We start from the raw sequence: 57,671 nt of genomic DNA on the forward strand, positions 1-57,671 counted from the left end.
TCGAAGCGCGAGACCATGTCATCGATGATCTTGGTGACGGGACCGCCGACCGCGACCGGATAGTACATCGTGAGGTCCACCGCTGCCGCCGGACGGGCGGCGCCCATGGACAGCGCAGCGAAAGCAGCTGCCATCAACATTGTTCGGCGCGCAAACATCCTAGTCTCCTTCGTTATCCGCCCTGACACCGCCGCCCTCATCGGTCGGATGCTGCCAGACGGCCCTCTTTGACAATGCTCTCCAACCGAACTTCCGTGGTCGAATCGAACCGGTGTTCGTAATCCGCATCCCAGGCAATTCGGATATCCTCGCCCGGTCGAACCTTGCTGAAGCCGTCAAGCCGCACCGAGATGGGCTGCCCACCCATCTCGCACAGCATGATGCTGTCCGCGCCGAGATGCTCGACGGCCTTGACGCGCACAACATGATCGCCGCCGGAGACGATGCTGATGTGCTCCGGCCTGAGGCCAATGAGCTTGTCGCCCTGGCGCACGAGATTCATCGGCGGCGTGCCAATGAACCGTGCCGTGAAAGCCGTTGCCGGACGATTGTAGAGTTCTTCCGGCGAGCCGTTCTGCTCGACGCGGCCGTCGCGCATCAGCACGACGCGGTCCGCCATCGTCATCGCCTCAGTCTGATCGTGGGTCACGTAGACCATGGTGATGCCGAGGCGCTGCTGCAGCGCGCGGATTTCCGTCCGCATCTCGTGCCGCAACTTGGCGTCCAGATTTGAAAGCGGCTCGTCCATGAGGCAGACGCGCGCCTCCGCGATAATAGCGCGGCCGAGCGCTACCCGCTGGCGTTGCCCGCCGGACAATTGCGACGGCTTGCGCTCCAGCAGACCACTGAGTCCGACAATGTCGGCGACGCGCCGGAGCCGCTCGTCCCGCTCTGCGCGAGACACGCGGCGCACGCGCAGTCCGAAGACGATGTTCTCGGCCACGCTTAGATGCGGAAACAGGGCGTAGGACTGGAAGACCATTGAGATCTTCCGTTGCGCCGGAGTGAGATGCGTAACATCGATGCCGCCAATAGTGATCGTGCCGACGGCGGCCTCCTCGAGGCCCGCGATCAATCGAAGCGTCGTCGACTTGCCGCATCCGGAGGGCCCGAGCAGCACCAGCAGCGAGCCTTCGTCGGCTGTCAGGCTGACGTCATCGACAGCGCGCATCGATCCCCAAAATTTGGAGACGTGGCTCAGCGTAATCGCTGACATGGTCTGTTCGCTCTCAAATGCCGGGTTCGGTGCCGGGCACCGGCGTGGCCATTCATACCGGCTTTGTCCTGCCCTCGCGGAGCAGCCAAAGGCTCCTCACCCCAAGCAGACCGATCCATGCCGTTCCTCCAGACCGCGCAACTTCATTGGCGCAGCAATTATTATGTTCATATGAACATAGTGTGACCCCATATGAAACAGAAAATTGCGTCTAAAGCGTTCAAATGATACTTTGGTTGGAACGGATCAATTATGCTCAAGACCTCCACCTCACGTCGAGCCCCCATACTAGAGATCGTGCGCGAGCAAGGCTTCGCCTCGATCGAGCAACTTGCGACGCGTTTTGAGGTGACGCAGCAGACCATTCGCCGTGTCGTGAATGCGCTCTGCGACCAAGGATTGCTCCGGCGAATCCACGGCGGTGTCAGCCTTCCCGTCCAGAACCAGAATTTGGCCTATGGAAGCCGGCAAGGTTTGAACGCCGTCGCCAAGCAGCGCATTGCGCATGCGACCGCCAGGTTCATTCCCGATGGAGTATCGCTGATGATCGGACTTGGCACGACGCCAGAATACGTTGCGCAGGCACTATCCCGTCGTCAGGATCTGCGCGTCATCACCAACAATCTGAACGTGGCTGCTGCATTCGCACAAAACCCTGAGGTCGAGATTACGATCGCCGGCGGCACCCTCCGCCCGCTTGATCGGGATATTGTTGGCGAGGCCGCCGCGCGCTTCTTCGCGGGTTTTCGAGCCGACTACGGGATCTTCGGTGTCGGCGGCATCGATCAAGACGGCGCGCTGCTGGATTTTCACATGGACGAGGTTCAAGCACGTCAATCGATCGTCGCCAATTCGCGCACGGCGGTGCTCGTCGCCGACACGACCAAGTTCGGTCGCAACGCGACGGTGCGAGGCGGCCATCTCGACGATTGTCACCACCTCTTCACCGACGGCCCGTTGCCGCCCGCCTTTGGGCCGATCTCCACCAGATACGCCGATCGTATTCACGCAAGAGACTACACTCGCGAGGAATCCGAGCGGCTTAGCTACGACTGAACGGCACCGGCTGACGAACGCGTCCGTTTGCGTTACTTGAGCGAAGCCGCTCGCGCATACTCGTTCTGCCGCTCGCCCTCCGAACTTCGTACGCCATCAAAACTCCCTTCCGGAAAGCTCCCTGGAAAGAGCTCCACGCGAAACTCCTGGAGTTGCAAGGGTGAAGTCGCCCTTCCCCGCGAGCCGGCATCCCATTCGCGACCGCGCACGTTACCTACCTAAAGCTGCAGTGCTCGGCATACTGCTCGATCGATCGTTCATTCATCTGTATCGCTGGGGGTCCATTGTACCGCGAAGTTCGGATCAACTCCGTCCATACGCAAGTTGGGCCCGCACCGTTGTCCTGACGGTGCATCGGCCACGCTCGATCGCCGTTCGATCGTCTAAGTCGTGCCATGCCCGGCTCGAGGACTTCGCGCATGGCGCCTTGTCGATCTTATTTAGCAGGCTGCAGCACTCGCTCCTTGACGGGCTCCTTTGTCTGATCTGCCGACTGGGCCCTGCCCTGATCACCGGGCGGAAGTCCGAAGCCCTTCACCAATCCGAAGATCGCCGGGATCACGATCAGCGTCAGCAGCGTGGAGGAGATCATCCCGCCGATCATCGGCACCGCGATCCGCTGCATGATTTCGGAGCCGGTCCCGGTGCTCCACATGATCGGCAGCAGGCCCGCCATGATCGCGACCACAGTCATCATCTTGGGCCGGACGCGCTCCACCGCGCCCTCCATGACGGCGTCGTAGAGATCGCCGCGGGTCAGGGCCCGCCCCTCGGCGGCACGCCTCGCCGCAGTCTCCGCCAGCGCCTGGTTGAGGTAGATTAGCATGACAACGCCGGTCTCGGCCGCGACGCCGGCGAGCGCGATGAAGCCGACGGCGACGGCAACGGAGAGGTTGAAGCCCAGCCACCACATCAGCCAAAGCCCGCCGACCAGCGCGAACGGCAGCGAGAGCATGACGATCATCGTCTCGGTGATCGAGCGGAAGTTCAGGTAGAGTAGCAGGAAGATGATCATCATCGTCAGGGGAACGACGATCTTCAGCCGCGCGGTGGCCCGCTCCAGGTATTCGTACTGGCCGCTCCACATCACGTAGTAGCCGGCCGGAAACCGGATGCTGGCCTGCACGGCGGCTTTCGCGTCCGCGACGTAGCCCCCGAGGTCGCGGTCGCGGATGTCGACGTAGACGTAGGTCGCGAGCTGCCCGTTCTCGGTCCGGATCGAGGTCGGCCCGCGCGCCGGCGCGACCTTCGCCACTTCGCCGAGCGGCACAGCGCCGCCGGCGGGCATCGGCACCAGCACGTCGTTGGCGATAGCCTGCGGATTGTCGCGCAGATCGCGCGGATAGCGCATGTTGACGGTGAAGCGCTGCCGGCCTTCCACGGTGGTGGTCACCGTCTGCCCGCCCAGCGCCATAGCGATCGTGTCCTGCACGTCTTGGACCATGATGCCGTAACGAGCCAGCGCGGCCCTGTCCGGCGTGACCTCGAGGTAGTAGCCGCCGATCCCGCGCTCGGCGTAGGCCGATGAGGTACCCGGAACGGTTTTGAGGACCTGCTCGATCTGCTTGGCGAGCTTGTCGATCTCGACGAGATCCGTCCCGATCACCTTGGCCCCGATAGGCGTCCTGATCCCCGTCGACAGCATGTCGATGCGCGCCTTGATCGGCATGGTCCAGGCGTTCGACACCCCGGGAAACTGCAGCGCCTTGTCCATCTCGGCGATGAGCCCGTCGATGGTCATGCCGGGGCGCCACTCTTCCTTCGGCTTGAGGTTGACGAGGGTTTCGAACATCTCGGACGGTGCCGGATCGGTGGCGGTCGCGGCGCGCCCTGCCTTGCCGTAGACCGAGGCGACTTCCGGAAAGGATCGAATGATTCGGTCCTGGGTCTGCATCAGTTCGCCGGCCTTGGTGACGGAGATGCCCGGCAGCGTGGTCGGCATGTAGAGCAGCGTGCCTTCATTGAGGTTCGGCATGAACTCGGTGCCGAGCTGGCGCGCCGGCCAGATGCTCACGGCCAGCACGGCGAGCGCGAGCACGACCACCAGCGTCTTCGCCCGCATGACGCCCTTGATCACCGGGCGGTAGATCCAGATCAGGAACCGGTTGATCGGATTCCGGTGCTCCGGAACGATCCGCCCGCGCACGAAGATCACCATCAGCGCCGGCACCAACGTCACCGAGAGAAGCGCGGCGGCCGCCATCGAGAACGTCTTGGTGAACGCAAGCGGGCTGAACAGCCGACCCTCCTGCGATTCGAGCGTGAAGATCGGCATGAACGACACGGTGATGATCAGCAGGCTGAAGAACAGCGCCGGCCCGACCTCGGCCGCGGCGGCAATCAGGACGTCGATCCTGGACTTTCCCGGCTCGGCGCGTTCGAGGTGCTTGTGCGCGTTCTCGATCATGACGATGGCCGCATCGACCATGGCGCCGATCGCGATTGCGATGCCGCCGAGGCTCATGATGTTGGAGCCGAGGCCCAGCAGCTTCATGGCACCAAACGCCATCAAGATGCCGACCGGCAGCATCAGGATCGCAACAAGCGCGCTGCGCACGTGCAGCAGGAACACGATGCAGACCAGCGCGACAACGACGCTTTCTTCGAACAGCGTGTGCTTGAGGGTGTCGATTGCCGCGTAGATCAGGTTGGAGCGATCGTAGACCGGGACGATCTCGACGGACTTCGGCAGACTCGAGGCGATCTCCCGGAAGCGCTTCTTGACGTTCTGGATCACCTCCAGAGCATTGAGGCCGAAGCGCTGCAGCACGATGCCGCTGGCGACCTCGCCCTCGCCGTTCAGCTCCGCGATGCCGCGCCGCTCGTCGGGGCCGAGTTCGACCCTTGCCACGTCGCGCAGCAGCACGGGCGTGCCGCCGGACGTCTTCAGCACGATGTCGCCGAGGTCGTTGATCGACTTGATGTAGCCCTTGCCGCGGATGACGTACTCGAATTCGGAGAGTTCGACCGTTCGCCCGCCGACGTCGGCGTTGCTGGCGCGGATGGCGTCACGCATCTTTTGCATGGTGATCCCCCGGTCGCGCATGCGCTGCGGATCGAGGATCACGTTGTACTGCTTGACGAACCCGCCGACGCTCGCGACTTCCGCGACGCCCTCGGCCTTGGCCAGCGCGAACTTCAGATTCCAGTCCTGGATGGTCCGCGTGTCGGCGAGGTTCAGCTCCTTCGACATCACCGCGTACTGGTAGACCCAGCCGACGCCGGTCGCGTCGGGACCGATCGTGGGTGTGACACCGGCCGGCAGGCGCGCGCTGGCGCCATTGAGGAATTCCAGCACGCGCGAGCGCGCCCAATAGATGTCCGTGCCGTCCTCGAAGATCACGTACACGAAAGAGACGCCGAAGAACGAGAAGCCGCGGACCACCTTCGATTTCGGGACCGTCAGCATCGCCGTCGTCAGCGGATAGGTGACCTGGTCCTCGATCACCTGCGGCGCCTGGCCGGGGTACTCGGTGTAGACGATCACCTGGGTATCCGAGAGATCCGGGATGGCATCGAGCGGCAGATGCAGAAGCGCGTACAGTCCCGCCGCGGCGGCGAAGCCGGTCCCGAACAGGACCAGCAACAGGTTGCGGGCGGACCAGGCGATGAGGCGTGCGATCATTGCCGCGCCCCTTCGGCAAAGCCCTTCAGGGCGGCCTTCAGGTTGCTTTCGGCATCGATCAGGAAATTCGCCGAGACCACCACGGCGTCGCCCTCCGCGAGGCCCTGCCGGATCTCCACGAAGCCGCCGCCCCGGTGGCCGAGCTTGACCTCGCGCGGCTCCAGCCGACCCTGCCCCTTGTCGATGAAAACGGCCTGCCGGCTCCCGGTGTCCACCACGGCGCTCTCCGGCACCGCGAGGACGGCCTCGCCGCTACCGGTGTCGATGCCGGCGTCGATGTACATGTCGTGCAGCAGGATCAGGTCCGGATTCTGCAGTTCAACGCGGACGCGCGCGGTCCGGGTCTCCTTGTTGATCTCGGGATAGATCACCTGGACCTGCCCAGTGAACTCCCGGCCCGGAAAGCTCCGCGCCTTCACCGCGACGGGCTGGCCCTTGGCGATCATGCCCAGATCGCGTTCGGCGACGTCGATCAGCGCCCAAACAAGGGAGTGGTCGGCGATCCGGAACAGGACGCCGCCGGGCTGCACGCGCATGCCTTCGATGGCATTGCGCTCCAGCACGATGCCGTCGCGCGGCGAAGTCCACTCGATCGAGGTCGGCACGGTCCGGCTCTTCTCGATGGCGGAGATCGCAGCATCGGGCACGTCCAGATTCATCAGGCGCTGCCGCGATCCACGGCCATACTGAACGTCGCCGCTGGTCGTCTTCGAGGTGATGGTGGTCAGGTACTCGGCCGCCGCGGAGGACACCGCGGGGCTGTAGACCTCCATCAGGGGCTGGCCCTTGGCAACATGCGATCCGGTGGTGACGTCGGCGACCTTAAGGATGAAGCTTTCCGCCCGCATTGCGATCACGGAAATCCGCCGCTCGTCGAGGGCGATCGTGCCCGGCGCCCTGACGACGGTCCGGATCACCCGCCTCGCTGCGGGCTCCGACTTGACGCCGGTACGCTGGATCTTCCCCGGGGAGAGCTTGACGGAGCCGTCGTCGCTGTCCTCGCCCTCGTAGACCGGGATGTAGTCCATCCCCATGGAATCTTTCTTCGGCGCCGGGGAGGTGTCCGGCAGGCCCATGGGATTGCGGTAGTATTTGATCCGTCGCGCTCCGGAATCGCCGGCCGTTGTCGCCGGCTGGTCGTCGTCGAAGCCGACGTCGGCGCCAGCGGGCACAGCGCGGTAATCCCGGCCGTCCGGCGTCTTTCTTGGCACAAGCGAGTAAGACGGCTTGCCGTCCGGATCCTGGTAGTAGATCGGGGCGCCGCTCTCCTCGGCCGCAGCGAGGCCGATCACGGCTCGAGCCGCCGGCCGCTGCGGGCCGGCGATGACGAATGCGATCCCGGCCGCCGCGATCAACGCGGCGACCAGGCTTGTGGCGATGGGGCGGGTCATTTGTGCGCCGTGATGACGAGCTTGTTCTCGACGCTACCCGTCTCGCCCTGGACCTTGGCGCCCAGCGAAAGCTGCCACCGTCCCGCCATGCCAAAGCTTGCCTTGAAGCGGTAGGTGCCGGGCTCGGTCCCGGGCATGGCCGTGACCTTGGTCGCCATCTCCTGCATCCCGTCCGGAGCCATGTCCAAACGGCTGGCGAAGATCACCGCCTCCGGCACCGGTTTGCCGGTTTTGGTGTTCACGAGCCTGACGGTGATGATCTTGTCGGGCCCGGCCTGGACCGACTGGTCGACGAGCTCGAACGTGTAGTCCTTGATGTCGGCCAATGCGGCCGTGCTTGTGCCGCCGATGGTCGCAGCGATCAACGCGGCCTGGACGGCCCGCGCGAAGGTAGACGTCTTCATGTTGTGTGTCCTCGATGTCCTGAATTCGCCGCCGAGGCGGCGTGCGCCATCCGGGCGCAAAGCGCACGGACGTAATCGGCGTCAAGCGCCGTTCAGGCCAGGATTCGAGGGGGTTGGTCGGGAGGTGGACGGATCAAACCGTCGCCGACCACGTCGTCCGCCACTGAGTGGGTGGTCCGGATTGCGTGCCGCAGCGGAAGGGCGGCGGCCTCAGAGGGTCCCGCCTGGGCCGTCTTCAACACGCACATTGCAACCAGCGGACAGTCCTGGCAGTCCTTGCTCTTCTGCTCCTCCGGACAACAGGGCATGTCGGCCGACATGGACATGTTGGCCATCACGGCCGATCGCGCGTGCGCAGCGGCGGCCGGCGTGATCAGAGGCGCCAGCATCAGGCCGAGGCTCACAAAGAGCGCGAGAGCGAGTTTGAGCAGTCGCCGCAAATGCATGGCACGACCATCCCACGGAAAGTGAAACTATGGAAGCCAGCCCGGTTCACATGTTCGCCAGCCAAACCTGCCGGATCTCAGCCGCAGCAGGACTGTCGGTCCTCATCGCCGGACTGGATCGGCGGACACGGGATCGACCCGTAGCTGCAGAACACGCAGCAGCCGATCAAACGCGGGGTCAGCTAGGGCCAAACATTGGTAGGTGGACATCCAGTTTCAGCCGCGAACGTTCGCACGCAGACAATCCCTCGGCTCTCCAGTAGCGTCGGTCATGCCGGGCCGGGGAGCCGCTTTCCGCGAGGCGATCCAGCCGACGACTATCGATAGTGTCGCGACGACAAGCGGCGCCACCGCGTGCCCGTATTCGCCGTGCAGTGTGACGGTCGCGAGCGCCGCCAACATCACTGTGCAGCCGAGCGCCGAGCCCCACAGCCGCGTTCGTGCCCGCACCAGCAGAACGGCGGTCGTGAGTTCTAGCGATCCGGTCACGAAATGGAACCAGTGTGGGTATCCCCACCGAAGATATTCCTCGTAGATGGACCCCGGAGCGAAGATGTTGCTGAGCGATCCCACGACGAAGAAAACAGCAAGCGCCAAGGCCGAGACTTGGCTCCAGGAACTCTTTGACATTTGTCTATCCTTTTCTGATGAGGGCGCCGGAGGACTTGTGTGGCCGCCAAGGGAGGGGCGGCCGCGACGCATTCATTCCGAAGGAGATGCGACTTTCCGGAGCAGGTTCGAAAGTCGCATCTCATCGCTGATCCGGACCTACGCCGTGGCGGTCTTCTGGGCCGCCGCGAAGACATCGCGGGGCAGCGTTGTGCCGGCGACGTGCTCCGTGCCCGCTACGCCGAGGTCCATCCAGCCCGCGTTAACGGCCTCGAACATCGCTTCAGCCGGTCCAGTTTGGCCCTTCGGGATGCCGAACTGCTCGAACGCTGCCGACCACTCGGCTCGCGGCACTGCGAACGCCCTGACTTCGCGCTGCATGACATCGCCCAGTTGCACTGCGACTTCATCCGCGCTGACCATCGAACCAAGTTCGATGACGCGATGCCCCGACCACGCCGGCCCGGTCAGCAGCGTCGCCGCCTCGGCACCGATGTCGTTCGTCGCGGCCATGGTCGATTTGCGGTTGGTCGGATTGTAGTAGACGGGGAGCGTGCCGCCCTGGGCGGCGTGCAGGCCGTAAAGGAAATTTTCGAAAAACCCGCCGGCGCGCACGAAGGCAGTCGGCGATGTCAGTTTGCGAAGGCTCTGCTCCAGCAACGACAGGGCTGTGATCATCCCCAACCCGCTGGTTCTGTTCGCACCCATCGACGAGAGCCCGACGACCCGCGGGGGCGCGGCCTTGGTCAACGCCTCGACATAGTTCGCGATGACCCCCTTGGCTTCCCTAAAGTCCGGCGAGGGGGCCCAGACCGCCGGCAACATGACAAACGCGCCGTCGACGCCCTTGAGCGCCCGTTCGATGGCGGCCGCATTGTTCCAGTCGCCGTCGACCAGTTCCACGCCCTGGTCTGACCAGCTTGCCGCCTTCGCGCGGTCGCGAACCAGCGCGCGTACTTTCTTACCTTGGGCCAGCAGATGCCTGGCCGTTGCGCCGCCGACTTTTCCCGTGATTCCCGTGACTAGAAACATGCGTATTCTCCCGGTGTTAAAGGTCTACGTTCTAGGGTAGGTCTCACATAGAGACCTGAGGTCTGCACCGTAAGGAGGCAGTTTTTTGTAACCAGGAGAGAAAAAGGAGACCGGCATGAGCGACGCATTGAGCGCGATCGAGCGATTCAGCCGATATCAATCGGACGACGCCCAGTCAGCAGAATCCGTACACTGCCCGGTGCGCGACGTACTCGACTGCATCGGCGATAAGTGGAGCATACTCATGATCATGACCCTCGCGATGCGACCGCAGCGCTTCAGCGAGCTTCATCGAGCCATCCGCGACATCTCGAAGCGCATGCTCACCCAGACGCTGCGCGACCTGGAGCGCGACGGACTTGTCACCCGCAATGTCTTTCCGACCAAACCACCGAGCGTTGAGTATTGCCTTTCCCCGCTAGGCCAATCCCTGCTGGAGCCGATGGCGAGCCTCGTCGATTGGGCCGATCGTCGTTATTCCGACATCCATGCCGCGCGCGTCCGCTTTGACGGAGCCCCCTGTGATGTCCCGCGCTAGTGATCTGGTGCAGAAGTTCGGATGGGGCGGGCGAACCGGACCACGGTCTCGCTCGGCCTCTACAGCTGCTTTTGCGACATTTCGAGGCCATTGCTCTAGCCCTGTTGAGCTGCCCGTACGATAAGATGCCCGCTGCGCGCCGACCAGGTGACGAACGATGTCGCCTGTTTGCTTCGGCGGTGGGGACCTTAGCCGTCAAGGAAGTGACTGATGATCGATTTTGCCATGCCGGAGACGCGCTATGCGCTCAGCGGCGACGTCAATATCGCCTATCAAACGCTGGGTAGCGGACCCGTCGATATCATCATGGTCCCGGGCATCATTTCGCATGTCGAATTCTTGCATGAACTGCGCGGCTATACCGCGTTCATGCGCCGTCTTTCGACCTTCGCCCGCGTGGTTTCCTTCGACAAGAGAGGCCAGGGGCTCTCCGACAGGGTAGCCGGAGCCCCTTCACTCGAACAGCGGATGGATGATGTTCGCGCCGTCATGGATAGCATCGGGTCAACCCAGGCCGCGCTGCTTGGCGTTTCCGAGGGATGCGCGATGAGCGTCATGTTTGCTGCCACCTATCCCGAGCGCGTATCCAAACTCATCCTCTTTGGCGGCTATCGACGGCGACGCGACTTGCCCGGAGACGGCGAGCAACAGGCCATACAGCTCATGAAGTCGTGGGGCACGGGCGCGATGATCAACAGAGTTGCTCCCAGCCTCGCGATCGATCCTGCCGCCGTAGCGCAATTCGCCAAGTATGAAAGGCTTGCAGCCAGTCCGGGAGCCATAAAGCAGTTTGCCCTGCTGAATGCGTCGATCGACGTGAGTCAGCTGCTTGAGAACGTACGCGCTCCGACGCTCGTGCTGCATCGTCACGGCGACGTGCAGGTACCGGTCGAGCATGGCCGCGATTTAGCCGCGGGGATTCCCGGCGCGCGATTCATCGAGTATGCCGGAGATGACCACAGTCCATATTTCGGCTTCAGCGATCGCGACGAGCTGCTTGGCGATATCGAAGAGTTCATGACGGGGCATCGCGACGGCTCGCCGGAGGATATCGATCGCGTTCTCGCCACGGTCCTGTTCACGGATATTGTCGATTCAACGCGCCGCGCCGCCGAAACCGGCGATCGGGCATGGCGCAAATTGCTCGACAGTCACGATGAACTGGCGTCGCAAATCGTCGAGAAGCATCGCGGCACTTTGATCAAGTCCACCGGCGATGGCATTCTCGCCACCTTCGACGGACCAGCCCGCGCCGTTCGTTGCGCTCTCGCGCTTGGAACAGCTGCAAAACAGATTGGCTTGGCGCTCCGAGCGGGTCTTCACACCGGCGAAATCGAGATCAGGGGCCGCGATATAGGCGGCGTCGCCGTGCATGCAGCTTCGCGCGTTATGACGCAGTCGCAGCCTGACGAAGTCTTGGTGTCGCGGGTCGTCACCGATCTCGTCGCAGGCGCGGGTTTGAGGTTCGCCGAGCGCGGATCGCATGAACTTAAGGGACTTCCGGGCCGGTGGGATCTGTTCGCAGCGATCATCTAAGTGAAGGGCCGCTCTTGATGCTATTGGCGAACCACATTTGCTCAGGTTGAGTTCTTCGCATTTTGACCCAGTGCGGACAATCGCCCTGACGGACGCTAGGAGATCAACTATTGCGCGGGTCGCCCTGAAGCGGAGATCCCGCTCGCCCACTCTTTCGCTTGGCTATTAATTTCGCCGCGCGGAGGACGGTCACTGGACCGCGAAAGCGCAAGCCCCGCACGCAAGTAAGGCAAAGAGCACAACAACCGATGAGGACGGCCGCATAGCTTCCGGTCCAATCGATGCTGACTGCGAAAGGCAGCGGTCCGAATGCCGCGCCCGCAGCCCGCCCTCGACCACACTTCGGACCATCGCCTCTCGGTATGGTTCGGCAACCACGTCGCCGCGCCCAGCAATTCCCGCCATTCCAAAGAAAACTCCTTGTTTAAAATATAATATATAATACCATGCTTTTATATTTCATTTAAATCGAGGAGAGCGCAGCGTGACCCGGGACGGCAACGAAGACGACGACCGGCGGGCATTTTTGAAGACATGCGGAAGATTCGCGGCCGTGACGCCCCCGGTCATGACATTGCTTCTGTCCACCTCCCTGACCTCGAAAGCCATTGCACGTTCGGGCGGTCTGAACGGAGCGACGCAAGGCGACAAGAGCCAGTCTGTCTTCGACAACGACCGGTCCTCCGCGGTAAGGTCGGGGACCTCCAGTAGCGGCGGATCATCCGGAGGGGGTGGAGCACCCGGCGGTGGCCGGCCCAGCTCACCTCATGCTGCTGCAGGGACACCCGTTGGCGGCGGATCCGCTGGTGCCGGAGGCAATGGTAAAGGGCCTTTCGCGACCGGCGGCAGCTCCGGAAGCCCGACCGCATATGGCGGCGTCGATTGCGCAGATGAAGAGGAAGAGAGGCTCAAGGCCGATTGCGACCGCGCTATCACTCGGGTTTCGAGCGCGACCAAAGCCGAAAATTAGCATCGTTTCAGCGCATGCATAGCGCATTGACTTGCCCAGCCAGCACGTCGGCTCATTTGCTGCGGCATGCTGAAAAGCGTGGCTCGGATTGCGGGGGCCGCGGGCCTGGACATCCGAGAACCTCCTTGAGAGGCAGACCCGATTCCCGTGAGTCGAAAAGGCGTTGTTGCGCTTAACGTCCTCGTCATTTCGCGCTGGCGGGATCTCGCTGTGTAAGACCGGTAGCACTCGACTCACGAGGCGCTGAATGCAGCTCATTCCGTGAAATTGCCAATGCCGCGAGAACTGTCCGATTACTGATGTCCAGTTTTTGAAAGATGTGATGAAGGTGGACTTTGATCGTACCGTCGGCAATGTTCAGGCAACGCCCAATTTCCTTATTCGATAGCCCCTCCGATACGAGCCGCATGATCTGCCGCTCCCGGTCCGTCAGCTGGGTCAGGGACTTCTCCTCACCTGCGCGAGAGTCTTCAGCAACCTGCCCAGTGCTGTGCGACCGTGACGCCAATCCTCGGATCTGAACAACCTTCCGCAGGGTGGCGACTAACGTCTCCGGCTTCGCATGCTTCGTGAGGACGAGACAGACCCCGTCGGCAACCAGCTTCTGCAACGCGTCATCGCCAGCCGTATCAACGAAGAAAACTACCCGAGTACCCTGGCCCGCGGTGTTTGCCAGAGCCAGGAAGTCAGACCGGCTCATTTCAGGCGCGCCCAAATCCACCAGCGCAATGTCCGGCACAAGAAGTCGAATTGCCTCGATGCAGCTTGCAGCATCTCCGCATGAGGCCACGATCGCAAAATCGTGCTGCGTCGCCAAGACGCTGCTGATTCCCTCCAAAACGATCGGGTGCCGGTCCGCGATGACAATTCTGATGCGACGCATGCTTCCTCTGCCCAATTCGTAAACCCACAATGCGGCAGTTTATTCCAGCAACGTCTTCGGTAACGTTCGCTAACCATAAAGCCAATTTGCAATGTCAAAGTGTCGCACTTGTTGAGGCACATCTCGCAACGCTTGACCGCGGTGTGAACGTAACTCACTCTGAAATTGCGTGCACCACCGTACGAACCCGGGCTCTGCTCGAAACGCCAAAACGCGAAATTCTTCGGCGGAAGCGGACCTTCCGAGCAATTTTTGATAGTAACGCAAGTAAACTTCGCCCGGCAGGTGTATTTTGGGCGCGGGTGAGTCGCTGACTATCATAATCGACATCCATCTAATCGGTCCACCGCTGCTATATTACGAAGGATATATAGGGATATCCGCGATTCAAATCTAACATTCAACGAAGTTTCGCCTAAAACGAGGCGATCCAACCCGGGGAGGCTGCAGAGTAATATTATCGTCGAGGAGCGTTCATCCGACGCAAAGAACGGCTGCGATCCTTTGATTTTGTGTATCGGCGGGGAGCTCAAATGAGGAATGAAAATTTTTCAAATTGCCTGATTTCAACGAAAGCACCCTGCCAATGCTCGTTTCGAGCGAAATCCAGGGAAAGGCCTTCAATCTAACTATAGCACCGATGAACAACTGGTCAGCAGAGTTGAACCGGCTTCTTCGTCAGCCCGGCAACTTCACTGAGCGGTTACGAGGTGATCTTTGTAACGAGTGTAGGTGGTCACATGCATTCTTCGGCTGTTCTGCGTCAAACTCATCAGGATCTGATCGTTCAATTCACCGAATTGCAGAATTTGCGTAGTCGCGTATTGCAGGCCGAACAGCGGATGTTTGGGCCCCGACGAGCCAACCGGCGAAGGGCCTCTGGGAGGCGCCTGCTCGGTCGGACAACCAGAACGAGGCGGTAGCGGCGACAGGCGTCGGCGCGGGCCGGACGTGCCGGACCAACCGATCGTGCTTGCCGGACCGGGCTTCGACCTGATATCCCCTCGACCTTCCTGTTTGACGGAAGTAGCTGGGGACGGCTTCCATGGGTAAGGACGACTGGACATCCGTCCCTACGGGGGACCTTTGGCATCTTTACGACGAGGTGACCACGGTTCTCAGTCGCAGAATGACCGCGGAAAAAGCCAAGCTCGAACAGCGGCTTCGCAGGATAGAGGGAACCGCCGGCACTCCCACCGAGGAGCGTGCACGGCGCCCCTACCCTCCAGTGCTGCCGAAGTACCGGAATCCTAAGAAACCATCCCAAACCTGGTCTGGTCGCGGTAAGCAACCCCGATGGCTGAAAGAGCAGCTTCGCGCCGGCAAAAAGCTGACCGACCTGTTGATCAACCGCTCATCCGGCCAGAAGCGCCGCCAGACCGGCTGAGCACGAGCAATCGTTGTACCGGCGCCCGCGCGAACGCCGGCATGGCTGTCGCGGGCCGTTGGCGCCCCCCTTCAGCGGTCGTCATCCTCTTTGCCGTTAGGACTGCCGTCCCCGCCGCCGTTGCCGCCCCCATTGTTGCCGTGCACAATTCGGCCAGCCGAGCCCGCGATGGCGGCCGAGGTAAGAGAGGTGGAGAGCAACAAGGTCATGGCTGGAGGGGTCACGGCGGCAAATCTTCCGCAACTCTTCAAGAACTCACGACGGTCTTCGCTGTCGGCGTCCAGGTGGGTCATCGGGGTCATCCTGCAATGATTGCCCAATCGAAAATAGGCCAGAATAGCCGCCCCGCAAGTTAAATATGTTATTTCGGACAATTTAATTACAAGCCTGGTCCGAGGTCTTCGCTGGGGCGACTATCGCTCGAAACCGCGCACGTGAGCTGGGGAATCCGCTAATATGCTCATCGCCAATCAGCACAATCGCGCCCATCTACCCGTCCGAGGAATGCATGATCCCGGCTCTCGCATTTGACATTTTCAATGTTAGATCTATTATAAATTTAAATATAATTTAATAGCAGACAATTTCTTCTTCGCTCATAAGCCTGTTCAGCGCACACCGAATTAGGGCCGATCGGCCCCGAACGTGCCGCGCCCAAGCGCACGGCCATTTCCCGAGTGGCGAAAGCGAAAAGCAGTTCATGACCGGAACCGAGGCAGGAGCAGCATTCAGGCAATTGCGGTCTGGCTTTAATACGGCCTTACGACCAGGATTCTCACTGCCGCGTCTGGGAGCCCTGATGAGCCGGGCCCTCACGGAAACTCTCTTAGACCTTTCGGAACTTACAGTGCTCACCGAAGCTGCGACCGGCGCGTATGCCGTGACGGCCGCCCTTGCAGCGATGGCCGGAGCCAAACACGTCTATGCCTTCACGAGGCCTACACGACACGGCACACCAGCTGAAGCCCGGCAACAGACTCTGGAGCTCGCAGATTTGGTCGGTGTGGCCGATCGCATCGACGTCTTGGAGCAGATCACCCCGGAAGTCCTCCATCAAACCGACATCGTAACCAACAGCGGTCATCTACGCCCCCTTACCGCTGCACTCATTGATGAGTTACCAAGAAACGCCGTCATCGCCCTGATGTTCGAGGCTTGGGAATTTCGCCCCAAGGATCTCGACATGGAAGCATGCTTACGGCGCGGAATTCCGATTGTCGGAGTGAACGAACGCCACCCGTCGGTGGATGTCTTCTCGTTCCTTGGTCCCCTGTGCGTGAAACAACTCCACGATTGCGGACTATCCGTTTACAAGAATCGCATCGCTGTGTTGTGCGACAACGACTTTGTTGGCTCGCTGCGCGCCGGTCTCGCAAGTTCTGGAGCGAGCGTGGACACCTTCGACAACGTGCAAGATCTGTATCGCGACGAGTGGGACGCAATCGTCGTCGCGCTGCGACCGGCGGCTGAACCTCGTATCGGTTCGCCGGAAGCAACACACCTCGCTGCTTGCGCGCCCGCCGGTGCCATTATCGTGCAGTTCTGGGGTGATATGGATCGAACCGTATTGTCAGAAAATGGATTGGCCGTTTGGCCAACGGCACCTCCGGCATCGGGGCACATGGGCATTCTCCTGTCCGAGATTGGCCCCGATCCGATCGTGAGACTGCAAGCTGGCGGCCTCCGTGCCGCTGAATGGGTTCGGCGCAGTAGACCTGTTTCGTCCGACGGATTCGCGCAAATCGTCACTCAGCCCCCGATCGACATTTCGCCAATTCATGCTCGGTTCTCGCCTCGATGAGTTCGATCAGTGTGCGCGTCGCGGACGAGAGAAAGACTATACGCCGCATGCCGAACGCGACCGCGGGCGCGGGTGACGATACGGGAAAATACTGCCGCGCCGTGAAGCATGCGATGGCGTCGTCGAGCTGGCTCACTTCGTAAGCAAGATGATAAAATTTGCCGCCTCGCTTCAGGATACCCTCCACTGGCGATTGTGCGCCGGCCGGCTCAATGAGCTCCAGGCGCGGACCGCCGCCTGACACGAACTGAATCCGCACCTGCTGGATCGGATCCTCGAATACAAGTCCTTCAGGGCTGTAGCCGGCTATTGCGAGTTCCGACAACTCCGCCTCGATGTTTCGGCACGCCATTCCCAAATGATGAAAATGCAAATCCATCTGCTATTCCCGCGCGTCGAGGAGCAGCGCCGACCAGGCCTGCTTCAACTGTGGATAATCTTCGCGCGACATCCGAAACGTAATCACGTCGTCACCATTCCACCAAGCCTTCGGCGCAATCTTTTCGATTTGGAAACCAAGGCGAATATGGAAGTTCTTCGCAGATCGGTTGTTGCTTTGCACGTTGGCTACGACGACCGAAAGCCCTAGCTGCCCGAAGGCGAACCCGAGAAACAGATCGAAGATCTCCGCCAGAAAGAGGCGCGCTCCCGGATCGACGATCAACCGCGCCACCTCGCCGCGCTTTGCCGCAAAATCCAGGTTCGCAAGGGCGATACTGCCAGCCGGTTTTCTCGAGTGCTTGAACTCGGCAATAAAATAGTAATCGTCCGTCCTTGCCTGGTAGTTTCGGAAAAACTCTGCCTGCTGAGTCAAGGTCAGCTTTTCCCGGGTCAGGAACTTGCCGAGAACGGGATCGTTCCGCCAAGCGATGATCTGCGCGGAATCCTCCAGCCGGACCTCTCGCAGGACCAGGTTATTTCCCTCGGGAAGCCGTTCAAGATTCTCAACCTTGTTGGCAAGTGTGCCCTGTCCCGGCGGGGCCAGCCCCATATATCCCGTCATATATTTATCTGCCTTAATAAATGAAATCATAATCTATTTAATTGACCAGGACTTTAACATTATTTAGTATCGGCGCCAATCAAATGATTGCTGTTTCATTTGTGGAGGCTCGCCATTCTCGCTGCTCTACCCGACCTGTCGGACCGGCACGTAAATGATGCCGAACTCAAATCTTTGGCGCTATCCGGCGATGCCGCGTTCTGGGGACATCTCAGCACCCGCTCGCGGCAAGCGGGGAGTTTTTCAGAACTTTTTTTTCTGTCGGCGCTTCGAAAAAAGGCGAAGTTACCTTCGATCGAAAGTGTCCAGCCAAAACTCCGCCTCGCCTTGATCGGTGGCTACAACCTGTATCCGTTGCACGAATTGGTTGCACATCTCCTGGCCGTTCGTGGGGTCGAGTGCGAACAGTTCCTCGGCGAGTACGATAATTTCGTCTCGGAAATCCTCGACAGCTCCAGCCCGCTGTACGCCTTCAAGCCGGATATCGCCTTCATTCTGCCGAATGCAAGCCACTGTCGGTTTTCCGGCTCGCTCCTCGATGCCGTAGAGCATCAGCGCGAAGCTGCAGTCAACGCGGCGAAGCACCTCCTCAACCTCGCGCAGACTTTCATCGAGCGCTCGGATGCGGCGGTGATTCTCGCGAATCTTCCGCTGCCAGGCGAGCTCGATCTCGGCTCGTTTCGTTCACGCACGCTTAGCGCCGATTGGAGTTTCCGCAAAGCGGTAAACCTCGAACTCGGGCTCCGGGCCCCAGCGGAGGTGCAAATCTGCGACGTCGAGTTCCTCTCGGCACGCCGAGGGATCTCAGCCGCGGCGGATGCGCGAGCGTGGTATGAATCGAAGCAACTCGGATCACCTGACTTTCTCGTGGACGTCGCGCAAGAGCTAAGCCATCTGATCGCCTCCCGGAGGCAAAGCCCCAAGAAGGTACTGGCAATCGATCTCGATCACACGCTATGGGGCGGCGTGATCGCGGAGGACGGTGTCGAAGGAATCGAACTTGGCGACTCGTCCCCCCGCGGCGAAGCTTTCAAGGCCTTCCAGAAGTACCTCCTTGCACTTTCCGAGCGCGGCGTCCTGCTTGCGGTGTGCAGCAAGAACGACCATGCGCGCGCGATCGAGGTATTCGAGACGCATCCCGAGATGGTTCTCCGGCTGGAGCATTTCGCGGCCTTCAAAGCCAACTGGGACCCGAAGTCTGACAACCTGCAGCGGATCGCGGATGAACTCCGCGTTGGCATGGAGAGTTTCGTCTTCGCCGACGACAACCCAGCGGAGATCGAGATCGTGCGCCAGTTTCAGCCCCAGGTCGAAGGCGTGCTCCTCGGGCCGGATCCCGCCGAATTCATCGGCCGCCTCCAGGCCGGGCGCCATTTCGAGCCGCGGAACGTCACCGAGGAGGATCTCGAGCGGACGGCGCAGTACAGGCAGGAACGGCGACGTACGGAGCTCGCGGCGAGCGTCACCGACATGCCAGCCTACCTCGCGTCGTTGGAGATGCGAGGAACGATTAAGGAATTCGACTCGCTCGACCTACCACGCATTGCCCAGCTGATTGCACGCAGTAACCAGTTCAACCTGACGACTGTCCGTCGATCCGAAGCTGAGATCCGGGGGCTCTTAAAAAGGCAGGACTACCTGTGCTTCACGATGCGGCTTGAAGATCGATTCGGTGATTCCGGGCTCATTTCTGTGGTCATTGCAAAGATCGAGGGTGACGCCTTTGTTCTCGATACCTGGCTTATGAGCTGCCGCGTGCTTAAGCGCCAAGTCGAGGACGAGATCATGAACGAGATTTTTCGGCTTGCAAAGGTCGCCGGCTGCGCGAAAGCGCGCGGCATTTATCTTCCGACGGCCAAAAACGGGATCGTCGCTGGGATCTACGAGGAGTTTGGCTTCGTGCGTACGGAAGGCTCCGCCACCCGAATAAAGTTCGAGCTCGATGTGGAGAAGTATCAGACGCGTTCGACAAAGATCCGCATAACCCGGAGGGCTTATGAAGCAGGCTGAAGTACTGGTGAAGTTGCAGGAGCTATTCGACGGCATCTTCCTTGAGAAGGTCGTGGCCAGACCCGAGCTGTCGGCGGCCGACGTCGAGGAGTGGGACTCGCTCATGCAGATCTCGCTGGTCATCGCCGTCGAGCAGAAGTTTCGCGTGCGATTCCGCGTTGGCGAAGCCGAGACGGCCCGGAACCTGGGTGAGTTCGCCGATCTGATCGCGAAACGGATAGAACCAAAGAGCTGACGTCGCAAAGGGCGATCGCGGGAATACGCGATCCGCCACCGTTTTTGGCGTCTCCGGCCCAGCTTATGGGCGTGATGCGGCACCGCTGCGCATAACCGCAGCCGGCGATTGTTCGTCTGGGGTCGAGCGGAACCTCAGCGCCGATATCGTTGCCTCCACTGAAGCGAGCACGCCTTGGGCGGCCTGCAATCAACGGGAGCAGCCGCCAACAGCTGTTCATATCAGGAGGTTGACTGGGAACCGCACCTTTTCAAGAGAAATTGACATCCGTGCAAACGCCGCTTGCTTCACAAGCGCATTAAAGAATGCCACTAATGAATATAACTATTTAATTTATTTAATATCGCTTTGCGCGATTTGGTTTGTTAAATTTGCTGAGTACAAGAATCGATGGCGCTGGAGAACAACATGGCAAGCTTGTTCACCACTCAGGCTCCCGTTCTGACCAACAACACTGACGGGATCGGGGCGGATTATGAGCTGGGGATGCGCTTCACCAGCGACGCTTCCGGCGTGATCCAGGCGATCCGGTACTACAAGGCCTCGAACGAGACCGGCACCCATATCGGCCACATCTGGTCGGCCACCGGCCAGGAGTTGGCGACCGTCACATTCACCAACGAAGGCGCATCGGGCTGGCAGCAGCAGACGCTCGCCACGCCGCTCACCATCGCGGCCGGAACGACCTACGTGGTCTCGGTCAACATCAACAGCTACTACGTCTCCACCACGCAAGGCTTCGCGTCTGGCATCAGCAATGGCGGCCTGAACGCTCCGGTCGGCGCCGGCGTCTTCGACTATACCGAAGGCGCCTTCCCGACCGCCACCTATCAGAATGCAAACTATTTCCGCGACGTCGTGTTCGCTGCGAGCGGGACCCAACCCACCAATCACCCCGGCACGGTGAGCATCAGCGGCACGCCGACGCAGAACCAGACCTTGACCGCGACGGTGAGCGATGCCGATGGCCTGCCGGGCAGCATCACCTATCAATGGCAGCGAAGCACGGACGGCACCACGTGGAGCAACATCACGGGCGCGACGGCGAGCACGCTGACCCTCGGGCAGGCCCAGGTCGGCGGCTTCATACGTGTCAGCGCCGTCTACACGGACTCCCTGGGCAGCAGCGAGACCCCGGTGAGCGCCGCGACTGCCACGAAAGTGGCCAACGTCAACGACATCGGCATCGTCACCATCAACGGCACGGCGACCCAGAACCAGACGCTGACCACCAGCGTCGCCGATCCCGACGGCGTCCCGGCCAGCATCACCTATCGCTGGCAGAGCAGCCCCGACGGCACCACCTGGACGAATCTGTCCGCCACGACCGCGAGCCTCACCCTCGACAGCAGCCTGGTCGGCAAGCGGATCCGGGTCAATGCCACCTACACCGACCAGCTCGGCACCGCCGAGAACGCAACCAGCGCGGCCACGGCGACGGTCGGCGCTGCGAGTGCCACCACCACCCTGTTCACCACCCAGACGCCCGTCAACACCAATGCCACCGACGGGACAGGGGCGGATTATGAGCTGGGGATGCGCTTCACCAGCGACACGTCCGGCGTGATCCAGGCGATCCGGTACTACAAGGCCTCGAACGAGACCGGCACCCATATTGGCCACATCTGGTCGGCCACCGGCCAGGAGTTGGCGACCGTCACATTCACCAACGAAGGCGCATCGGGCTGGCAGCAGCAGACGCTTGCCACGCCGCTCACCATCGCGGCCGGAACGACCTACGTGGTCTCGGTCAACATCAACAGCTACTACGTCTCCACCACGCAAGGCTTCGCGTCTGGCATCAGCAATGGCGGCCTGAACGCTCCGGTCGGCGCCGGCGTCTTCGACTATACCGAAGGCGCCTTCCCGACCGCCACCTATCAGAATGCAAACTATTTCCGCGACGTCGTGTTCGCCCCGTCCAACGTCATCGCGCTCCTCAACACGTCCACGATCTATGTCAGTGAAGCGGCCGGCACGGCCACCATCACCGTCACCCGCTCCGGCGACCTCCAGTCTCAAAACACCGTCGAGTACACGACGAACGAAATCGGCACCGGTGGAACCGCCACGGCAGGATCGGACTTCATCCAGCCCACCTTCAACGGTAGGGCGAACATCGGCCAGATCGTCTTCGCACCAGGCGAGAGCACAAAGAGCTTCACCATCTCCATCGTCAACGATCAACTGACCGAGGGCAACGAAACGTTCGCTGTCGGTATTCAAAATCCGGGCTCCGGATCCCTCGGAGCTCCACGCACTGTGCTCGTGACCATCATCGACGACGACTCCCCCGCCTCGATCGCAATGGCGGACGTCGCGGTAAGTGTTGCGGAGAGTACCCCGACGGCGGCGATCACGCTGCTGCGCAGCGGGAGCGTCAATCAAGCAGCCACGGTCGGCTTCACGACGAGCAACGGCAGCGCACTCGCAGGTTCCGATTACACGACCTCATCCGGCACGGTGACCTTTGCTGCCGGCCAGGTGAGCCAAACCATCTCGGTGCCGATCGTCAATGATACGACCCCGGAGAACGACGAGACCTTCACCGTCACCTTGAGCAACCCGACGGGCGCCACTCTCGGCCCTCAGGCGACAACGACAGTGAAGATTCTGGATAATGACAACCCCGCTCTCGGCAATCTGGTGGGCGAGACAGCCGTGACGGGGCTGAACGAACCAGCGGCGATGGACTGGACTCCCGACGGACGCTACATGCTGGTCGCGCAGAAGGACGGCGTGGTGCGCGTAGTGGACAACGGCACATTGCGATCGACTCCGCTCATCGACCTTTCGGCCGAGGTAAATGATTTCGGTGATCGCGGGCTACTGGGGATCGCGGTGAACCCGAATTTCGCAAGCAACCATTATGTCTACCTGCTCTACACTTACGATCCGCCCGAGACGGCGGGCCAGAGCGGTCTCGCAGCCGCCGATCAGGGCGGCAACCGACCTGATCGTCTGGTGAGGGTCACTGTCGACCCCACCACCATGATCGCCGATCCGTCCAGTGAAGTGGTGCTGGTCGGCAAGAACAGCGTCTGGGCCTACATCAGCCGCCCCGACGCGAACAGCGGCGGCGATCCCAGCATTGTTCCTTCCGGGATCGTCAACGGCACCACAATCACAGCTCCCGCGAGTCAGATCGAGGTTGGATCGCAGGACAACGATCCGGATCGGCCCGGTATCCAGAACCAGAACATTCGTGATTATCTTGCGACCGACAGCGATTCGCACTCCATAGGTGCCGTTCATTTCGGCCCCGACGGCTATCTCTATCTCACGGTCGGGGATGGCACATCGTACAACTTCGTGGATCCGCGCGCAGTGCGGGTCCAAGACATCCATAATCTCTCTGGCAAGCTCTTGCGGATCGATCCTGTTACAGGTGAGGGAGCGCCCGGCAATCCGTATTATCAGGCCGGCGATCCAAACAGCAATCAGTCGAAAGTGTTCTACTACGGCGTCCGCAACGCGTACCGCTTCAGCTTCGATCCCGTCACGAATCTGCCTGTGGTTGGAGACGTGGGATGGAACAACTGGGAAGAGATCGATACAGGCCCCGCCGGTTCGAATTTTGGATGGCCTTATCTTGAAGGCCCGGACAGAACCGCTAGCTACCAGAACCTCCCCCAGGCGATCACCTTCTACAATAATGGCAACCGCAACAACACGTCCGACCCGGCTGCCGTGTTCCCGATCCTGCCTCTAAGCCACGGGGCTCCGGACAACGCCCACGTAATTACCGTGGGAGATTTCTACAATCAGAACACGATGTTCTTCGACGACGTCTACAATGGAACGATCTTCGCTGCGACGTTGAATGCGAGCCGTCAGGTCGCAGGCGTCCAATTGGTGGACAACGTACAAGGCATTGTGGACCTGCAGAAGGGACCCGACGGGTGGCTCTACGGCGCCGACATATATGATGGCACGATCCGACGCTGGGTGGATTCCTCGGCTGCCGCCGGGAGCACGCTGGGGCTCGCGGCGTCATGACAGCGGGCGCGCCCCGCAATCTGCGGGGCGAATGTCGGTGCCCCGGCTGAGGTGAGACGTAGAGAGCTACCACTCTTGAGACTTATCTATACTTGTGTATCGGCGGGTACGACAGAGCCGGCATCATTCCGACACAGCAGACCCACGGATGGGTCGCACTTGCATGCCCCGGCTCGAGCCTCCCGCCAGCGCCAGCCCATCATGATTCCGGCCGCGTGGCAAAAGTCATGCTGCTGGACGGCCAGTCGTCGCCCACATTCGGCTGTCGCTCGGCATCTGCATGCGGACCCAGCCATACGGTACCCGCGACCAGAGCTTAATCTCGGGCGTCAGGTTGTCGAGGACCAGGTCGCCGGTCCTGGCGCGCACCACCAGCACAAGGTGATGATCTCCAGAACCAGTGACCACTTCGCTCAATAGAAGTACCCGCGCGGGCCAGCCGCGTTCCAGCAGTTCATGACGCTTCGTCACAGCGTAGTCGTTGCAATCACCACGATCGGGGTTAACGACCCACTCCTCACCGGCAAGGCCGAATTGATTAGGCTGCGGAGCAATGGCGCGGTTCACGACGCGATTGACTGCTTTCAGCTCTGCCCACCGTTCTTTCGTCAACCGGATCGGCCCGCCGCGGAAGGAGCGTCGCAGGCGACATTCAGCCTCATACCGCAGGCAAAACATCGTATAAGTGAGGGGTGGAAGCGTCGGGCGTCCCAGCTCGATGTGCGCAAAAGCCGCTTGCGGGGCCGTCGGCACGGTCAACAATGCCGCACGCGCCCACTGAACGCCTCCGATCATGACAGCTACAGCTGCCGCCACGGCTGGCCCCGAGGTTCGCTGCATCTGCCGATCCCCCTGCGAATGCCAAATTGAGAGCCGGATTCACCGCCGAGCGCGGTCGCCCCGGTCGCGGAAATGACCTCCGTTATAATTTTTAACCCTAATTATATTTTATTTAATACGCAATAAATAAACTTCAGAATTAAATAGATGCCGTAGAATCGTCCCCAGCGGTGCCGCGCGGGGCCGCTGCCAAGCGAGAACGCACCAATGAATGGAGCGAGAAGTCTTGATCGGGTTGAGTGCCCCGATGGAAAGGCCGTCAATTCACGGCACGGAACGTGCTCCGCGTATCCAGAGCCATGCCGACATTTTAACGACACATATAATTATATTCTTGATTTAATTGTTCACTGAGGCCAAATCTTCAAACAGTGTTTCCTGGGGCAGGACGGATTCATATGCCGGATGGGCTGCTCGTCATTCTGGGGGCTGAAGCTACACTGCTGGTTTTTGTAGCGGCGATGACCCTGTACGCTAGGCGAATGGACGTACTGAGCGGGCGGTCGTTCGAGCGATCGGTAGCCTCGCCCACGGGCAACAGGCATCCGTCACGGTCAATCCGTCGAAAGCTGCGCAATTTACTGCGGTTGATCAGGCGGTGGGGCGATCTCACCACGTTCGCCCCGTCAAATCTCTTCCGGCGACCAGACATCACCAGAACGCCGCGGTCGGGCCTTGAAACCCGACCGCAGACTCCGTCCCGGCTTGTGACGCGCTTTCGTCGGCCAGGCACGCCCGCTGCGGATGCGTCGGGCCGCCCAGCCGTGCTTTCAGGGCTGGTCGCAACGCCGGCGCCCGTGGATAAAGGCGCCAGCCCCGAATGCGTGCAGTCGAGTGCTGCGATCTTCCGCGAAGACTCAGCGCTCCTTGAAGGCGCGCTCCGCCTGGTCGTGCAGCGGCTTGAGCAGATAGGACAACGCGGTCCGACCTCCCGTCTTGATGAAGACCTCCACCGGCATTCCGGGCAGCAGCTTGGCTGACCCGAGTTTCGCCAGCTCTTCGGGCTTCAGCAGGACGCGGCCCGTGTAGTAACTCGTGCCGGCACGCTGATCCTGTGTGATGTCTGCGGAGACCATGCTGACATCTCCATCGATTTCGGGCGTAGTCTTCTGGTTGAATGCCGCGAAGCGCATCGTCGCGGTCTGCCCCAGATAGACCTGGTCGATATCGCGCGGTGCGATCTTGACCTCAACCGCAAGCGAGTCCGCGTCGGGCACGATCAGCATGATCTGCTCGCCGGGAGAGATTACACCACCAACCGTGTGGACGCTCAGCTCATGGACACGTCCGGATTGCGGTGCCCTGATATCGACCCGATTGAGTTGATCGACCGCCGCAGTTTTGCGCTCGCCCAGCTCAGAGAGTTTCGATCGCGTTTCGATCAGGTCCTTGCCGACTTCCGTTCGTAGGTCCTGGTCGATCTGAATGATCTGGAGTCCGATTTCGGAAATCTTGCCTTTCGACTGAGCAATCATTCCTGCCAGCTGGCTGCGCTCGCCTTCGAGCCGGGCGGCATCGCGCTCGAGAGAATTGAGCCGCGTGATCGGCACCAGATTTTTTTGCCAGAGGCTGCGAACGCCCTCCAGCTCCTGGCGGATGAAATCGACTTCCTTCACCTTGGCCTCGGTCTGCCCTGTATAGCCCTTAATCTCATTTTCCAGCTGCGCGCCTTTCTCCAGCAACTGCGCCTTTTGGCCGCTTCTTGCCTGACGACGCAGGTCGAACAGCTTCCGCTCCGCGGTGATTGCACGGCTCGCCTCGGAGTTACTCTCGTTGGCCCGGTCGAGCAGCGCCTTTGGAAACATAGCCTGCTCGGCGCCATCGCGCTCGGCCTCGAGCCGAGCCTGCCGCGCGAACAGCTCATCGAGGCTGTTTGTGACGATGGTCGCATTCGCGAGCGTCTGGGTCTCGTCGAGGCGGATCAAGATGTCCCCTGCATTGACCCGGGCGCCCTCCCGCACGCGCAACTCTCCCACGATCCCACCAGTGGAATGCTGAACCTTCTTGACGCTCGAATCCACCACGATCACGCCCTGGGCGATCACCGCGCCAGCCAATTGGGTCGTTGTTGCCCAACCGCCGATCCCAAAGGTGACCAGACCGAACATGATCATACCGACGATCATGTAACGCTGGATGGATTGCATCGCCGGTGCCACTTGGCCGTTCATCGACCGCCTCCCTGAGCTTCCGCTACGACCTTGAGCGCTGCGGGATTTCGTAACACTCTCTTGAGAACCTCCTCTCTCTTGCCGAAGGACTGAACCTTGCCTTCCCCAAGGCACAAGACATGGTCCACACCTTCCAGCGCCTTCGGACGATGAGCGACAACGGCGACAATTCCTCCCCGGCGGCGCACGTTCAGGATCGCCTCGGTCAAGGCCTCCTCGCCCTCGGCATCGAGATTGGAAGACGGCTCATCAAGCACTACCAGGAAGGGCTTGCCGAAAAATGCGCGCGCGAGCCCGATACGCTGCCGCTGACCCGCCGACAGCGCGAGCCCTCCCTCGCCAATCTTCGTGCTGTAGCCGTCCGGGAGGGAAAGGATGAGGTGGTGCGCGCCCGCAGCATGTGAGGCTTCCAGCACAGCAGCGGCCGTTGCCTCCGGGTCGAACCGAGCAATATTCATTGCGATGCTGCCGTCGAACAATTCAACGTCCTGAGGCAGATAACCGATGTGCTTGCCAAGGGCGTCTGAAGACCAGTGATCGAGCGCGGCATTGTCGAGCCGGACCCTGCCTCGAAGGCACGGCCACACACCAACCAGTGCACGAGCCAACGTCGACTTGCCGGATCCGCTCGGACCAATGATTCCAACCGCCTGCCCGCTCCGCAGCTGGAACGATACTTCGCTGAGCGTGGGCCTCTCGGAGTTCGGGGCGCCAATATAGAGTTGCTCGGCGGTGAGGGTTTCAACAGGCGCCGGCAGTGCCAGGCGCTTCTCCTCGTTAGGCAGAAGCTTCAGCAAGTGATCGAGCCGTTGCCCCGATTGCCGCGCGGCGACGAAACCTTTCCAGTTCGCAATAGCCATTTCGACGGGCGCCAGTGCACGCGCGGTGAGAATCGATCCGGCAATGATGATGCCCGCGCTCGATTCCTGGTTGATGACGAGGACGGCGCCAACGGCGAGAACCAGCGATTGCAATATCGCCCGAAAGATCTTGGAGGCGCCGCCGAGTCCGTTTGCGGCATCGCTGGCCCGCTCATGGGCGGCGAGGTACTTCGCGTTGGCATCCCGCCATCGGAAAGCCGCTTGTTGCCGCATGCCCATGGCCTGCAGAACCTCGGCATTTCGCCGCCCCTCGAGCGCAAGGGCAGTTCGCGAAACGGCTAGGCGCGAGGACGCCTTTGCCGGCCCTCGGGTGCGTGTTTCCGTGAGCATCGTAATGCCGATCAGCACCAGCGCGCCGGCCAGCGCAGTGACGCCGATCCAGAAGTGAAAGAGGAAGCAGACGCCGAGATAGATCGGCATCCAAGGCAGATCGAAGAGCGCCGTCGGTCCTCCGCTCGACAGGAAGCTGCGGACCTGATCAAGGTCTCGCACCGGCTGCAAGCCATCGCCATCGGCCCTGGTCTTGAGAGGCAGGCGAACAAGCGCGTCGAATATTCGAACGCCGAGCCTTTCATCGAAATACCGGCCGACCCGGGCGCTGATCCTGCTCCTGACGAGGTCGAGCCCACCCTGAAACAGGTAGAGAACCGTGGCCAGAACCAAAAGGGCGATCAGCGTCGGTATGCTGCGCCCGGGCAGCACCCGATCATAGACCTGCAGCATGAAGAACGAGCCGGTGAGCATAAGGAGATTGCTCATCCCGCTGAAGGCCGCGAGAGCCCAGAAAACCCGGCGGCAAGAGCGCAGGAAAGACGACATCTCTGACTGGGGCTCGTCGTAATGCTCCGCCGGCCCGGGTCGACCAGCGAACATCCGTTGCCGCAGGATTTCGATCGCGCGCTTTGCCCAGCCGATCAGTCGCGGCGTCCGCAGTTCGGCGTCATCCGCCGACTGTCGTCCGCCCGACCATAATCCTGACAAATGCAAAAGTGGAATTCGATAAAGATTCGCAGGCGGGGGGATCACCCCCCGCCGTCTAAAGTCCATCATGGCAGCCGCCCTTGAAACATGCCTCGGAAGATCCCCAAGAGATCCCCCGAGGCAGTTATTGAGTACTAATCGGTGTGGTTGGCCCGTCTCCTACGCGAAGTGGAAGTCGTGGCTGTTCAGCTTGTCGAGCTGCGTGTTCTTCAGCGTGAGCGTGTCACTCCCCGTCGCGATGACGACGTCGTGGCCTGACTGGGCCGCGTGTGAGAGAACGCTCGCAAAACTGTCGAACACGCTCTTGCTGAATTGGACCGTGTCGTGAGCGGGTCCACTAGCAGCGAAGTCCTTGATGACGTCATGGCCGAACTTCGACGCAAACACGAATGTATCCGCACCTGCTGTGCCAACCATGACGTCGTTACCCGTGGTGCTGGTCTTCGTCGAGCTCAGGGAAGTACTGCCCGATGAAGAAACGACCGGTACCGTGGCGGATACGGCGGACGACGCAATTGCGCCGGAAGTACCCATCTGCCCGTCACCGTTGAGATCCTGGTGGAAGCTCGTCTCGAGCGATTTAAGGCCAGAGTCCGTACCCGACACGGAGCCGCTCGACGCAGAGCCGGTCAAGGCGCTGACATGCGAAACGTAGTTGCCGTTGTCGTCGGTGTTCCAGGCCGTGTACTGACCGGTACTCGCCTCCTTCCAGGCAACCTGATAGCCCGTCGCCGTCTTCTCCGCACCAATCGGCGCCCAGGTGTGATCTGACCCGTCCACAAAATCCACGCCGTGATTCTTGAGCGTAGGGCCCGATCCGCTGCTGCCGTTGAGGTAATATTTGCCGTTGTTCTCAACGAGACTTGTCGCACCATCGGACTCGATTTGCTTACCAGTAGTTGGCGGCGTCGGCGTGGTTGGGGACGTCGGTGTGGAAGCACTGGAAGTACCGATCTGCCCGTCGCCGTTGAGATCCTGATGGAAGCTCGTCTCGAGCGATTTAAGGCCAGAGTCCGTACCTGACACGGAGCCCGACGTGGAGCTGGTCAGGGCGCTAACATGGGAAAGGTAGTTGCCGTTGTTGTCAGTGTTCCAGGCCGTGTACTGACCGGTACTCGCCTCCTTCCAGGCAACCTGATAGCCCGTCGCCGTCTTCTCCGCACCAATCGGAGCCCATGTGTGATCTGAACCGTCCACAAAATCCACGCCATGATCCTTCAGCGTGGGGCCCGATCCGCTGCTGCCGTTGAGGTAGTATTTGCCGTTGCTCTCAACGAGACTTGTCGCACCATCGGACTCGATTTGCTTACCAGCCGTTGGCGACGTCGGCGTGGTTGGGGACGTCGAAGTGCCCGTGCTGGCCGTGACCACGGTGGACGCCGCGCCGGTGTTGCCTGCCGCGTCCGTTGCCTTCGCGGTAAGGCTGTGCGAACCGGCCGCCAGGGCGCTGGTGGTATAGCCCCACACGCCACTGCTGTTGGCCGTCGCGGTCCCGACCTGGGTCGTGCCGTCGAACACCTTTACGACGCTGCTCGCTTCGGCACTGCCCGACATCACCACCTGATTGGCGCTGTTCACCGTATGGCTGGCAATGGTCGGCGCACTCGGCGCTTTGGTATCGACGGTGATCGCCAACGCAGACGACGCCGCGCTGGTCTGACCCGACGAGTTGGTCGCGGTTGCAGTGAGCGTATGTTTGGCGTCAGTCAGGACCTTTGTGATGTAGTCCCAATGGCCGCTCGAGTCCGCGCTCGTCGAGCCAATTTGGGTCGTACCGTCGTAGACCTTGACCGTGCTGCCGGCAGCAGCAGATCCCTTGAGCTCAATGGCATTGTCGTTGGTGATCTTGTCGCCAGCGGTGCCACTATCGGTCGAGAACGACGCGATGACGGGAGCGGCTGGTGCGGCTGGTGCGGTTGGTGCCGTCCCGCCCGTGTCGGTACCGCTGTTCGCCGATGTGTTGAGCGTGAGGGCTAGAGCCTTTCCATCATCAACATTCCCACTCATCACGGGCACATGACCGAGTTCAGTTCTCAGATCGAGGTCACCCCAATAGCCGCCACCGATGTGATTGTTCGTATAGGACACATTTGTGACTGCACCGCCGCCGGGCTGGCCGTTAGCCACCTCATTGAGGTAAGTAGTATAGCCACCACCAACCAGCAGATTGTTGTCGATTTTGACGTTATCAATGGGCCCCCAATAGTTGTCGAGCATGATCGCCCCGGTCTGCGTGTGCTCGTTGATGACCGTATTGTGGCTGATGGTCAGATTAGAAAGATCGCCATCGGCTTGGATTCCGTCGAAATGCGAGTCGGAAGTACCCTGCATGTCATGGATGTAGTTGTTCTGAATGACAGTATTATCGCCTCCAACGCCGATACCGTCACCACATCCGTGGATGTTGTTGTTCAGGAACGTCCCTTGTCCAGTGATACCTTGGCCACCGGTCCCCATCCCGTTTATATCGCAATTCTCGATGACGGCTCCTGTAATGCCGGACGCAACCCGGACGACCGTCCATCCATCGCCCGATATCTTGCAGTCTTTCAAGGTCACGTTCGGCGCATTAATCACCACCATACCAGTGATATCGAGCCCAGAGATCACCGCCCCTGGTGTGTTGATCTCCATGCCACCTGATGGAGTTAAGGTGACGCCCGCTGACACCCCCGTATTCGTAGCATCAGGCCAAGCATTAGTAATTGCCAAGAGACTTCTCCTTCACAGTTTCGACGTGCAGTGAGTTTTGGGCTGCGATTATCCCCACGCGTGCCCATGCGCTGTCTCATGCTCTGTCGGCGAGGACTTTTTTGGGACCAGATGGCGGCGTGACTAGGGTCATTTCTTGAGCGGCCCGCGCCACACAGGCCGCTTCGGTATTTAAAACGCGAAATAACTCTGCGGGATAGCCAGCGACAGGCTGTGCGGCGCAGGAGTTTACCGCAAGTCCATACCGAAAGTTATTCACGGTTTTTGTGTGCATGCGTGTGTGGCGGCGCCACCAAGCCCCTAATTACGGAGCCTGCGATCCGCTGCACGGCTTGATCATTAAATGACGTATTATCACGCATTAAACATTAAAACACGCGACGGCGTTGCGTAGCCAAAAGCAGAATCGTTTCCTTTGGAGGCGATCACCGCACACAAGGAGAGGCACACGACCACAATTCAGCCCACGCTAACTGAAAGAACGCTCCTCGATATTGGTCAGAACGGCTCAAGCAGGACAACGTATGACACGAAGCTCACCTCTAAATGTTGGCGAACCGGCCCCGTGGTTTTCCGCGTCCACCGGCACGCAGCCTTGCAACACCATTGCTTTCGACGAACTTGCCGGTCGCGTCATCGTGCTGTTCTTCTTCGACTCCGCTGCTCGCCACAATGTCGCAGAAGTGCTCAGCGATTTCAGGAGGCATGACGAGTTATTTGACGGTAAGCGCGCCATCTTCGTTGGAGTCAGCAATGATCCGGATGACTTCCGTCTGCAGCGAGTTCGCCAGGATCGTGCCGGTCAGCTCTTTCTATTAGATTCAACCGGAGCCATACTGCAACGATACGTCGCTCAAGGACCGGCGGCGCAGCTCGCAGCAATCGATCCGGCTGCTTTCATATTAAGTCCTGCACTACAGATTATTGAGATTGTGCACCTAACCCAACCGACTGACTTTGTCGGGCGAATCGTTTCTAAATTGACAGAGCACCTGGCGAGCCCACCAAATAGCCAAACCGCACCGGTGCTTATCATACCTCAAGTGTTTGATCCTCTGTTTTGTCGTAAGCTTATCAACCTTCACGCGGCGAACGGCGGGCGCGAAATCGGACTAGTAGAGAACGAAGGAAAAATCGTCCGGCGTTTCGACCCCACATTTAGGAGACGCTTAGATCACTACATCGTTGATGAGGATGCACTTCGGGAAGCCAGAGAGTCTTTGGCACGGCGACTGCTGCCCATGGTTTATCGCGCATTCCAATTCTCCGCGACGCGCATCGAGCGATATCTGGTTGCGTGCTACGACGCGACGACTGGAGGACATTTTAAGCCACACCGCGACAATACGTCACCAATAGTCGCTCACCGTCGCTTCGCCGTCACTATCAACTTGAACGAGACTTTTGAAGGCGGCTGCCTCAACTTCCCCGAATTCGATTCTCAAACCTATCGCACTCGGCCTGGAGACGCCATCGTGTTTTCCTGCTCACTTTTGCACGAGGTCACACCGGTCACACGTCATCGCCGTTATGCGTTCGTTTCTTTTCTCTATGATGAGATCTCTCAACATATCCGTGAGAAGCACAGCATGGTAGGCACCAACGATAGTCCGGGTCGCCAATCCCAGCATGTGGATCACGCCTCCGGCTTTCCCGGATCATAAGGAGCCAAACGATGCCTCGATTGCGATCGGCTGCAATTGAGTGCTTCGGCCTGCTGCAAATCCGTTCGAGCAGCACTCTCGCAGTAGCTGCTCGGTTCGGTTGCTCGCTCAATCGAGGCTATCTTCTTAGTCCTGGTTTGTTCGGCCCCCGAACAGGTCGACCAGTGAGTTTGTCAATGTTGCCCGAGATAACCGGCACGTTGCCCAACTCGGTTCTAAGATCAAGCGGGCCCCAATATCCTCCGGCGAGTTGGTTGTTCGTGAAGACCACGTTCGTCACCGGTCCACCGCCAGGTTGGCCCTTCGCAACTTCATTTATGTAGACGGTATATCCGCCGCCGACCAGCAAATTGCTGCCGATCATCACATCGTCGATCGGCCCCGTATAATTATCGATCATGACTGCCGACGTTTGCGTGTTCTCGTTGATGATGGTGTTCTGCCGAATGCTCAGATGTGAAAACTTTCCGTCGGCTTGGACCCCATCAAAGTGAGAGTCGGAAGGCCCCGTCATTTGATGGATGTAGTTACCCTCTATTAGAGTGTTGTCGCCGCGGACATCAATTCCGTCGGCACAATCATGGATATTGTTTCTGAGAAACGTCCCTTGGCCAGCTATGCACTGACCGCCATATCCTCGATTATCGATCTCGCAATTTTGGATGATTGTCCCTGTGATTCCACCCCTAATCACAATGACGGTGTGGCCCGCATGGGTAACCTTGCAATCCTGCAACCTGACATCCCGAGCCTCGACTATCACCGGACCAGTAATATCCAGACCTTCGATTACCGCACCTGGGGTACTAATCACGAGCCCAGGAGAGGCGGCCAGAACCTTTCCGGGAGGAACGCCGGTGGTGGTCGCATCCGGGAAGCCGGTCAAATCGATCGCCTTGTCGCGAAGCCTGATTGTCTCTGCGTCAGCCGCGGACGAAACAAGAATCTGAAAAATGGCCGAGCAGACCCCTGCGCGGCGCTTAGTGGATCGATAGTGCTGAAGCAAATCCGACAACTTGCTCACCTTCACACTCCTGACCTAAGCCGCTCGCCGCATTAAGCACAAGCCGCAGCCCGAGCGATCGCGACATGCTCCAACATCTGTCGCCTTCGCTTAACGGCAACTTCATCCCAACCAAATGCGCGCGCGCGTTCCGCGGCTGCCGCGCCCAAGCGCCTTCGACGATCACCGTCCTCTGCAAGCGTGCGAATTGCCATGATCCATCCATCTTCGTCATAGGCGTTCAGGATAAGCCCTTCCTGACCGTCTCGCACAATCCTTCCCATTCCCATTGGAGTCGTAATGGCCGGCAAGCCACATCCGCACGATTCGTAAGTCACTTGTGGCCCCCCCTCCTCCAAGGAGGCAAAGACGAAAATGTCAGCCGAGCGATAGAGGCTCCCAATGTCGTTCACGTAGTCAAGCACAACAACATCAGGCCTTGCCAGGAGAGCGGCGCATTGTTCCTTTATAGCGGTCTCGAGCACGCCCGCCAGCACCAGTCTTCCACGAACGTTGCTCCGCGCCCAATAATCCAGAAGCAGATGACAGCCCTTCCTGACGCAAATGGAGCCGGCGAATACCGCAGTAATGCCGTCGCACGGGGGTAGGAGTCTGTTGGTCCCGCTAAATCGCTGCGGGTCCCACCCATAACTCGTACTCACCAATTTCGACGCAGGTAGACCGTTGCGGAGAAGCGATGCCTCGACCATAGCATTTGGACAAAAAATAAAGTCCACAGCGTCCAGCGCGGCCTGCTCGGCATCAACCGATTCGTCGGTAATTGCGTGACGAGGAGATAGGCCCAACTGTTTGTACGCTTCGTCGAGAATGACTTTGGCTGATCCTCGATGGCAATTAATCATCTCCCGGAAAACTGGTATATTGTGGCGCTTAAGTTCAAGGATGGTGTTCAACGATGCATCTGGCCAAATATAGGCGATGCGATCTCCGAATGTTTCCTTGGTCATCTGCTTCAAAAACATACCTTCAATAGTTCTCGCGGATCTCGATCTCACCCACTTGTACGGCACATATCGAGCCCATGTCGGAAGGACCTGCACAGCCTTCGCGGGGGATACCAGATCCACTGCTGCACGAGGGGAAACGATCGTGACTTCAAAATCGGGCGCTGTCATACCTCGGGCCAGCATTCCGCAAGTATAAGCGGGCCCCTTCGGCGTGACCGGCAGAGGCATGAACACACCGACATGCGCACCCATATGACAGCCCTTTAGCCGCCTACTTGACGAACATCCGACACCGCGCGCGCGTCGCCTGGCACATTTTCAGTATGCCATTCCGGCCGACCCATCTCGCCTTTCAGTCCAGCGACAAGTCCTTCGACCACAGCGCGACTGTTGTTTGGCGCTCCCTGCAGCAGGAACCTGAGCGCATACATCAGAGAAACCGCAACTCTAAGAGGCACCGACCACGGAAAATGTCGCCGTACAAAGCGAACGCAATTGCGGTGCTGGAGATAAACGGAGAGTACCGGTATTGCCGATGAACCTCTGGCCGAACCCGTCGTCGTACCTCGCTTGTGAACGACGATCGATTCGACCGCATAACCGAGCCCCAAGTGTCTCGCCCGAAGCCCCCAATCCATATCCTCATAAAACAGGAAATAGCTTTCATCCATCAGCCCTATCTGCTCGATGCACCAGCGGGTCACGTACATCGATGCTCCCGAAGGGCTATCCATCGCGTCTTCAACGGCGGCGATGTTGCAGGACACGTTGAGAAGCTCTCCCAGGCCGATGGCGACATCTCTCGCCGCCAGCTTCTGCCAGGAAAGTCCGCCGCGAAATCTCACGTGGTCTGCGTCCAAGCTGTCGAGAATGGTGCTGCCCACCATCGCCTTTCGGCCGGACTCGGCCCGTTCGTGCAGCGCCGCCAAAGCAGACTCGGTCGGCTGGGTGTCTGGATTCAAGATCCAGATGGCCCGCCAGGTGGGTATCGCAGAGAGGGGACGCAACCACGCGTTAATCCCGCCTGCATAGCCCAGGTTGTCGAGGGCGCACGCAACCCACACATTCGACGATCTTGCTCGCAGAGCCAGGTGCTGAACGTCGGTAAACCGGTTGGTGTCGCAATCTATCCCGGTTCCAGGAGATTGGCCCCGCACGCAAGGGCCTCCTTTGCCGATCAGGGCGCCGACAAGGCGGTTATAGGCATCATGACCGCCATTTTCGCAAATGAAGATGTCGAACGCCGGCGAAGCCGTCGCACGAGACAACGCCAGGAGACAATCAACGATGTCCTGTGGGTTCCGATAGCCGACGATGAGCACCGCGACCTCAAAGGCGAGGTTTGCCGCCAGCCCACACGAACCGTCCGTTTGGCTAGCCTTTAACCCGGCCGTCATGGGGCGTCCGCTCCAACTATTGAATTAATTATATATTTTTATATCTTTAAATAGACGAAGTTGCAATCCGATTTACTTTATTTAATATTGAAATATTGAATGACCGCCTGTAACCTCTGCCTCGGAAGGCCCTATCGTTATGAATTTGAAGCCTTTTGCCCGCTTCGCATATGCGAACATCCCCGGCGTTGCCGCCGCGCGATTTGCATTTAAGGACGCGGCGGCTTCATACCTTGCGAAACCCGAGTACAGGGGTTCTACGTGGACCACCAGGGCTGATGGTGTGATCATTGACATCGGGGCGAACCGCGGACAAAGCATTCACGCGTTCAAGAGGTTCCGGCCGCAATCGACCATCGTCGCCTTCGAACCCGAACCTGTCTCGGCCGAGCGACTTAAAATTCGGTTCTCCGGCGATAGGTCCGTCTCGATTTTCGCCTGCGCTCTAGGGGCCAAGCCGGGCACCATTACATTCTTCGTTCCCTCATACGGCTGGTGGGTTTGCGATGGCATGGCGGCGACCTCCCGCGAGGCGGCTACCGAGTGGCTGAGCGATTCCGGCCGCATGTACCGCTTCGATCAGTCCAAGTTAACCGTGGGCGAACACAGGATCGAATGTCGCACGCTCGATTCCTTTGCCATGTCGCCTTCCCTGATCAAGGTGCACGCTCAGGGAGCCGAGTTGGAAATCCTGCAAGGGTCGGAGCAGACGCTGAGGCGGCACAAGCCAGCGCTGATGTGCGCCTTTGCATCGGACGGGATTTCGGAATTCGTTTCCGAAATCGGCTATCGGCCGTACGTCTTTCAGAACGGACGTTTCGTGAGGGGATTGGCGCCGCGTTCAGTCACTTTCACGTGGTATTTGAGTGGCGATCACAGCCGCCGCGTTCAGGTCGAAGCGGGGTCACCGGGCAAGGCGGTTCTCTCATGAGCGTCACGGTTGCAGGCGGCGAGTTCGGCCTGACAGATACGGCTTTGCCGAGGGCCTCTGAGCGATGCAGCACGCTGCCGGCTTGGCTAGTACTGATTGGACTCATTCTGCCTGCGGCACAAGTCCAACTGTACCTCGCCGATGCGAAATTGACGGTAGGCCGGATCGGTATCCTGCTCCTCATAGTACCTGCGGTGGCAAGACTAGCCAGGACCGGTCGTCACACGCTCGCCTCGGACTATCTTGCATGTGCCGTCGCAGCATGGATGTTCGCAGCCGCCTACTACACGGGCGGCCCGGGTGCGATCTCATCGACCGGCGCAGAGAGCCTCGAGTTTCTGGGTGGTTACACTGTAGCGCGCGGGTTTTTCTTCGGACCGGCGGCAATTTACACCTTCATCAAGCCATTCAAGATTGTGACTGCTTACATCGTCCTGCTGGCGTTTTTCGATAACCTTTCGGGCCGGCTCATTGTTCAAGAAACGTTTTCTGCCGCTTTCGGCAGCTACGCACCGCTCTCGCCCGACTTCAGGCTGTATTGGGTAAGAGCCGCCTCGACGTTTGACCACCCAATTCTGTTGGGCACCTACTGCACTGTCGCTTGCGGCATCTTCCTGTTTTCGGAGCAACGCCCATTGTCAAAGATGCTTTGGGCGAGTCTTTGTGTTTTCGGCTGTCTCTTGTCGTTGTCCTCCGCGCCCCTATTGTCGTGTCTCATTGTCCTGATGCTATACCTTTATGATACGGCACTGAAAGAATATTCTGGACGCTGGCGCGCGCTGCAGCTGTGTCTGGTTACGATCGTGGTCGTGATCATGGCCGTTGCCAATCACCCGCTTGGCTGGATCATCTCCCACCTGACCTTCGATCCGGTGTCGGGATATTTTCGAATGTTGATCTGGGACGCAGCTACACAAAAGATTATGGAGTCTCCTTTCACGGGATACGCATTCGGCCCGCTCAATCACGACATTCTCGATACCACGGTCGACTCGGTGTGGCTGGTGTTTGCGCTTCGGTTCGGACTTCCAATGATTTTCTTTCTTGTCTTGACAAACATTGCGAGCGCCCTACCGGCAAAAAGTCGCTTCATGGGCGCAATTGAGGATCCCAGCGCGCCAGATCTGCGCATCGCGTTCACCATCGCGATAGTGACGCTCATGTTTACCGGGCTGACGGTCCACTACTGGAATTACCTCTGGATATTTTGGGGAGTATGCATCGGCATTAGGGCGTCGCTGCGGGAGTTCTCGATGTACCAGGTCTAACCCCTTGCGAAACGATCGAACGCGAGGGCTTACTTAGCCGCAGCACCACAAGCAATACGCAGTCAGGTCCGACACGCCAATTCTAAAGCAGCCCGGAAACCGCAGAGCCGATTACGGCGTCCTCAGCCGCTCGATAGCGGGCCGCAGCAACTGCCATCCGCGCGGTCCCAGCTGCCGTTTGCAGGCGAGAAGCCACCAACGGCGCGATCTCGTGACCTTGGGATTCAGCTTTGACGCAATCGCCGAAAGGCGTTCCGATAACTCGACGTCTCCGTCATTGAAGGCCCGGCTCGCGCAACTGATCGCGTCGAGCGCCAAATTGTCCATTAACCAGGACCGAAGATCATTCGCGTCCGGAAGCACCACTGAGCAGCTATCTAGGAAATGCTCAAACGCCAGTTTGCGTTGAAGGAAGTCCTGCTCTGCCGAATATCCGCCTGACATGTTGGTTGAATGTCGTCGATACACAGCCTGGATCGCATCGATAAAGCCGACCGGACCATGCGCTGCGAACCGCAACCACATCTCCATATCACCGCTGTGCGTCAAATCCGGCAAGTATCCGCCCACTTTCTTCTGCAGGCTCGTTCGCACCACTACGCTCGGCGCCACCACTATATTTCTGGCGCCCCCGATTTTAATGAAATCTCGGCCGGATAGTATCTTTGTGCCACCTCCCAGTGCCCGAGGCAGTGCCACGATCTCTTCGCGACCTCGATAAAGCGCGACCGCGCCGCCGAACGTGAGGCCGACGGACGGGTTCTCATCCATCAGGCTCGTCGACCTCTCAATCGCACCAGGCATCAGGTAATCGTCCGCGGATAGCAGAATCATGTAATCTGCAGCGGCCCAGACGATCCCCTCATTGAAGGTGGCGATGTGGCCTTGATTGGTAGAATGCCTGCGAAATTCGACCCGCGAATCAGCACGAACCAGATCTTGTGCAACTTGGGGAGTATTGTCTGTCGACGCATCATCAATAATCAGCACCCGCAACTCGGGTCCGCACTGCTTCAATAGACTGTCGACGCATTCCTTGAGGAAATGCCCATACTGATAACAGGGAACGATCGCATCGACGGAACTCACAGCGCCTCCATTTCCGCCAAAGGTCTCTGGCAAGTGTTTTCCATGATTCCTTAGCGCACGTCGCAATGTGCTTACCCACTGCAGATCGACCGTTCATCAATTGCGTCAAAAGACGATACGGCATTATTTATATATTTTGGCTTTGTGCAATATATAGTTTAAATGTTTATTTTCCGTGCTAATTATTGGCTTCAGAAATCCAAACGGGCGGCATTCGAACGCATGACGGGTCTCAGTCACAAAGACCTTTCTTTAGTGGGCCGTGCGACACTTTGGGCACAACGAAACTCCTGGCGGCTGCCACGAAGCGTGAGGCGTATCGCAAAGAAGCTGTTCATTGGCAGCGATCTGGCCTCTGGAAGTGACGACATTGTCGACGACTGGTCGAAGCCACTCGTACCATGCGATGCGATCGTCGCGCCGAATGCACCGGCGGCGCCCGCCTCGATCCCGACCAGTAGCCTGCCGAATCCAAACGAATTCCTTGTGTCGCCAGGCAGTATACATTGCCTCATCGTCACTCCGGTGCTCGACGCCGGCGGCCTCGACGAATTTGTTGCTTTTCTTGCACGGCGCCTGCCCCACTTCGGATTTCGCGTCACGGTTATGTGCGCACATTCATCGTCGGCGCCCGTCGGACAACTATTCACGGCGTTGCAGAGGGAAGGCACAGCGGTTGTTGCCGCCTCGCCAGGCGACGCTTGCCTATGGATGGAAGCGAACCGTCCTGACGTCGTCAGCGCGCACGATCCGCCCGGCTGGCTCTTGCAGGCGGCTAGTGACGGCCGCGTTCCAGTCGTGGAAACGCTCCACGGCATTCCAACTCCTATAAGCACGAATTGGAAGGAAGAGCGCCAGAGATCGAAATTCGTTACCTGCTTTGTCGCGGTAAGCGAGCTCGTGAGGCGTCAGTACCTATCGGGCAATCCGTCCTATTCTGATAGCGCGGTTATCACGATCCCCAATGCGTTCAACCAGACACACCGCCCCTTGGTGAACCGGCCGAGAGCCCGGGCTTGGCTAGGCCTCAATGACGAATTTCTTTTTCTTTCGCTCGGTCGTCATACCGTTCAGAAGAATGCTTACGGCCTGGTATGGGCCTTTTCCGAAGTCGCAGAGAATAATCCTAAGGCACATCTGCTGATCGCCGGCCGCCTGGACGATGCTGTATACACGCGCCAAGTGCGTACGCTTCGCGACAAAATGCCTTGCAGGGATCGGATTCACCTCCGGCACTCGTTTCCGGATCCGTCCATCCTGCTTGCCGCCGCTGATTGCTTTGTTCTGAACTCCTTTTTCGAGGGATGGTCATTGGCCTCCATGGAAGCCTTAAGCGCGGGGCTGCCCACAATTGTAAGTGACGTCGGCGGTGCGCGTGAGCAACTCGGCATGGACGGCAGTCGTGGATTTGTTGTGGCGAACCCGGTTGGCGATCCCGAAAGCGCGAATTGGCATAGTTCGAGCCTTATGCGATTTCAGCCACAAAAAAATAAGGATGAACTCGTCTCGGCCATGAGCTCGGTCATCTTACACAGAGACTATTGGTCAAGAGTACGCGGACAATTGTCTGCGGATTCAAAAATCCGCTTCGATCCGTTCATATGTTCCAAGCGGCATGCCGAGGTCCTTCTTGGGGCGATTTCAAGACCTATGATCAAGAGTGAATTCGCGGATCGTGGTCGCCCGTAGTTGATGCTCTCGACGGATATTGCGCGCTTCGCAGTCACCGTTCCCGCTAACTGATCAGCCGGCTCTTCTTCCAACCGACCTTCGGTTGCGCGGTACGGTCACCAGTCGGCTCACCCGCCATAATGTATTGCTTTGCCAAGTGATGGGTCAGGAACCCCAGTGTAACTCTATCCAACATATTGGATTTGGGACCTTCAAGGCCCGTCATCAGACCGTCTTTGACGATCAGATTTGCATCATTGAGAAGCTTAACGGCGGTGTCTTCGACAAAAAACTTTAGATGGGTGCGGTCAAGAATTCCAGAATCTGCGTATGCAAATCTGCGTTGGAAAAGCAGGGGAAGAGTCACGCTCAGATGCGCGATGTTTGGGACAGAAACAATCACGCGCCCACCATCCATGAGGAGGTTTCTGGTGATGGCCTGAAGCGTACGAGTTGGGTCCGGGACATGCTCAAGGACATCAAGCAACAAGATCAGGTCGAACTTGCTAGCGACCTGTGATATCAAATGGTCGATGTCTCCGATAATCGCGACATCGGCATGCTCTTGCAGGTCGGCCTCAAGTGCTGGATTAAGCTCGACACCGCATGTCGTGACAGCGGGGTAGATCGACTTAAGCCACATCAGTGTGAAGCCTGCGCCAGGTCCCACTTCGAGTATCCGAGAGGCGCGGCTGGGCAGCAACGACCGAATCTCGCGGCGAGAGCGGCTATAGTAGTTTTTGGTAGCCGAGCCATGCGTAACGCCGGCGTGTCGCTGCGTTTCACTCATTTCAATTCTTTTGGCGGCCTCCAAGCTCATTGAACGACGCTCCTTCTGGAAACCTCCATTTGCCCCATTCCGTGATCTTCGCCAAAGAACGGCTTTCGCGATTCACGCCTTGTGGCGGTCGCAACAAGATCGGGCGCAAGTATGGGAGACAGGAGTTGCAACATCGGCCCGGTTGGATGCGGAGCGCACCTTTCAATCCTCTCGATCGCCAGACCGGCCCGCGCACACCAGCTTTGAATTTTTCCGGCTGTCGTGTTGTGGATCCCTACTGCCTCGAAGCTGCCCCAGCGCTGAAAGACGTTGCTGGTCTTCGCGCATTCCCAGGTGTAACGAACAGACGGTCGATTTGGCGTGCTTATGATCACCCTTCCGTCCGGCGCCAAGAGATCGACAAATAGCCTGAGCAGATGTGCCGGATCACGGACGAATTGCAAAACATCGACGAAAAGTAGCCGGTCAAATCGCTCCGCTTCAATTTTCGCTCTCGCCGTTAAGACGTCTCCTAACACCACCTCAGCCCCGAGCTGAGCCAGGCCGTTGCCCAGAACGGGGTCGAGAGGTACAGCCACCACGCGGTTCCCTCTCTCCAGCAGTCGACGCTCGTTTGCCGCGGAGCAGGATCCAATCGAAAGTACGGCAGCGCTTTTCGGTACGCCGGACAACACTTCGTCCCTGGCCGGCTCGTAATAGTCTTTCGAATACATGTTATGCCAGAGTCTAGTCTCGACACTGAATAGCGGAGCCGCGTTTTTTCCCTCACGCGCGATCTGCATCAAGACGGACAGTTGTGAGTCCAATTGGTGGCGGTCGATGCCGAGCCGGTCGATATATTTATTCGGTAAATGTTGGGCCGAGAAATCATCAATATTGGAAATGGGGATCAATTTCTTGAACCCACACTGCGTGTATGGATCAGTCGCAGCAGTGCACGGCAGGTCGTACTTGCCTTCGTGAGGTCCGACCAGAAATCCGCCGGACGCAATTGCTCTCGCAAGCTGCTGCTGGGTGAGCAAATAGCTGGCGGCATGTTCGTTGGTAAAATGAGCAAGGTAGTAATCTCCCCTGATCTTTACCGATGTGCAGTCCCAGTGGAAAGAGCCATGGGCCTGCGGGTAATTTAGTTCACCGCTTGGCGCTTTCTCGACGAGCATTAATCCGGCAACTTCGTCCTCATTCAAGGCTAAAGTCACGTCAAGAAACGATCTGATGTTCCTTTCGGTTATTAAGATGTCGTCTTCGGAATAAATGAACAAATCATACTGATCAATTCGCCCTGCAAACAACTCCTTGTGTGCGAAGGGAAGCGACCAGGGATTCTTATTGGGAAGGCCAACGATACACTCGATGTCCTGGGCTGGCTTCTTGTCAATGTTGGATATGATTACGAGGTCCACGTCGAACGACATGGACCGGTACTCTTTAATCACTCGATCCAGGTAGACGTCATTGGCAGTCCCATAGCTCGCGATCACGACCAAAAGCCGCAATGCCTTCTGATGGGCGATCCCCGAGATCATCGTTCCAACTCTGCCCGCACCGCATCGGCCACCCTCAAGGTATCCTCCGCGTCCATCTGTGCATAAATGGGGAGCAAGATCGACCGATCCTGGGCAAGTTCGGATTGACGCAGATCCTGCCCCTGGGCGAGGCTTGAATAGGGCTGCTCACGATGGGCGCACATGATGCCGCGGCGGGTCGCAATGCCCTTATCGAGGAGATGTTGCATAACGATGCGTTGGTCGAGGCGGTCAGGGAGACGCACGCAATAGCTCTGCCAGTTCGATCTGGCCCACGCCGGCTCGGTAGGTAACCGCAGGCCTTCCAGATTGCCAAGCTGTTCGGCATATCTAGCGGCGACCGCTCGCCGGCGTGCTACCAGTTCTGGAAGTCGCTCGAGCTGTCTGCGCCCAATTGCGGCCTGCATATCGGTCATTCGGTAATTGTAGCCGAGAACAACGTACTCCTCGAAGATCACGGACGACGAGTTATGACGCACCGTATCCGGAACGCTCATGCCGTGCTGGCGCAGCAGCTTGAACTTGCGATCAAGGTCGGCATCCGCGGTGGTGAGCATTCCACCCTCACCAGTCGTGATCACCTTTCGCGGATGAAAGGAAAAGCACGCAATATCGCCACGGGGTTTGCCAATCGCCTCCCATTCCCGGTCTATCCGGATCTGCGATCCGGCGGCACAGGCGGCGTCCTCGATCACGGCGATCCCATGGCGGCGGGCTATAGCCATGAGCGCTGCCATATCACAGGGCATGCCCATCTGATGGACCGCTATGATCGCGCGCGTTCGCTCAGTGATGGCTTCCGCCAGCCGAGCGCAATCCAAATTGTATGTTTCGGGATCGATATCGACAAAAACCGGAATGGCGCCCTGATGCCGGATGACGTTCGCGGTCGCAATGAAGGAGTGGCTGACCGTGATCACTTCATCGCCGGTGCCGATATCCAACGCGGCCAATGCGAGCTGTAGGGCGGTCGTACAATTGGAGACGGCACAGGCGTGCGGTGCGCCGACAAGTGCAGCGAACTCGCGCTCAAACGCCGCCACCTGCGGGCCTTGCGACACCCAGCCCGACAGCACGACCGCGCGCGCAGCGTCAGCCTCTTCGTCCGCCAGGAGCGGCGCCGCGATCGGAATCACGATGCCGCCGCCTGCCGCTGGCGGTCCGAAGCGAGATCGCGTTCGGATCGCCACCATTTCACGAGATCGGCGAGCCCTTGCTCAAGCGAGACCGTAGCGCGGAAACCCAGCAGACGCTCCGCCTTGCCCGTCGATGCCAGCCGGCGCGGCACCGGATTAACCGAGCGCTCCGGCGCGAATTCCGGTGTCAATCCGCGGTGCCCCATCACGGACGCAAGCACCATCGCGAGCTCGGTCAGACTGGTTTCAGTGCCGCTCCCGACGTTGAAGACCTCATCAGTAACCTTTGCCCTGGCCGCAAGGATGTTGGCACGCGCGATGTCGCGGACGTGGACGAAATCCATGGTCTGACGGCCATCACCAAAGATAATGGGAGGCAATCCGGCTTCCAGGCGCTCCATCCAGCGGATCAACACCTCGGTGTACCGTCCGTGGATATCCATTCGGCTGCCGTAGACGTTGAAATATCGGAATGCCACATAGTCGAGGCCGCATGCATCGTTGAAGGTCCGCAGGAGCCCTTCGTTAAACGCCTTGGCGGCCCCATAAAGAGTCCGGTTGTTGTACGGATTGTGCCGCTCGGTCGTCGGAAACTCCTCGGCCATACCATATACGGATGCCGACGACGCCGCGATGATCTTCTCGATATCGTGCTTGATGCACAACTCCAGCAGGTCGTAGGTGGCATCCACCATGACCTCCTTCGCCAGCCGTGGTTCGGCTGCACAATGGGTAATGCGAAGTGCGGCCTGGTGAAAGACGATATCGGCGGCCTTGACCAGCGCCTCCATCAGCTTGCGATCGCGTATGTCGCCGTGAACCAGTCTCACCGGCCCGCGCCCGAGCGCGCGCCGGAGATTTTCCGGCCGGCCTCTGATCATGTTGTCTATGGCAACAATCTCGATACAGCCCTCGTCGCAGAGCAAATCAACGATATGGGAACCGATGAACCCTGCCCCGCCGGTGACCAGAACGCGCTTTCCCTTGAGATCAATCAAGACGCTCTCCTGTTGTGAGACCATGTCATGACGCTTTGTGGATTCTCCGCCTGGTCGCTGACGGTTTCGCTGGGCCGCAGGGCCGCCGCGTTCCTCAATGTAGAGACAACTTCGTCGGCTTGTTCCAGCAGCATCTCCGGATAAATGGGAAGAGAGAGCAACTCGTTCGCCAGCATCTCAGTGACGGGGAAATCACCGGCACGATAGCCGAGTTCTGCATACGCTCTCTGCAGATGCACCGGAACGGGATAGTGGATCCCGGAACCAATGCCGGCATCACGCAACAGCGTCAGCGCGTCATCGCGGCGCTGCAACCTGACCGCATAGACATGATACACGTGACGGGTGTAGCGAGGCGGCTGTGGGCGCGCGAATGGGAGATCGGAAAGCAGTGCATCGTATCGCTCAGCGAGCGACCGTCGCGCTTCCGTCCAGCGCTCGATGTAATCCATCTTGACGGTCAGTATTGCGCTTTGAATTTCGTCCATACGATAGTTGTATCCGGGGATGATGTGGTCGTATTTCGCCTCCTGCCCCCAATCGCGCAGCAGTGACACGCGTCGAGCGAGGTCAGGCCGATCGGTTACGAGCGCCCCACCCTCGCCATACGCTCCAAGATTCTTGCCGGGGTAAAAGCTGAAGCAGCCCAGATCGCCAATCGAGCCTGCGCGGCGTTCCCGGTATTCCGCACCGTGCGCCTGCGCGGCGTCCTCAATGACGACCAGACCGTGACGACGCGCGATCGCCATTATCGGATCCATGTCGGCCATCAGCCCGTGGAGGTGAACCGGCACGATCGCTTTGGTTCGCGGTGTTATCGCAGCTTCGATCAAGCCGGGGTCCATCGTCCACGTCACCGGGTCGACGTCGACAAACACCGGCCTGGCGCCGCTGTAGAGAATGGCCGCGGTTGTCGCGACGAACGTCATGGATACTGTGATGACTTCGTCACCAGGTCCGACTCCCGCCGCAAGCAAGGCAAGGTGAAGCGCGGAAGTGCCGCTGTTCACCGCCCGGCAATGGGCGGTCCGGCAATAATTCGCAAAGTGTCCCTCGAAGGCCGTCACTTCCGGCCCGAGCACAAAGTGCCCGCTGCTGACGACCCTCGCTAGCGCCGCGTCGATTTCCGGCTTGATCTGGCTATATTGGGCTTTCAAATCCAGGAAGGGTATCGACATTCAAGACCTTGGATTGGGGATAAATAATAGAACAAATAAACCTGTATTATTATATTTAATCAAGTATTAAATTTGATAACTGCATCTTCGAATTACAAATGTTATGAAGCACGCGTGACCGAGCCTTGCTCGCTCAGAGCGATGTTTTCAGCTCTGGACAGAATCCGAGCCGGCACTCCGGCGACAATGGCTCCGGGCGGAACGTCCTTCGTCACTACCGCACCCGCACCTACGGAGGCACCCGCACCGATCGTCACACCGCACAGAATGGTGACGTTCGAGCCGATGGAAGCTCCGCTGCCGACATGAGTGCGCTGCAGTGTCCAGTCCGAAGCCTGCTGAGGACGACCATCCGGGTTTGTTGCCCTCGGAAATTTGTCGTTCGTGAACATCACTCCGTGGCCGACGAACACTTCGTCCTCAATTGTGACCCCCTCGCAGATGAAGCTGTGCGAGGATATCTTGCAACGAGCACCTATCTTTGCCCCAGCCTGGATCTCGACAAAGGATCCGATCCTGCTCTCGTCGCCCACGACGCAACCATACAGGTTGACTAGGTCCGAATGGAGGATGCGGACATCGCGGCCAAGCTCGGTGTCAATTATTGGCATGTCAGTTTTCCTGTCTCTACAGTCAAGCAAGCCTACGGTACCGGGCGCGACGAGAGCAGCCTGGGCGCCATCTCGGCGAGATCCGCCGCCGCTTCACGAAGCTGCTGCAGCAGAGGATGACCTGTCACGATCAATCCCCACAGCCAGCAGAAGGCGGCGACCACCAACGCTGATACAAGGCCAACAACGAAATTAAGAATTCCCGCCTCGATCAACACCGCACAGGTGGCTGTGCCCGAAGCGGTCGCCAACGTGACGACACCGCTCTTCAGCAGGGCACGGCCAAACTCGGCCGGCCGCAGGGCCAGATGCGGACTGAGGTAGTATATCGCCACTGCTGCTTGAAATGGCAACGTCAGCAAGGCGCACGCTGCAACTGCCTCCACGCCAAAAAAGGACGCTCCCAAGAGGGCAAGGAGCGATGGTGGCAACGAGATGAAAGACGAGACAAGCGCGTCGCGCACGCGCCCAACTGCCACGAATACGGGATATGTCAGGCACGCAGCGAACAGCGCCAAATTTGCAAGGCAAAGGATGCGCACTAACGGCACTACCTCCAGCCATGCTTCCCCCAGCCACAGCAAAACGATCGGCCTTGCCATAATCGCTATGAAAGTGAGGAATGGCCACTGTACGGCGGAAAGCAGTTGGACCGCGTCGAGATATACGCCCTTTAGATCTGCCCCGGCTGCACGCCTCGTCACGAACGCGGGCATGATGATCGGGTTCAGCACCTGCGTGACGAGCCTGTCAAATACCTGGGTCAGGTTTATCGCCCGGCTATAGAGACCAACGGCAGTAAAATCGAGAATCTTCGCAAGGAAGAGCTGCGGTGCAAGGTTGTAGAAGATATTGATGGCGCTGACGCCGCTGGAAAAGAGACCGAATTCGAGGACGTCTCGGTATTCGGACAGCGAAGGGCGCAACACACCGAAATCCCGATACGAGCTCAGTAACATGGCCGCGAGAACCACGCTCCCTGCCACGCCGCCCCAGATCGGAGCCATGTAGCTGAAGTGCATTACCGCCAGTCCGATCGAAACCAGTGCGATCGTGATGTTGCTCGCAAAATTACAGATCGCGAGCGTTCCAAACTGCATGTCGCGGCGAAACAAGGCGGCCAACGTTCCTGAGACCGGTAGAAGGAGAAGGTTCAGCGCAGAAACCTCGATACCTCGCCTCAGACCGTCTTGCCCAAACAGTTGCGATATGATGTCGGCCGAGGCCAACAGGATCAGCGCAACCGCGAGTGAGATCGCCCAGGTTATAGTAAACGCTGTGCGAACGGTTCCGCGCGATAGTTCACGCTTCTGAATTAAGTAATTCGCCCCGCCAAATTCCTGAAAAGCGGCTGCGATCACGGCGGTAAGAGCGTTGACAACCGCGAAGACCCCGAACTCGCTCGGCGTAAGTAGCCGCGAAAGCACGGCGGTCGAGACGAGGAACAGCACAAGGCCCGCATAACGGTCCACTGCAGAAAACAGGACTGAACGCTGTACTGAATTCATTGCAACTCCGTCGCGGGGCTCGACGGGCGAACAGCCACGACGAAGCCGCGAATTAAGCCGTGGCCCGAGCCCGCTCCGGTAGCCTGCCTAGCAACTGCCTGATGGCGACTGGTTTGCCCTGTTCTTCGATCGATCGCGAAGCCGCCTCAAGCACCTCGATCACTCGCAGCCCAGACATCCCGCCGGAGATCGGCTGTCCGCCGGTGCGCACGCAGTCGATAAAATGCTCGACCTCCGTTTGCAGCGCTTCCTTAGGCGAGATATGCGGAGCCCACATGTCGCCGGCGCGATATCCGATCCGAAATTGATGTGCACTCTCGGGAGGCCTATCAAGGGTAATTCCTTTGTCATAGACCTTTACCTTTTCGGTCGGCTCAAGATCGTCGTAGACGATCATCTTCTTGCTGCCACCAATGAACGTCTGGCGTACCTTGACAGGCGAGAGCCAGTTGACGCTGACGTGGGCCACGCATGCGTTGGGGAAGAACAATGTGATGTGGGCCATGTTTTCCGGCGAACCAGCAACATGGCACGAGCCCGTTGCGGAGACCGCGATCGGTTCCTCATCGAGGATATGGTTGATGATCGAGATGTCGTGCACCGCCAAATCCCAGATCACATTTACGTCTTTTTGAAACAGCCCGAGGCTCGAGCGTATGCTATCGTAATAGTAGATGTCTCCAAGCTCTCCCTTCAGCAACAGCTCACGGATCTTCTGAACCGCTGGCGTGTAGAGAAAGGTGTGATCGACCATCAACGTCAATCCGCGCCGGTCCGCCTCGTCGATCAAGCGGGACACGAGTTCCGTGCTCGACGCAAGGGGCTTCTCAACCAACACGTGCTTGCCAGCCCTTAGCGCCGCAATTGCCAGCTCGTAATGTGTATGCACGGGCGTAGCTATAGCGATTGCATCAATCGAGGCGTCCTTCAGCAGATCGTCATATCGAGGTGTGGTTGATACCCCCGGGTAAACCTGCCTTATGGCGCCGAGCCTGCCTGGATCAAGGTCGCTGACGCTGACGACCCGGGCGGCCGGATTGATAGAGAAATTGCGAACGAGATTAGGGCCCCAATAGCCATATCCCACGACCCCGATTCCCAGCTGGCTATCTCGCATACTGACCTCGATCCATTCGTGAGTTAACGCCACCTATACGTTATGTCCGCGCCGGCATATCCTGCCATATGCCTCGCGTATCGATGACGTCGAGGTGCCGGCGTTCTGCTAGCGGCACCATTTTGAATTCATCATGATCGACGAGGACAATCGCGATCTCGCAACTGCGCAGGGCTTCCTCGATATTCACGAATGCGACACGATGATCGGCCAACCCAGGAGGCAGACGGCGCAGATTCGGTTCAACAACCTTGATCCGCTCACCGTATTTTGCCGCGAGATGCATGGCTATCTCCATCGCCGGGCTTTCACGCACGTCGTCGACATTCGCCTTGAAGGTCAGTCCACAACAGGCAACGTTCGCATAGGGATGATCGTCGATCAGTGCCTCTGTGCGCTCGATGATCTTTTGCGTTTTGGCGTTGTTCACTTCTCGGCTTGTTCGCATCACACGGGCGAGGTCCGGCGCTGAGTCGATGATGAACCAGGGGTCGACCGCAATACAGTGCCCGCCCACTCCTGGTCCCGGCCGCAATACGTTTACGCGAGGGTGGCGGTTTGCGATATCGATCACTTCCCAGACATTGATGTCGAACCTATCGCAAATCAGCGAAAGTTCGTTGGCAAATGCTATGTTGGTATCGCGAAAAGCGTTTTCCGTCAGCTTGACCAACTCTGCCGCGCGCGCCGTAGTACCGACGCAAGCGCCGCGAACGAACATTTTGTAGAAGCGCTGAGCACGCCGCGTACAGGTTGGCGTAATCCCGCCGATGCACCTGTCATTGTTGATAAGCTCGGTCAAGATCCGCCCCGGCAGCACGCGTTCGGGACAGTATGCGACGTAAATCGCTCCATCTTCCTTGCCGTTGACGCCAATGTGCAACTCTGGCCTGCGTTCAACGATCCGCTTTGCAATGACTTCCGTCGTCCCAATCGGCGATGTCGATTCAAGGATGACAAGGTTGCCTGGCGCGAGAAGATCTACGATAGAGTCGACTGCCGCATTCACGCTTGACAAGTCTGGACGGTTTTCGTGATCGATCGGTGTGGGCACTGCGATGATGAACACGTCCGCCGGCTGCGGATGTCTGGCCGTCGTGAGCGCACCGCTCGACACGACCTTGGAAACAAGCCCATCCAGATCGGGCTCGGCGATGTGAATTCTGCCAGATGCAACGGTGTCGACGATGCGCTCATTGGTATCGATACCGACCACCTGCAGCCCTCGGCTTGCAATCAGCGCCGCGGTCGGAAGTCCGATATAACCAAGTCCAATGACGTTGATCTTTTGAAATTCAGGCATCGAGAAGGACCTTCACGATCCGCTCGCTCGCGTGCCCGTCACCAAACGGATTGTGCGAACGCGCCATGGCTGCATAAGTCTCGTCATCGTCGAGGAGGCGAAATGTCTCCGCAACAATCCTGTCGTAGTTCGCACCAACCAAGCGCGCCGTTCCCGCTTCTACTCCCTCGGGTCGTTCGGTTGTCTCGCGCATCACCAGGACTGGCTTCCCGAAAGTGGGAGCCTCCTCCTGTACGCCGCCCGAATCTGTCAGGACCAAATAGGACAACGCGAGCAGGCTCACAAAATCTGTATACTCTTGTGGGGAAATAAGGACGACCCGCGGATGGTCCGAGAACCGAGACGCAAACATGTCGCGGACATTCGGATTTGGATGCACGGGGATCACCACGGCAACGTCCTCCCTCCGCAGAATGGTCTCCAACGCGTTTACGATATTAAGGACGCCGCCTCCGAAATTTTCCCGGCGATGGCAGGTCACCAGGATGATGCGCCGATTGCCGTGACGCTTCTTGATGCCGTCCCATCGGCACGAGAGTCGTGGATCGGATTCGACCATGGCTTTCGCGAGGATGAGAGCGTCCACCACCGTGTTTCCGGTAACGTGAATGCGGTCATCCGAGACATTTTCAGCGCGTAACGCGCGCGCCGCGCGCTCTGTCGGGGCGAAATGTTGGTCGGCAATCGAGCCGACGATCTTGCGGTTCACCTCCTCGGGCCACGGCGCGAAGATGTCACCGCTGCGCAGCCCGGCCTCGATGTGCGAGACCGGTATTCGGTGATAATAGGATGCCAGCGCACCCGTCATGGCAGTCGCTGTGTCGCCCTGGACGATAACCCTGGTGGGCTTCAACTTTTCGAGGAGTTCGCCGATTTGTCCGAGCAGCCGGGCGGTCAGATGATCGAGAGTCTGATCGGTCGTCATGACGTTCAGATCAAAATCCGGGATCACTTTGGCCAGCTTGAGGACTTGGTCAAGCAAGTGCCGATGCTGGGCAGTCGCACAGATCGTTACGGAGACGTCCTTGCGCTTCTCGGCCTTGAGCCGGTTGATGACTGGAAAGAGCTTGATTGCTTCCGGCCGGGTTCCCAGGAGAATGAAAAAATGCTTATGCACGCCTCACCCTCCGATCCGGCTCGGACCAGGCGGAACGGCGCGGGGCGCGCCAAGCGGGTGCCGCAGCGCCTGCCTGATAAGGGCTTGCGCCAGAACGCCCGCAAACAGCGTGTTCGTCGTGGCGTATCGCCACCACATCCGCCCAGGCTCCTGATAGATGCGGTACAGCCATTCGAGGCCGAGCCTCTGAATCTGGATCGGCGCGCGCCGAACAGCGCCTGCTAGAATATCGAATGCACCACCGACGCCCATGATAAAAGGTATGCCGAGATCATCGCGGTAAGCGGCCAGAAAGCGCTCCTTCCGGGGGGTTGGCATGCCGATGAAGAGACAATCGGCCCCGCTGGATTGGATGTCCCGGACGACGTCATTCTCCTGCTCGCGTTTGAAGTAGCCGTCGTGCCAGCCCGCAAAGACAAGTGAAGGATGCCTCTCGCGCGCCACTTGCACGGCCTGCTGCAGTACGGCGGGAGTGGCTCCCAGGAAGTAGGGCTTGAAGCCTTCATGCGCACATACCACGAGCAGCTCGGCGAGGAGATCCACACCCGCGACTCGCGACGTCGCCGGAAGCCCGAGTGCTCGAGCGCCCCAAGCAATGCCCATGCCGTCGATGCCGATAACGTCGCTGTTGGCCACATCGGCCGCGAGCACGGGATCGGATCGCATATTGACGAATTTAGCGACGTTCAGCGCCACATGTTGCAGCCGTCGCCGGCTGTGCATGGCCCCGCGCGCAAGATCGACGGTTTCCGACATTGTCAGCAGGTCGATGGGGCATCCCAGAAACGAGGCGCGCATTGGAACCATCTCCTAGAAAATCCGGCCGGTTTAAGTTTGCATTTTAGATTAATATTTATATAATACGTCACCGACATTTAATTGCAAGATTTAAATCGAGCACGGCGGCCGAATTCCGCAAAAATGAGAGAGCGGCCGCGCGACCGGGTGGACCGCAGATCTAACAGGATTAAATGGAGGAATTAACTGATGATTTCGGTCGTTATTCCCCACCTCAACCAGCATGATGCGCTGGAAGCCTGCTTGCGCAGCCTGGACGCACAGACCCTGACGCGTCACGCGTTCGAGATCATCGTGGTGGACAACGGCTCGGCAACGCCCCCAATGAACGTCGTTGCTGGTCATCCTGGTGTGCGGCTGCAGCACGAAAAGCATCCAGGTCCCGGCCCGGCGCGAAATGCAGGCGTCGCTGCCGCCAACGGCGAGATCCTCGCCTTCATCGACGCCGATTGTAAGGCCCATCCGGATTGGCTGAGCAGTGTGGTGAGATGGTTGCGCTTGTCACCGGCAGGCACAGTTCTCGGGGGCGACGTTCGCATTTGGCGGCCGGAAAATGCGGAGCTTGACGGCATTGCGGCTTACGAAAGCGTCTTCGCTTATCGCTTCAAGCTCTATATCGAGCGCCACGGTTATTCCGGCACTGGCAATATGGCGGTGTTTCGCCGCGACTTCGATCGCGTCGGCCCCTTCGCCGGCATTGATGTGGCCGAAGATATGGAGTGGGGGGAGCGTGCGCTGCGCGCCGGACTTCGATTTCGATACACCCCTGAAATGATCGTCTTCCATCCGGCACGGGGCTCTCTCCAGGAGCTCTACGCCAAATGGGATCGACACATCGCGCACTATCGCAACATGGCGGAAGGTAAGCCCATTTGGCAATTGCGCTGGATCGCGCAGGCTCTGCTCGTCCTCGCGTCACTCGCGCCAAACGCCGTGACTGTCCTAACCAGCGACCGCCTACACGGTAGCGGCGTCCGTCTCAAAGCCATTGGCGTATTGTGCGCGGTCCGAGCGCACCGCGCCGTGACGATGCTCTCGCACCTACGAGGCCGCCGAGCAGTCGCTTGGAACCGTTAGCGAAACGCCAATCCTGTCAGGCGCCGCCAAAGGCATAATTGTGGGTCAGCTCCTGCAAGTCGATACGCCGGCCGAATGACCAAAGGATCCAACCCAGTTCGTAGCTGCGGCACTCAAGCCGAACTTCGACGTCAGCGCCGTCGATCAGCCGCTCCCCGTTTCCGAGCCAGGCGTTCTTGAGCGCGCGCAAGACCCGCGGTGCCTTTGTTGTCGATTCACCTTTGCGGACCTGCGAGCGGAGGGTCAGGTTCAGTTCAGGCACGAGCATGGCCCGGCCCAGTTGGTTATGGCCAAACACCCAGTTGAAACCCTTTACTAGCGCGTCCCGCGATCCCCGCCGCCCGAAGCGCTCGGCCCACTCCAGCAGTGCCGGGGCCATTCCATACTGATGTACCGAATAGACTTCGTAGAAATCAATGACGCGGCCGCTCTGCGCGTCGAAGAACCAAGGCCATTCGCCCTGTGGGCCTTGAAGCGCGATCAGGTTGCGCACACAGGTATCCGCCATGACAAGCGCGGATGCGTCACCGGCGAATTCGCCATATTGATAGCAGGCGATTGAGAGGTAGGTCTGCGCCGCAAATGACGAGAAACGGCGTCGAAAGGCGAACGGTGCATCGAAGAACAATCCCGATTCGCTGTGAAAGCGTTCCTTCAGGAAAAGATAAAGCGGTCTAGCGTAACGCACCCACTCGTTATCGCCTAACCTCGCCTGAGCCACGATTCCCGTGAGCAGCATGCCAAGATCTTGCGCACGGAAGCTCCTCCACCCGGACTCATCGCCAAGAATGGCTCTCAGCTCGCATTTGACCGACTCCGGTATTGGGAGGCCGAGCTCGGCGGCGGTCCATAACGCCATACCGAAAGCGTACTTGCGTACCGGAAGCCTCGTGAGTAGCAGAACGTTCCGACGGAATATTTCGGGCACGTCAATGCCACTTGGAATCTCAGCGACGCGCGACATCCCGAGCAGAACGTTGAGGGTATAAAATACGTCGCTGTTTGGTACCGACTCGTTTGGCGAAGAGCGCCCATCAAGATGGTAAATATGCGACCACCGGCGGTGTTCAGGTAACCAACAACGTTCAAGCCCTTTGAGGGCATAGTTCACCAGCGGTGAATTTTGCGAGAGCTTACACTCCGCCGTCGGCACCACGAGCTTCACCCCAAGATTCGAACTAATGATCATGGTCAATTCGCCATCCCAAGCCGGGTTAGTATTCCCGAATACTTTCATCCAATCCGCGTAGCAATGGGTAGAGGAAGTAGGAAATCACGGTGCGCTTTCCGACTTTCATTTCGGCCGTCACGGCCATACCTGGAATCAGTTGAATGCGCTCAGGCGGCAGCCGAAGGTGCGCGTCGGACAAATCGACCAGTACGCGGTAATAGGGAGCTGGCGCGCGGCGCACACCTTCGGCTTTCGGGTCCGGCGAGAACGTGTCCTGACTGATGACGCGGACTTCGCCCGTTGCAGTTCCATACTTCTGGAAAGGAAACGCTTCGAACTTGATGCGGACAGCTTCTCCAACCGCCACCTGACCAATATCTCGACCCTCGACATTGACCTCCGCCTGGAGAGGCACATCACGAGGAACCAGGACAAACAGCGTTTCCGCTTCGCGAACCACCGAGCCGACTGTCCGGTTTGCGATCTCCAGCACCACGGCATCTGCCGGCGCCTGCAGGACGATCAGCTGCCGACGAAGGTCGGCTTTCTTCAATTCCTCAGCTGCGCTATTGCGCTTCGGGACGGTCTCCACCAGTTCCTGGTAGGTGGTGCGACGAAACTCCTCGGCGAAGACCTTCTGGTCAGCCCGGGCCTTATCCAGCCGATGCGTACTATCGGCGATACTTCCATGAACGCGCGCCAAATTGCTCTCGACCTCGAGCCGCGCATCGCGAGACAATAGGAAGTTCAGCCTCGAACCGACCTCCTTGTCCATCAGTGTGGTGCGCATAGCTTCAATTGAACGCATCGTGTCGAGTCGCTGAATGAGAACCGCCTCTTCGTTCTGCGCCGTCTTAAGATTGGCCTGAGCGGAAGCGATCTGTGCGTCGTAATTTTGGATCTGCGCCTCATAGGCGGCCCTCCTCTGCAAGAACAACTTGCCCTGCAGGACCTGGTCCGCATTCGAGAGCTCGGTGACGGAATATTGGGTTCCATTTAGTTCGGCGCCCAGGCGATCGATCGACGCATCGAATCCAGCCACTTTGCCGCGCAGTTGATCGAAATCCGCCTGCGAGAAAGTCGGATCGAGCGTAGCCAGAACGTCGCCGCGGTTGACGCGATCACCGGCCTTGACGTGGATCTCGCGTATGACCGACGTTTCCAACGGCTGCACGACCAGGTTTGGACGTATCGTGGTCAATTTTCCCTGCGCCGTGACGATCATCTCCACTTGCGATACGGATGCCCAGGTGACCGCGAAGGCAATCACAGCAAGCACACTATAGAGAGTGAGACGCGCAATCCGCGGCGGCGCTTGCTGCTCGACTTCGGTTGCATCGGACTGGAATTCGACGATTGCAGGCGCTTGCCTCGGCACTGACCTGAATAGCTTGCGCCGTCGCTCGACCGTTCTGGCCAGGACCAGACCGTCCGGCTTCGTGTCCGCGCGTGATTGCCTTGTCTCCTTCATGCAATCTGCTTCATCTGTTGGTTCCACAAATGCCTGTAGATGGTGCATTTCGACAGGAGGTGGTCGTGGCGATCCACGTCAACGATTCGGCCGCGATCCATCACCAGAATCTGGCTTGCTTCAGTCAGCATTGACAGCCGATGCGAGACGATGATGACGGTA

47 protein-coding genes and 1 pseudogene (2 of these 48 running past the window's edge) are annotated in these 57,671 nt (G+C 59.2%); 14 read left to right on the forward strand and 34 right to left on the reverse strand.

Annotated elements, in window-relative coordinates; genetic code table 11:
- On the reverse strand, positions 1 to 140 hold the 5' portion of the coding sequence (locus IVB27_RS13005) for an ABC transporter substrate-binding protein (RefSeq protein WP_247444034.1). Its footprint begins 1,120 nt before the window's first position; the window shows 140 of its 1,260 coding nt (coding positions 1-140); it begins with the start codon at positions 138 to 140; its stop codon lies off the left edge, out of view.
- Positions 141 to 196: 56 nt separating this feature from the next.
- A complete protein-coding gene (locus IVB27_RS13010) occupies positions 197 to 1,216 on the reverse strand; it encodes an ABC transporter ATP-binding protein (protein WP_247443953.1) in 1,020 nt (339 codons plus the stop codon).
- 252 nt (positions 1,217 to 1,468) lie between these two features.
- On the opposite strand from IVB27_RS13010, the gene IVB27_RS13015 reads away from it, so the two are divergent.
- A complete protein-coding gene (locus tag IVB27_RS13015; protein WP_247443954.1) occupies positions 1,469 to 2,272 on the forward strand; it encodes a DeoR/GlpR family DNA-binding transcription regulator in 804 nt (267 codons plus the stop codon).
- 436 nt (positions 2,273 to 2,708) lie between these two features.
- On the opposite strand, the gene IVB27_RS13020 is transcribed toward IVB27_RS13015, so the two are convergent.
- The 6 genes from IVB27_RS13020 to IVB27_RS13045 all read right to left on the reverse strand — a co-directional run bounded on the left by IVB27_RS13020 (position 2,709) and on the right by IVB27_RS13045 (position 9,779).
- Positions 2,709 to 5,897 carry an efflux RND transporter permease subunit gene (locus IVB27_RS13020; RefSeq protein ID WP_247443955.1) on the reverse strand — a complete coding sequence of 1,063 codons (3,189 nt, stop codon included), beginning with the start codon at positions 5,895 to 5,897 and terminating at the stop codon, positions 2,709 to 2,711.
- Positions 5,894 to 7,288: an efflux RND transporter periplasmic adaptor subunit gene (locus IVB27_RS13025; protein WP_247443956.1), complete on the reverse strand. Its 1,395-nt coding sequence runs from the start codon at positions 7,286 to 7,288 to the stop codon at positions 5,894 to 5,896. Before IVB27_RS13025 ends, IVB27_RS13020 begins: the two co-directional genes overlap by 4 nt.
- Complete coding sequence (locus IVB27_RS13030) at positions 7,285 to 7,692, reverse strand: FixH family protein (protein WP_247353557.1); 408 nt, start codon at positions 7,690 to 7,692, stop codon at positions 7,285 to 7,287. The genes IVB27_RS13025 and IVB27_RS13030 overlap by 4 nt, the downstream gene beginning before the upstream one ends.
- A 92-nt stretch (positions 7,693 to 7,784) precedes the next feature.
- Complete coding sequence (locus IVB27_RS13035; protein ID WP_247443957.1) at positions 7,785 to 8,138, reverse strand: hypothetical protein; 354 nt, start codon at positions 8,136 to 8,138, stop codon at positions 7,785 to 7,787.
- A gap of 216 nt (positions 8,139 to 8,354) precedes the next feature.
- Positions 8,355 to 8,768, reverse strand: a complete 414-nt coding sequence (locus IVB27_RS13040; protein WP_247443958.1) for a DoxX family protein — start codon at positions 8,766 to 8,768, stop codon at positions 8,355 to 8,357.
- A gap of 138 nt (positions 8,769 to 8,906) precedes the next feature.
- Positions 8,907 to 9,779, reverse strand: coding sequence for an NmrA family NAD(P)-binding protein (locus tag IVB27_RS13045; RefSeq protein WP_247443959.1), 873 nt, complete (start codon positions 9,777 to 9,779; stop codon positions 8,907 to 8,909).
- 115 nt (positions 9,780 to 9,894) lie between these two features.
- Here IVB27_RS13045 and IVB27_RS13050 point away from each other — a divergent pair, with 115 nt between their 5' ends.
- From IVB27_RS13050 to IVB27_RS43590, 3 genes and pseudogenes are all read left to right on the forward strand, one after another.
- The gene (locus IVB27_RS13050) at positions 9,895 to 10,317 is read left to right on the forward strand and encodes a winged helix-turn-helix transcriptional regulator (protein WP_247443960.1); all 423 of its coding nucleotides are present in this window, start codon (positions 9,895 to 9,897) and stop codon (positions 10,315 to 10,317) included.
- 210 nt (positions 10,318 to 10,527) lie between these two features.
- Positions 10,528 to 11,853 (forward strand): adenylate/guanylate cyclase domain-containing protein, encoded by a 1,326-nt coding sequence (locus IVB27_RS13055; RefSeq protein ID WP_247443961.1) that lies wholly within the window; start codon positions 10,528 to 10,530, stop codon positions 11,851 to 11,853.
- Positions 11,854 to 12,337: 484 nt separating this feature from the next.
- A pseudogene (locus IVB27_RS43590) lies at positions 12,338 to 12,700 on the forward strand (hypothetical protein); the annotation flags it as partial.
- A 307-nt stretch (positions 12,701 to 13,007) separates the two neighbouring features.
- Here the strand turns inward: IVB27_RS43590 and IVB27_RS13060 are convergent.
- On the reverse strand, positions 13,008 to 13,706 hold the full coding sequence (locus IVB27_RS13060) for a LuxR C-terminal-related transcriptional regulator (RefSeq protein WP_247443962.1): 699 nt from the start codon (positions 13,704 to 13,706) through the stop codon (positions 13,008 to 13,010).
- Positions 13,707 to 14,751: 1,045 nt separating this feature from the next.
- Between IVB27_RS13060 and IVB27_RS13065 the strand changes: the two genes are divergently transcribed.
- Entirely contained in the window at positions 14,752 to 15,093 is a 342-nt protein-coding gene (locus IVB27_RS13065; protein ID WP_247443963.1) for an H-NS histone family protein, read from the forward strand.
- Between the two features lie 71 nt (positions 15,094 to 15,164).
- On the opposite strand, the gene IVB27_RS13070 is transcribed toward IVB27_RS13065, so the two are convergent.
- Positions 15,165 to 15,386, reverse strand: a complete 222-nt coding sequence (locus IVB27_RS13070; RefSeq protein WP_247443964.1) for a hypothetical protein — start codon at positions 15,384 to 15,386, stop codon at positions 15,165 to 15,167.
- A 506-nt stretch (positions 15,387 to 15,892) separates the two neighbouring features.
- On the opposite strand from IVB27_RS13070, the gene IVB27_RS13075 reads away from it, so the two are divergent.
- Complete coding sequence (locus IVB27_RS13075) at positions 15,893 to 16,894, forward strand: hypothetical protein (protein ID WP_247443965.1); 1,002 nt, start codon at positions 15,893 to 15,895, stop codon at positions 16,892 to 16,894.
- Here the strand turns inward: IVB27_RS13075 and IVB27_RS13080 are convergent.
- Positions 16,839 to 17,273 carry a VOC family protein gene (locus IVB27_RS13080; RefSeq protein ID WP_247443966.1) on the reverse strand — a complete coding sequence of 145 codons (435 nt, stop codon included), beginning with the start codon at positions 17,271 to 17,273 and terminating at the stop codon, positions 16,839 to 16,841. The two genes, IVB27_RS13075 and IVB27_RS13080, sit on opposite strands and share 56 nt — an antisense overlap.
- 3 nt (positions 17,274 to 17,276) lie before the next feature.
- Positions 17,277 to 17,897 carry a GNAT family N-acetyltransferase gene (locus tag IVB27_RS13085; protein ID WP_247443967.1) on the reverse strand — a complete coding sequence of 207 codons (621 nt, stop codon included), beginning with the start codon at positions 17,895 to 17,897 and terminating at the stop codon, positions 17,277 to 17,279.
- Between the two features lie 87 nt (positions 17,898 to 17,984).
- Here IVB27_RS13085 and IVB27_RS13090 point away from each other — a divergent pair, with 87 nt between their 5' ends.
- From IVB27_RS13090 to IVB27_RS13100, 3 genes are all read left to right on the forward strand, one after another.
- The gene (locus tag IVB27_RS13090; protein WP_247443968.1) at positions 17,985 to 19,907 is read left to right on the forward strand and encodes an HAD-IIIC family phosphatase; all 1,923 of its coding nucleotides are present in this window, start codon (positions 17,985 to 17,987) and stop codon (positions 19,905 to 19,907) included.
- Positions 19,894 to 20,142 carry an acyl carrier protein gene (locus tag IVB27_RS13095; RefSeq protein ID WP_247443969.1) on the forward strand — a complete coding sequence of 83 codons (249 nt, stop codon included), beginning with the start codon at positions 19,894 to 19,896 and terminating at the stop codon, positions 20,140 to 20,142. Before IVB27_RS13090 ends, IVB27_RS13095 begins: the two co-directional genes overlap by 14 nt.
- A 390-nt stretch (positions 20,143 to 20,532) precedes the next feature.
- Positions 20,533 to 24,141, forward strand: coding sequence for a DUF4082 domain-containing protein (locus tag IVB27_RS13100; RefSeq protein WP_247443970.1), 3,609 nt, complete (start codon positions 20,533 to 20,535; stop codon positions 24,139 to 24,141).
- A 225-nt stretch (positions 24,142 to 24,366) separates the two neighbouring features.
- Here IVB27_RS13100 and IVB27_RS13105 read toward each other — a convergent pair whose 3' ends face one another.
- The 4 genes from IVB27_RS13105 to IVB27_RS13120 form a co-directional block, all read right to left on the reverse strand.
- Positions 24,367 to 24,981: a transglutaminase-like cysteine peptidase gene (locus tag IVB27_RS13105; protein WP_247443971.1), complete on the reverse strand. Its 615-nt coding sequence runs from the start codon at positions 24,979 to 24,981 to the stop codon at positions 24,367 to 24,369.
- Positions 24,982 to 25,838: 857 nt separating this feature from the next.
- A complete protein-coding gene (locus tag IVB27_RS13110) occupies positions 25,839 to 27,152 on the reverse strand; it encodes an HlyD family type I secretion periplasmic adaptor subunit (RefSeq protein ID WP_247443972.1) in 1,314 nt (437 codons plus the stop codon).
- Complete coding sequence (locus tag IVB27_RS13115) at positions 27,149 to 28,906, reverse strand: type I secretion system permease/ATPase (RefSeq protein ID WP_247444035.1); 1,758 nt, start codon at positions 28,904 to 28,906, stop codon at positions 27,149 to 27,151. Before IVB27_RS13115 ends, IVB27_RS13110 begins: the two co-directional genes overlap by 4 nt.
- Before the next feature lie 267 nt (positions 28,907 to 29,173).
- Entirely contained in the window at positions 29,174 to 31,648 is a 2,475-nt protein-coding gene (locus IVB27_RS13120; RefSeq protein ID WP_247443973.1) for an Ig-like domain-containing protein, read from the reverse strand.
- Between the two features lie 602 nt (positions 31,649 to 32,250).
- Between IVB27_RS13120 and IVB27_RS13125 the strand changes: the two genes are divergently transcribed.
- Positions 32,251 to 33,390 (forward strand): 2OG-Fe(II) oxygenase, encoded by a 1,140-nt coding sequence (locus IVB27_RS13125; RefSeq protein ID WP_247443974.1) that lies wholly within the window; start codon positions 32,251 to 32,253, stop codon positions 33,388 to 33,390.
- Between the two features lie 118 nt (positions 33,391 to 33,508).
- On the opposite strand, the gene IVB27_RS13130 is transcribed toward IVB27_RS13125, so the two are convergent.
- The 3 genes from IVB27_RS13130 to IVB27_RS13140 all read right to left on the reverse strand — a co-directional run bounded on the left by IVB27_RS13130 (position 33,509) and on the right by IVB27_RS13140 (position 36,758).
- Positions 33,509 to 34,414, reverse strand: coding sequence for a right-handed parallel beta-helix repeat-containing protein (locus tag IVB27_RS13130; protein ID WP_247443975.1), 906 nt, complete (start codon positions 34,412 to 34,414; stop codon positions 33,509 to 33,511).
- 32 nt (positions 34,415 to 34,446) lie between these two features.
- Positions 34,447 to 35,361 (reverse strand): glycosyltransferase family 4 protein, encoded by a 915-nt coding sequence (locus tag IVB27_RS13135; RefSeq protein WP_247444036.1) that lies wholly within the window; start codon positions 35,359 to 35,361, stop codon positions 34,447 to 34,449.
- Positions 35,362 to 35,624: 263 nt separating this feature from the next.
- The gene (locus IVB27_RS13140; RefSeq protein ID WP_247443976.1) at positions 35,625 to 36,758 is read right to left on the reverse strand and encodes a glycosyltransferase family 2 protein; all 1,134 of its coding nucleotides are present in this window, start codon (positions 36,756 to 36,758) and stop codon (positions 35,625 to 35,627) included.
- Between the two features lie 139 nt (positions 36,759 to 36,897).
- Here IVB27_RS13140 and IVB27_RS13145 point away from each other — a divergent pair, with 139 nt between their 5' ends.
- On the forward strand, positions 36,898 to 37,689 hold the full coding sequence (locus IVB27_RS13145; protein WP_247443977.1) for an FkbM family methyltransferase: 792 nt from the start codon (positions 36,898 to 36,900) through the stop codon (positions 37,687 to 37,689).
- Positions 37,686 to 38,957: an O-antigen ligase family protein gene (locus IVB27_RS13150; RefSeq protein ID WP_247443978.1), complete on the forward strand. Its 1,272-nt coding sequence runs from the start codon at positions 37,686 to 37,688 to the stop codon at positions 38,955 to 38,957. Before IVB27_RS13145 ends, IVB27_RS13150 begins: the two co-directional genes overlap by 4 nt.
- Positions 38,958 to 39,068: 111 nt before the next feature.
- Here IVB27_RS13150 and IVB27_RS13155 read toward each other — a convergent pair whose 3' ends face one another.
- On the reverse strand, positions 39,069 to 40,046 hold the full coding sequence (locus IVB27_RS13155; RefSeq protein WP_247443979.1) for a glycosyltransferase family A protein: 978 nt from the start codon (positions 40,044 to 40,046) through the stop codon (positions 39,069 to 39,071).
- Between the two features lie 162 nt (positions 40,047 to 40,208).
- Between IVB27_RS13155 and IVB27_RS13160 the strand changes: the two genes are divergently transcribed.
- The gene (locus IVB27_RS13160; RefSeq protein ID WP_247443980.1) at positions 40,209 to 41,735 is read left to right on the forward strand and encodes a glycosyltransferase family 4 protein; all 1,527 of its coding nucleotides are present in this window, start codon (positions 40,209 to 40,211) and stop codon (positions 41,733 to 41,735) included.
- A 46-nt stretch (positions 41,736 to 41,781) separates the two neighbouring features.
- Here IVB27_RS13160 and IVB27_RS13165 read toward each other — a convergent pair whose 3' ends face one another.
- The 11 genes from IVB27_RS13165 to IVB27_RS13215 form a co-directional block, all read right to left on the reverse strand.
- Positions 41,782 to 42,537 carry a class I SAM-dependent methyltransferase gene (locus IVB27_RS13165; protein WP_247443981.1) on the reverse strand — a complete coding sequence of 252 codons (756 nt, stop codon included), beginning with the start codon at positions 42,535 to 42,537 and terminating at the stop codon, positions 41,782 to 41,784.
- Positions 42,534 to 44,024 carry a class I SAM-dependent methyltransferase gene (locus IVB27_RS13170; protein ID WP_247443982.1) on the reverse strand — a complete coding sequence of 497 codons (1,491 nt, stop codon included), beginning with the start codon at positions 44,022 to 44,024 and terminating at the stop codon, positions 42,534 to 42,536. Before IVB27_RS13170 ends, IVB27_RS13165 begins: the two co-directional genes overlap by 4 nt.
- Positions 44,021 to 45,217 carry a DegT/DnrJ/EryC1/StrS family aminotransferase gene (locus IVB27_RS13175; RefSeq protein WP_247443983.1) on the reverse strand — a complete coding sequence of 399 codons (1,197 nt, stop codon included), beginning with the start codon at positions 45,215 to 45,217 and terminating at the stop codon, positions 44,021 to 44,023. Before IVB27_RS13175 ends, IVB27_RS13170 begins: the two co-directional genes overlap by 4 nt.
- Positions 45,157 to 46,158: an NAD-dependent epimerase/dehydratase family protein gene (locus IVB27_RS13180; RefSeq protein WP_247443984.1), complete on the reverse strand. Its 1,002-nt coding sequence runs from the start codon at positions 46,156 to 46,158 to the stop codon at positions 45,157 to 45,159. Before IVB27_RS13180 ends, IVB27_RS13175 begins: the two co-directional genes overlap by 61 nt.
- Entirely contained in the window at positions 46,155 to 47,336 is a 1,182-nt protein-coding gene (locus IVB27_RS13185) for a DegT/DnrJ/EryC1/StrS family aminotransferase (RefSeq protein WP_247443985.1), read from the reverse strand. Before IVB27_RS13185 ends, IVB27_RS13180 begins: the two co-directional genes overlap by 4 nt.
- A gap of 101 nt (positions 47,337 to 47,437) precedes the next feature.
- A complete protein-coding gene (locus IVB27_RS13190) occupies positions 47,438 to 47,947 on the reverse strand; it encodes an acyltransferase (protein WP_247443986.1) in 510 nt (169 codons plus the stop codon).
- A 32-nt stretch (positions 47,948 to 47,979) separates the two neighbouring features.
- Positions 47,980 to 49,455 carry an oligosaccharide flippase family protein gene (locus IVB27_RS13195; protein ID WP_247443987.1) on the reverse strand — a complete coding sequence of 492 codons (1,476 nt, stop codon included), beginning with the start codon at positions 49,453 to 49,455 and terminating at the stop codon, positions 47,980 to 47,982.
- Positions 49,456 to 49,507: 52 nt separating this feature from the next.
- Positions 49,508 to 50,572 (reverse strand): Gfo/Idh/MocA family protein, encoded by a 1,065-nt coding sequence (locus tag IVB27_RS13200; RefSeq protein ID WP_247443988.1) that lies wholly within the window; start codon positions 50,570 to 50,572, stop codon positions 49,508 to 49,510.
- Positions 50,573 to 50,612: 40 nt separating this feature from the next.
- Entirely contained in the window at positions 50,613 to 51,875 is a 1,263-nt protein-coding gene (gene wecC / locus IVB27_RS13205; protein WP_247443989.1) for a UDP-N-acetyl-D-mannosamine dehydrogenase, read from the reverse strand.
- Positions 51,868 to 52,992 (reverse strand): non-hydrolyzing UDP-N-acetylglucosamine 2-epimerase, encoded by a 1,125-nt coding sequence (gene wecB, locus IVB27_RS13210; RefSeq protein WP_247443990.1) that lies wholly within the window; start codon positions 52,990 to 52,992, stop codon positions 51,868 to 51,870. Before wecB ends, wecC begins: the two co-directional genes overlap by 8 nt.
- 3 nt (positions 52,993 to 52,995) lie before the next feature.
- Positions 52,996 to 53,790 (reverse strand): WecB/TagA/CpsF family glycosyltransferase, encoded by a 795-nt coding sequence (locus IVB27_RS13215; protein WP_247443991.1) that lies wholly within the window; start codon positions 53,788 to 53,790, stop codon positions 52,996 to 52,998.
- Positions 53,791 to 53,979: 189 nt separating this feature from the next.
- On the opposite strand from IVB27_RS13215, the gene IVB27_RS13220 reads away from it, so the two are divergent.
- A complete protein-coding gene (locus IVB27_RS13220) occupies positions 53,980 to 54,867 on the forward strand; it encodes a glycosyltransferase family 2 protein (RefSeq protein WP_247443992.1) in 888 nt (295 codons plus the stop codon).
- Positions 54,868 to 54,883: 16 nt separating this feature from the next.
- On the opposite strand, the gene IVB27_RS13225 is transcribed toward IVB27_RS13220, so the two are convergent.
- The 3 genes in view from IVB27_RS13225 to IVB27_RS13235 are tightly spaced (at most 25 nt apart) and all read right to left on the reverse strand, a layout consistent with a single transcriptional unit that may run on beyond the window.
- The gene (locus IVB27_RS13225; protein ID WP_247444037.1) at positions 54,884 to 56,056 is read right to left on the reverse strand and encodes a hypothetical protein; all 1,173 of its coding nucleotides are present in this window, start codon (positions 56,054 to 56,056) and stop codon (positions 54,884 to 54,886) included.
- A gap of 25 nt (positions 56,057 to 56,081) precedes the next feature.
- Entirely contained in the window at positions 56,082 to 57,509 is a 1,428-nt protein-coding gene (locus IVB27_RS13230; RefSeq protein WP_247443993.1) for an HlyD family type I secretion periplasmic adaptor subunit, read from the reverse strand.
- Positions 57,506 to 57,671 carry the final stretch of a peptidase domain-containing ABC transporter gene (locus IVB27_RS13235; RefSeq protein ID WP_247443994.1) on the reverse strand. 2,048 nt of this gene lie beyond the right edge of the window, so only the last 166 of its 2,214 coding nucleotides appear in the window; the start codon falls outside the window, past its right edge; the stop codon is at positions 57,506 to 57,508. Before IVB27_RS13235 ends, IVB27_RS13230 begins: the two co-directional genes overlap by 4 nt.

Source organism: Bradyrhizobium sp. 197, assembly GCF_023073375.1.
In the GTDB taxonomy this organism is placed as follows: Bacteria; Pseudomonadota; Alphaproteobacteria; order Rhizobiales; family Xanthobacteraceae; genus Bradyrhizobium.

Coding starts and splice junctions, on each gene's coding strand:
- IVB27_RS13065 (WP_247443963.1), top strand. CDS start 14,752: ATGGGTAAGGACGACTGGACATCCGTCCCTACGGGGGACCTTTGGCAT.
- IVB27_RS13215 (WP_247443991.1), bottom strand. CDS start 53,790: ATGCGCGCCTCGTTTCTGGGATGCCCCATCGACCTGCTGACAATGTCG.
- IVB27_RS13220 (WP_247443992.1), top strand. CDS start 53,980: ATGATTTCGGTCGTTATTCCCCACCTCAACCAGCATGATGCGCTGGAA.
- IVB27_RS13050 (WP_247443960.1), top strand. CDS start 9,895: ATGAGCGACGCATTGAGCGCGATCGAGCGATTCAGCCGATATCAATCG.
- IVB27_RS13025 (WP_247443956.1), bottom strand. CDS start 7,288: ATGACCCGCCCCATCGCCACAAGCCTGGTCGCCGCGTTGATCGCGGCG.
- IVB27_RS13020 (WP_247443955.1), bottom strand. CDS start 5,897: ATGATCGCACGCCTCATCGCCTGGTCCGCCCGCAACCTGTTGCTGGTC.
- IVB27_RS13145 (WP_247443977.1), top strand. CDS start 36,898: ATGAATTTGAAGCCTTTTGCCCGCTTCGCATATGCGAACATCCCCGGC.
- IVB27_RS13165 (WP_247443981.1), bottom strand. CDS start 42,537: ATGAGCTTGGAGGCCGCCAAAAGAATTGAAATGAGTGAAACGCAGCGA.
- IVB27_RS13035 (WP_247443957.1), bottom strand. CDS start 8,138: ATGCATTTGCGGCGACTGCTCAAACTCGCTCTCGCGCTCTTTGTGAGC.
- IVB27_RS13190 (WP_247443986.1), bottom strand. CDS start 47,947: ATGCCAATAATTGACACCGAGCTTGGCCGCGATGTCCGCATCCTCCAT.
- IVB27_RS13030 (WP_247353557.1), bottom strand. CDS start 7,692: ATGAAGACGTCTACCTTCGCGCGGGCCGTCCAGGCCGCGTTGATCGCT.
- IVB27_RS13105 (WP_247443971.1), bottom strand. CDS start 24,981: ATGCAGCGAACCTCGGGGCCAGCCGTGGCGGCAGCTGTAGCTGTCATG.
- wecC (WP_247443989.1), bottom strand. CDS start 51,875: ATGCCTGAATTTCAAAAGATCAACGTCATTGGACTTGGTTATATCGGA.
- IVB27_RS13195 (WP_247443987.1), bottom strand. CDS start 49,455: ATGAATTCAGTACAGCGTTCAGTCCTGTTTTCTGCAGTGGACCGTTAT.
- IVB27_RS13045 (WP_247443959.1), bottom strand. CDS start 9,779: ATGTTTCTAGTCACGGGAATCACGGGAAAAGTCGGCGGCGCAACGGCC.
- IVB27_RS13135 (WP_247444036.1), bottom strand. CDS start 35,361: ATGACCAAGGAAACATTCGGAGATCGCATCGCCTATATTTGGCCAGAT.
- IVB27_RS13080 (WP_247443966.1), bottom strand. CDS start 17,273: ATGGATTTGCATTTTCATCATTTGGGAATGGCGTGCCGAAACATCGAG.
- IVB27_RS13055 (WP_247443961.1), top strand. CDS start 10,528: ATGATCGATTTTGCCATGCCGGAGACGCGCTATGCGCTCAGCGGCGAC.
- IVB27_RS13170 (WP_247443982.1), bottom strand. CDS start 44,024: ATGATCTCGGGGATCGCCCATCAGAAGGCATTGCGGCTTTTGGTCGTG.
- IVB27_RS13010 (WP_247443953.1), bottom strand. CDS start 1,216: ATGTCAGCGATTACGCTGAGCCACGTCTCCAAATTTTGGGGATCGATG.
- IVB27_RS13160 (WP_247443980.1), top strand. CDS start 40,209: ATGTTTATTTTCCGTGCTAATTATTGGCTTCAGAAATCCAAACGGGCG.
- IVB27_RS13070 (WP_247443964.1), bottom strand. CDS start 15,386: ATGACCCACCTGGACGCCGACAGCGAAGACCGTCGTGAGTTCTTGAAG.
- IVB27_RS13015 (WP_247443954.1), top strand. CDS start 1,469: ATGCTCAAGACCTCCACCTCACGTCGAGCCCCCATACTAGAGATCGTG.
- IVB27_RS13225 (WP_247444037.1), bottom strand. CDS start 56,056: ATGATCATTAGTTCGAATCTTGGGGTGAAGCTCGTGGTGCCGACGGCG.
- IVB27_RS13060 (WP_247443962.1), bottom strand. CDS start 13,706: ATGCGTCGCATCAGAATTGTCATCGCGGACCGGCACCCGATCGTTTTG.
- IVB27_RS13150 (WP_247443978.1), top strand. CDS start 37,686: ATGAGCGTCACGGTTGCAGGCGGCGAGTTCGGCCTGACAGATACGGCT.
- IVB27_RS13095 (WP_247443969.1), top strand. CDS start 19,894: ATGAAGCAGGCTGAAGTACTGGTGAAGTTGCAGGAGCTATTCGACGGC.
- IVB27_RS13230 (WP_247443993.1), bottom strand. CDS start 57,509: ATGAAGGAGACAAGGCAATCACGCGCGGACACGAAGCCGGACGGTCTG.
- IVB27_RS13175 (WP_247443983.1), bottom strand. CDS start 45,217: ATGGTGGCGATCCGAACGCGATCTCGCTTCGGACCGCCAGCGGCAGGC.
- IVB27_RS13115 (WP_247444035.1), bottom strand. CDS start 28,906: ATGTTCGCTGGTCGACCCGGGCCGGCGGAGCATTACGACGAGCCCCAG.
- IVB27_RS13085 (WP_247443967.1), bottom strand. CDS start 17,897: ATGACGGGATATATGGGGCTGGCCCCGCCGGGACAGGGCACACTTGCC.
- IVB27_RS13140 (WP_247443976.1), bottom strand. CDS start 36,758: ATGACGGCCGGGTTAAAGGCTAGCCAAACGGACGGTTCGTGTGGGCTG.
- IVB27_RS13200 (WP_247443988.1), bottom strand. CDS start 50,572: ATGCGAGATAGCCAGCTGGGAATCGGGGTCGTGGGATATGGCTATTGG.
- IVB27_RS13185 (WP_247443985.1), bottom strand. CDS start 47,336: ATGTCGATACCCTTCCTGGATTTGAAAGCCCAATATAGCCAGATCAAG.
- IVB27_RS13125 (WP_247443974.1), top strand. CDS start 32,251: ATGACACGAAGCTCACCTCTAAATGTTGGCGAACCGGCCCCGTGGTTT.
- IVB27_RS13100 (WP_247443970.1), top strand. CDS start 20,533: ATGGCGCTGGAGAACAACATGGCAAGCTTGTTCACCACTCAGGCTCCC.
- IVB27_RS13110 (WP_247443972.1), bottom strand. CDS start 27,152: ATGAACGGCCAAGTGGCACCGGCGATGCAATCCATCCAGCGTTACATG.
- IVB27_RS13040 (WP_247443958.1), bottom strand. CDS start 8,768: ATGTCAAAGAGTTCCTGGAGCCAAGTCTCGGCCTTGGCGCTTGCTGTT.
- IVB27_RS13120 (WP_247443973.1), bottom strand. CDS start 31,648: ATGGAGATCAACACACCAGGGGCGGTGATCTCTGGGCTCGATATCACT.
- IVB27_RS13075 (WP_247443965.1), top strand. CDS start 15,893: ATGAGCCGGGCCCTCACGGAAACTCTCTTAGACCTTTCGGAACTTACA.